The organism is Crocosphaera sp. (genome assembly GCF_030064895.1).
GTDB lineage: Bacteria > Cyanobacteriota > Cyanobacteriia > Cyanobacteriales > Microcystaceae > Crocosphaera.
Genome location: NZ_JASJEB010000017.1, coordinates 1 through 57671, shown reverse-complemented (window position 1 = coordinate 57671; position 57671 = coordinate 1). Strand labels below are relative to the sequence as shown.

Sequence of the window (57671 nt, the reverse complement as noted above, 5' to 3'; positions counted from 1 at the left end):
CCTTCCCAACTCCAGACTTTTACCGTGTTATCTCGACTTCCTGAGACAATTTTACTGCCATCGGGACTAATAGCAACACTTCTCACCGGTGCTTGATGTCCCTTAAGGGTTCTCACCAAACTACCATCCAGTCGCCAAATTTTCAGGGTTCTATCGCTACTCCCAGAAACCAAATATTGACCATCAGGACTAAAAGCGATGTCTAAAACCCCCCGAGAATGTCCTGTAATAGTTTTAGTTTTAATTGATGTATCATCCCGATGCCATAATTTAATAGTTTTATCCAAACTTCCCGAAGCAATTAATTGACTATCAGGACTAATAGCAACAGTTAAAACCCAATCAGTATGACCCTGTAACGTGCGAAAATTCTCCCCTTGACTACTCCATAACCTGACCGTTTCATCGCGACTTCCTGAGGCAAAAAACTGTCCATTGGGACTATAAACCACCGTTGATACCCCATCGGTGTGATTTTTTAGGGGAATAATTGATTTTTTTTCAGGGTTCCATAATTTTAGTGTATGATCTCGACTAGCTGTGACAATGTGGGTTTGATCGGGACTAAAAGCAATACCGCGAATTTCTGCTTTATGTTCCAAAAAATCGATCCAAAGGGGTTTATTTGGTTTCCAGAGTTTAACAGTTTTATCCCAACTTGCAGACACCCAAAATTTTTGATTGGGGTCGATCGCTAAATCTAAGATACCGTCTTCATGGCCTTTAAATGTATCGATTAATTCCCCTTCAATAGACCATAATTTAATAGTTTGATCTTCTCCTGTGGAAAAAAAGGCTTTTCTTTGAGGCACAAATTCTATATCCATAACTGCGCTAGAATGAGCAGGAATGGTCTTAACCAGATTGCCGTCTAGGTTCCATTGTTTAATATTTCCTACTTCACTACCAGAGAGAAAATAACTATCATCTTCACCCCATTCTACTTCCCAGACAGTATTATTATGACCCGTAAAAGTTTTTAGGAGTTGGCCGTTTTTGTTCCATAGTTTGATAGTTTTATCTTTGCTACTGGAGAGTAAAAATTGACCATTATGACTAAATTCTACATCATAAACTTGTGCTGTATGTCCTTCTATTTTTTTGACAAATTCTCCTTCTACTGTCCAAACTTGGAGATGATTTCCTGTTGCTGCGATCAGGGTTTTATCATCGGGACTAAAGGTAACGTCATAAACTTGTTCATCGGTGACAAGGGTATGCAAAAGTTGACCGTCAACTGTCCAAATTTTAATAGTGCGATCGATACTTGCAGAAGAAATTAGTTGATTATTATGACTAAATTTAACTTTATAAACACGGTTTGTATGACCTGAGAGTGTTTTTAATAATTTTCCGTTCCGTTGCCATAATTTTAGAGTATGATCCCAACTTGCTGTTACTAAAGTTTCCCCATCTTGACTGATATCAACTCCCCAAACCCCATCTTTATGACCTATAAAACGATTGAATTCTAATGCACCATAAACCGCTTTTCCTAACGCTATTTCTACCTCTTGTTGAGTTTCTCGATCATTAATTTTTAAGCGTTGTAACTTTCGTTTTGCTTTGATCGCTGCTATCAATGAGTTTAAACCCTGTTGCGAGACTAAATATCCTTGAGAAGAACGGGCGATCGCTTGAATCTCATTTAAAGTTGCTTGACGATATTGATTCATAGCTACCCAAATTAAACCACAGGACACCAACAAAGCAAAACTAATTACTGCAATTAATCTTTTTTGTGCTTTTACTCTCTTTTGAGTTTCTTTTAATTTTTCTGCTTCTAATTTTTGTTGAGTTTCACGGTGATCGCAGGTTTCAGAAGCTGCTAAAAATTGATAATCAAGGTCACTTAAACGATGATTTTTCGCCCATTTTTGTGCCTCTAATAAACCTGTTCCTCGTAATAGTTGAGACTGATCTTTATAGTTAGATTTAACCCATACTTTCAACAGGGAACTGTAGGGACGAAGACGATCTAATTGTTCATTAACCCAACTTTTATTAAACACCATTTCATAAATTGGGTTGCGGACTCGTAAACAAGATCCCCGTTTTTCTACGATTCCTGATAATAATAATTCCCGTTGTTCTAAACTATTATCTAAAGGAATTTGTCCCTGTTGTAAAATTTCCAGATAGCAGCTTAAAATACTTCCTATATTCCCTTCATCCCGTAGGATACGGTTGCGAATAGTGCGTAAGTGTTCCGGTTCGTCTTGAGTTTCCCAATGATCAATAATTTGCGATCGCACTAATCTTTCTATCCATTGGGGTACGGTTTCCGGGGTTAAGGAGGGAGAAGTTTCTGCAATCACCTTATGACAGAGTTTTTGCGTTAGAAACGGCTGTCCTCCCGTCCAATAGATAATTTCATCCAAAATTTGCTGTGGATAGGTTAATGACCCCTTTAAACCCCCAATCAGAGGCTTAATTTCATGGGGTTGAAACCCTCTCAATTCGATCGCTGTGCCAATATTAAAGGGGGTGCGATCTTTACTTTGGATTAATTCGGAAGGGGTAACGACACCGAATAAAGCAAAGGTTAGACGGTTATATTCGTCATTTTCTGCCCTTTCATTGTAACAAAAGCGAATTAATGCCCACAAATCGTCCACTGCAAAGGGTAATCCCAAAACACTATCAATTTCATCTATAAAAATGACAATGGGTTGAGAGGGGATTGACTCGAGGAGAATATCTTGTATAAAATGGTCTAGACGTTGTATGGGTGAAAAATCTGTTTGCTCGCTCCACCAAGCTTTTAAATTAACTTTACCAATAAGATTAAAACCGCGCCATAATTCCCAGATTACGCCTTTATACCATTGTATAGGAGTTGTGGTTTCACTGCCAATACTGGTTAAATCTAAAGAAGCGCAACGATAACCTTCTTTTTGTAAACGGTTTTTAATACGAACCCTAAGACTAGATTTTCCCATTTGACGAGTATTGAGAACATAACAAAAATCACCTTTTAACAAAGCTTGATAAAGTTGACTGTCCCCGTGACGTACCACATAACTTGGTGCATTAATTCTGAGACTTCCTCCTACTTGATATTCGTATAAAAAATCACTTTGATTTACATCAGTATTCATCTACTTTAAAACCAACCATTTATCTTGATTATAGTTTATTTTAATTAACAAAAAGTTTCTTTTTTCCATGTTATACTGTGCTTCACAGACTCTTAAATTTAAATTCTTGATAAATGGAACCTATTACTACTATTGTCACTGTTTTAGCATTAGGCGCTGCTAGTGGCTTGCAATCTGTTGCTGGAAAGGCTGTAAATGATAGCTATGAAGGCTTAAAAGCAATTATCAAACGTCGTTATCAAAATCTAAATATTCAGCCTAAGCCTATAGAAGAAAATCTTAATTCCGAGAAAGGTCGAGAAAATCTTATTAAATATTGGAGTGAAGTTAAGGCTGATCAGAAGCTGGAGATTTTAGAACAAGCTAAAATACTAATAGATCATATTCAAACTTTATCAGAGGCAGAACTAGAGGAAATCGGAATTAAATTAGAAGATATTAAAGCATTAAAATTAAATATTACTATATATATTAATCCTGGTAATTCATTGTTAAAGTCAATTTGGGATAAACTCGATCCATCTTTACAAGATGCACTTGCTTTAGCCGCAGTACAAGCGCAAAGAAAAGGTGAAAATTATATTTCTACTAAGATATTCTTTGCAACTTTAAGACGCTTGAATCCTGAACCACTGTCTGATTTTTTTAACGAGTTACCAACTGATGCACTTCCAGAACCTATATCTGAAGATATTTCAGTTGATGATAAAGTCTTTGAGAAAGTTCAATCTTTATCACCATGTATGACAAAATCTCTTACAAAACTTTCATCTAATAAAACCTTTCGTAAAAAAATTACAAATGAAGAGGTATTTGTTGATGTGGCAAAATATGGTAAGGGAAGCTCTGTGAGACGTTTACGAACCTATGGAGTTGATCCTAAGAAAATTGACAGTATAGTTAAACAACTAGGTTGGAATATAGCAGTGGAAGCATAGATTAAGACATCATATTTGAGATGAAAGCAACAGGGAACTACTATACAGTAAAAGGGGAAACGTCTTAACCTTTAGTTCGACTGCTATACAAAATAATCATCAAAGATGTAGTCCCTCTAGCAGCAGCAATTAATATAGTAGATTCGAGATAAGTTATTATCATTGATTCCTACCTCTGATTTCATCTTAATTTTAGTTGCTTGTTAGAATCGTCAACTATAAGTTACACTTCTGACATCATTCAACCACCTATACCTAATCTTCCTGCTAATGCTGGACTTAAAGGAATTAGGGTTGCTAACATTAAAAATAGAGCTAATAAACCCCATCCTGCGCGAGTATCATCGGGTTCAGTTAATTCGTTAAGACTGGGTCTTTCTAAGTCTCTTTGTAAGAATAAAATAACCACGGCCCAGTATAAAGGAATAGGGTTAGCAGGACTAAATATAGTAACAATTCCTAAAATTACTAGAGTAACAATTGTAGTTCTTCTGGCGGTTTTCCTGCCATAAATAGCTTGAATAATTCTTCCACCATCTAATTGTCCTGCTGGCATTAAATTTAAGGCTGTAACTACTAATCCTAACCAACCAACAACGGTTAAAGGATGAACATCAACAATAGCATTTTGTAACTGTTCTCCTAACACAACTTTAGCCAAACTTCCTACTAAAATTGAGCTTTGGAAAAACTGTGTAGGAACTTGAAAAAGACTGCCCTCATGGGATAAAACTAAACCGCTCATTAGTAAAATTAATGATAAAATTCCCCCACAAGCAGGCCCAGCTAAAGCAACATCAAATAAAGCATTTCGAGTAGGGATTAAAGATTCAAACCGAGTAATTGCACCAAAAGAACCAATTTGCCAAGTAGGGAGGAAAAATGGCACACTCATTTTAATATTGTATCGTTTAGCCACTATTCTATGTCCTATTTCATGAGAAATAAATATTCCCCACAAAGCTAAACCAATAGGTAAAGTGTCTAGATAGCGATTCCAATTATTAATTAAATCAAAGCCTAACAAAATACTAGCTGCTTCCAACGTTGTAAATAATGTTGCTACAAACAACACTAAGGCCAGATTTTTTTGAACTAGGGTGGTGGGTTGAGGATCATCACTACTAGGAAGAATAATAACCACTGGTTTTCCCTCAGATCCTTCCACTAAAAATAGACGATATTTCTCACCAAAAGTAGCCTTAAGTTTATCAGAAAGTTTCTGATAAGATTCCTCAGTTTCTCCTCTTAAATTACCTTTAAAAATAGCTCCTTCTTGATAAGAAATAGTTTCAGTTGCAAAGAAAGTATCAATACTAAAAATTCCTTTAATCAACAGTAAATCTTCATCAGGAACAGGTATTATATCACTCATATTTTTGTCCTTAGAATTATCATCAAAACCGGTGTTCAAAGAAGGAGTTTTGTTTTCAGCTTTTTTCGCTTCTTCCTCTTCAATTCTTTTTGCTGCTTTTTCCCGTAACATAACGTCTTGTCCCTCGGTTCTCAGCTTTTTACCTAAATAGATATAGAGAATGATTGAGGCGAGCAATAAAAATAAAATGCCAACAATATTAAGATAAATTCCTACAGCAAATAGACCAAAAAAGACTAGCCAAGGTGCCATCAAACTAACAGATTGTAGCCAGGCTAATTTACCTAATTTACCGTATCCTTTAGCACGATTATAACCCCAGGCTAACAAGCCAAAGGCAACTAAAATAATGACTAAAATGGTTGTAGTTTCTGGTGTATTTAACATAGTTTTATAAACAATAATTGCCAGTTTTGTAGAGACGTTTCATGAAACGTCTCTACGGGTTTTTGTTGCTTTCAAGGGCAGTGCGAAGATTACCATGATGCTTATCTAATAATAACTGCCCGGCTTCAGGCTCAAGTCCTGTCCAGTGCATTAATAGAGCGAGTTTAACCCGTTTACCACTGCGATCGAGTAACTCTGCTGCTTCTGGACGGCTTAACTCCGTCAATTCTTCTAGAATACGCAAAGCACGGTCATAAAGCTTGCTATTGGTCACAGAAACGTCGATCATGCGGTTGCCATAAACTTTGCCTAATTTGACCATCACCCCCGTTGAAAGGATATTTAAAGCCATTTTGGTCACCGTTCCCGCTTTGAGACGAGTTGAACCGGCTAAAATTTCCGGACCAGTTAACAAGCGAATATCAATATCTACGATTATGGGGACTTGTTCGGCTGGAACACAACTAATGGCGATAGTGGTTGCACCTCTCTGTTTAGCTGCGTTTAAAGCCCCATGAACATAGGGTGTGGTGCCTCCTGCACTGATACCTACTACCACATCCTTTTCTATAATTTTACGTTGGGCGATCGCTTCGGCCCCGTCTTGGGGACGATCTTCCAAATTTTCTGAACTCCTGATTAAAGCAGCCGCACCCCCAGCAATAATGCCCTGTACCATGTCGGGATCGGTGCAGAAGGTGGGGGGACATTCCGCAGCGTCTAGCACCCCTAAACGTCCGCTAGTACCTGCTCCAACGTAAAATAAACGACCCCCTCGACTCAGAGCCGCACTAGCAGCATCAATAGCCTGAGCCAGTTCTAATTTTGCTTGAGCGATGGCTGTTAGGGTTCGAGCATCTTCGCTGTTAAAGAGGGTCACCAACTCAACGGTATTGAGTTGATCTAAATTCTGGGAGTTGGGGTTGATCTGTTCGGTTAACAGATGACCTCGTTGTTGTATATTTTCCATAGGGGTTATAGTAAGCCTTCTAATTTACGACGCATTTGTTCTAATTCTTCTGAGGACATTCCCGAGTCTGTTGGCTCGCTTTCTGTCGCTTTTGGGGGTTCTTCTTCTTCTTCTCCCCAGGTTATCTCCTCGACGTTTTGCTCCGGAGGAATGGCTAACTCACCAGCAGCGATTAGTTCCCAGTCATAGTCTGCTTGACGACAAAATTCCTCAATTTCCCCTGAGTCAAAGCGTTCAACAGTGGGGGTGGGAAAGTCTTGTGCTTCGAGTAGTAAGGCATAGCGAGTGGCATCGTCCTCTGACTCGAACATCAAAATTTTATTGCGATCGCCCATTTGCACCGTATGAATGCCTTCGTTTTCGGTTCGGGCGTTAAAGAGTAGTACGTAAATTTCACTCATCAGAAATTTTGGGTTTGAAACCCCGTCCTCTCTTGGTCAGTCTGAGATGCGGAAGTAAATTCCGCCTCATCCGACCGCTTCCAGGACGGCTTTACAGTTCCCTTACGGGAAGCGAGTTTTGAAAAACCTATAAGGCCGAGACCCGCAAACTCGTTTAAAGTCCCCTCCCGCAACACAACTAAGATGTCCTGTCTAATAGCACCTCACCAATTAGGTTTACAGATGGTCCGAACTAGGGAAGCATTCGGAAGTGTGTACCAAGCTGTGTCTCAATGCGGTATTCACCTCTTACGTCACTTAGATTGGTCTAGGCAATCCCTACCCTAAAAGTGCAGGGTTGGTGAACGAACTCAGTTAGATTAAGATCATTGTTACTTAGAATATCTGATTTATGGTTTTTTAACAGAATGTTGGCAGAAGTCCCCCGCTAAAAATATTACCAACAATTTTAACCCCCCTTAATCAGGGGGGAATTCAAGGTGATATCGGCTAGCTAAGAGGAGTAAAAAAAAGAATCTTCCGTTATAATTTGTGATTATAACGGAAGATTGTCAATTTGTTAAAAATTAACCAACAAAAGCTTTGCGGGGTTCAGAAACACCGGCAGACTCTGTTCCTTTGAGGTAAGCTAACATGGTGTCAGCGTCGGATACTTCAAAGGGGTCAGTAGGACAGTTATCGCTGAAGTCAGCTTCAACAAACATTTTCTCGATCTTGCAGTCGTTGACTAACATAGAGTAACGCCAAGAACGCATACCAAAACCGAGGTTAGATTTCTCTACTAACATACCCATTTTACGGCTGAATTCGCCGTTTCCATCGGGTAATAAGAAGACGTTTTTGGCTTCTTGTTGTTTACCCCATTGGAACATCACAAAAGCATCATTCACTGACACACAAATGATTTGGTCAACTCCTAAACCTTTGAATTCTTCGTATAACTCTTCGTAGCGAGGTAAGTGGTTAGAGGAACAAGTGGGAGTAAAGGCACCAGGTAAGGAAAAAACAATCACTTTTTTCCCTTTGAAAATTTCTTCGGTGGTTACATCTTGCCAACGATAAGGGTTGGGACCGGCAACAGACTCATCACGGACACGGGTTTTAAAGACAACACTGGGTACAGTCTCAACAACAGCCATACTTCACCTCTTAACAATGAATTTTGTATTGGTTTTTACCGACGTATATCAGAATAATTCTTATTTAAGAAAAAGTCAATAGTAATAAATACTCAGTTTATTGAACAATTTTAAGATATGAAATAATTTCAAAAACCTTAAATTATAATATAGGAACACAAAAACGAGAGCAAGTTAAAACCATGAAGAAAGAAGCTAATAAGATCGTAAACGCATTAAAAGCCAAGAAATTGAGAGTTACACCGCAACGTTTCGCTGTTTACGCCAATTTACTCCAGAGAAACGATCATCCGACGGCAGAACAGATTTTAAAGGATCTCAATGAAAATGTTCCAATTTCTTCGCAAGCAACGGTTTACACTGCCTTACAAGCGTTACGTGAGGTGGGTTTAATCAGAGAAGTGTTGTTAGAGCCAGGGGTATGTCGCTATGATGCTAACGTAGAATCCCATCATCACTTTCGTTGTCGTTGTTGTGGAGTGATTGAGGATATTCCTTGGGAGACTTTTCAACCCTTAGATTTACAAGGGTTACGTCCAGGTATTACCCCGGAACGTTATGAAGTGATTGTTGAGGGAGTTTGCGATCGCTGTAAAGAAGTGTGAACTACCCCAAATAAATCACAGATTTTATCTACACATTATCGGTATGATGATTTATTTGACAGTTAAATATAGCAATCACAATAATGATTGATGAGATATAATTTTTGTTTATCTTTTCCCTTGTACTCAAAGTTAATTCTCACAACTGATTACTGATTGCTATATTGCTTATATTTTCTTTTCTTTGCCAACGAGTATTTCTATCTCCTCAACTAAATTATCGATGTCTAAATGTTGAAAATCGCGATCGCGCAATAATTGTGCTTGCTCCAATAGCCAGGAATCATATTCTGTATAAATATTATATCTTAACATAGTTCCTAAGACTTTAAAAATTAGCTGTTAGTCTTATTTTACTGTGCGCTCTAGTCATCTTGATTATTATTGTCTCAAATTCAGAAAAGCGATCGCTCAATTTTATCCATCGTTGATAATATCTTCCAAGCTGTATTTTCGTTCTTGAGGAAAGCGATCGCCATTGATACTACTTTTGGTTTTTTTGACCGCAGCTTGATATGCTTTACTATAGAGAAAGTCTAAACGTTGAGCGAGATGGTTGCGTAAATTAGTGGTTAATTTATTGTTAAGCTGTAGTCTGAATCCTGTTATTTCCGCCTCCCAATGATTGCGATTCCACTCCGATTCTTCGTACCAGTATTCAATTAGTAACAGATGAAGCATAATTAAGTAAGCAAATTGCTCCACCGATGACTTTTCGCCTCTTACCAATGCTTCTATCTCCTCAACTAAATTATCGATGTCTAAATGTTGAAAATTGCGATCGCGTAATAATTGTGCTTGTTCCAATAGCCAGGAATCATATTCTGTATCAATGTTATGTTTTAACATAGTTCCTAAGACTTTAAAAATTAGCTGTTAGTCTTATTTTACTGTGCGATCTAGTCATGTTGATTATTATTGTCTCAAATTAAGGAAAGCGATAGCTTTATTTTATCAATCGTTGATAATATCTTCCAAATTGTATTTTTGTTTACCCAAACTTATTATTTGCGTATATGAGGTAAGATATCTCTCTACCAGGGGCCTTCATCTCTGCTTCCGCTAAGGCTACACGCTCATTCTGTACAGAGAAGAAACTTTTAGCTGCTTTTCCAATATTTAATTTAGCTAAATTTTCAATAATTTCAGCAGACGTAACTACCAAAGTTTCAAGGGTGCCAGTAGTTGTCTTCATGTTGTGAATCTTCATGTAGTGCTTGTATTCCAAAGTTAAATATTCAATTTCCTCATTTAATTCATCTAAGCTAGTTTTAGAATCAAGTGTTTTTCGGAGCCATCTCTTCATTCCTAGAAATAGCCTTCGTGTTTCAGGCTCTTCTTTAAAGTCCATGATTTGGCTGATTGAAACATCGTTTGTTGGTAGAGGTAACTTATCTAGAATTATGTGAGCTACATTCTGTTTATCATTAGCAGTTATAACTTTACGTAGTTTTTTAGGTGCAACTGATGTGAATTTAGCAATATCGAAAGATAAATTTGAATTTACAATTGGAACAACATCTAGCTCATATTTCTTGTTTAAAAGTAAAGCATCTCGCCTTGCCTGAAGATCATGATTGAATTGGCCAAAATCTGAAAATTCCTGCAATGCCTTCTTGAAACCTAGACGCTTAAGGCGATGAAATAAATTTTTAACTTCTTCTCTATCGACCTCTATATTACTTACAAATTTCTCCTCATTATTCCTAACTCTATGTAAACAGGGCCAGTAATGCATTAGCACTCTACCTGTGTTCCGTGTTGCCTCAGCTAGCGGACCTGAGTGTAATGTTGCAGCCGATTCTGAAAATTTGAAGTAGCCACGCTCATAGATCTCTTCAAGTTCACTTACACCCCAGTTTAAGACAGATCTATATTCTTCAGGACAGACATATATCTTGTCAAAAAAAAGCATATCTCTCTTTAGCTCATTTAGTAAGCCTTGTCGAGCGAGATTTGATCTATCTGTATCAATAGGCTCGAATAGAGAGCTTAGGAAATCCGCTCTTCCTTCAAATATAGCAGTCGCCAAAGCTATTAGGACATTTTTCTGTTCCCTGTTCCCTGTTCCCTGTTCCCTTAAAATATAATTTATGTGTCCTAACTAGCCTGTCTATTGCTATATAATGGGTGTCTTATGTTTAAGTTTGACCTTTTCCAAAAGCTCTTCTGTATCAAAAGCAAATGGAGTAGGCACAACTTGTTTGAATTTATAGCCATAAACTCCAAGCAAGCTTTTGATACCGATGAATTCACTCACTAATTACCTCCAAGATATGCAGATCAACTATTTATTGTACGGAATATCTATAATTGTAGTAAAAATACAACTAAACCCCAAATCGCACTAATTGTTTTAATCCTGAATCTCAAAATCAATTACATTCTAAAAGTGAAAGAGCTTTCTTTTTAATCATATTGAGATCGACCTTTTCTTCAAGCATATCGACAGTTAGTTTTCCTTCAAATGCCTCAAAAGAAGCCTCTTTAATTGCTCGCGGATATGCTTCGTCAATTATTTCTTTCAGGACATCACTATTGGCATAATGCCCCCCTGACTTTCTTCTTTTATTAGTACGATTGATATTGTCAATTGAGTTAAAAATTGATCGATCCCAGGAGCTAGTGGTTCTTTGTTCTGCCTGTTGTTTAATTAGATGAAGCAAAAGAATCACCATATAGCTGTAGATTTTATTAAGCTTATCTTCCTTTGACATTTCATCTATTTCATCAATAATTTGCAAAGCACCAATATAGTCCTGTGCTTCAATTTTTTTCCTTAATTCTTCGATTTCATACATACTTTTGATTTACCGATGGCGATATACTAATTGTATCAATTTGTTCTGGTGCAAGTATTTGATATAATGATTATCACTATTAAAAATAAGCAGAGTAATGTGGGCAATTTTAAGCGGAATTGAAGGAAATATAGCAGCTTACGAGGCAGTATTGGCAGATATCAAACGCCAACGCATCCCAGTAGAAACATTGTATATTTTAGGGGACACTATAGCAGCAAACCCCAATAGCGAAAAAGTAATTAAACGAATTCAAAACCCTTTACCTGGAGAATTACAACCTCAAGTCTGTGTAGGTTGGTGGGAGGAACAATGTTTTGCTTTACACGCTATGGGTTCAACAGGAGAACCCACAGAATTAATCGATCGCTTTGGTATGGAAACCGTTAAACTTCTTTGGGACTCTGTATCTCGTGAAACGGTACTATGGTTACGCAACTGTCATTTTGGCTTCTTTGAATTAGATTGTTTGTTAATTCACGGCAGCACTGTTAGTGCCAGCGATGAGCTAACCCCCGAAACCCCACCCTGGCAAATGCTAGACCGTTTGCAGAGAGTTGAGGCCAATTCTCTTTTTTGTGGTCGTTCTGGTCAAGTATTTGAATATGTACTACAAGGAGGCTCGGTTAACAGTTCGGTGATGACTTTAGATAACCAGCAACCCATGCAAACAATGACTGCACCCAAAAGAAGGGTTGTAGGGGTGGGGAATGTGGGTAGAGAACCCGGAAACGCTACTTATACCCTTTATAGTCCCAATAGCGATCGCTTGGAGTTTAAGACAGTTTACTATGGGGAGAAAAAGGGTTTTGCTAATTGAATAAAATTAATTCAATTCTTTGTCTTTGGTTGTAGTAGGAACAGACAAACAATGCTCGATCTGTTGATACAATTTATCCTTATCTAAATTTTGTCCAATGAAAACTAATTGATTTTTTGGTGTACCTTTCCATTGATCATCTTCTAAACTAAACCGTTTACCACTAAGATGAAAAATGTGGCGATCTTCACTTTCATCAAACCACAAAATACCTTTAGCTCGAAAAACATTTTTTGGCAGTTGGTTATCTAGAAAATATTGAAATTTCCTAATAGAAAAAGGTTTATCGCTTTCAAAAGAAATGGAGGTAAAACCATCATTTTCTAAATGATGGGAATGGTGATCATGGTTATGGTGATCATGGTCGTGATTGTGGTGAGCATGGTGATCATGATCGTGGTCGTGATCGTGGTCGTGATCGTGGTGAGCATGGTGATCATGATCGTGATGATGTTCAACCTCTTGATGTTCAAAATATTTATCAGATTCAAATAATCCCACACTCAGAATTAAAGGCAAGGAAACTTGAGATTTCTTAGTACGCAAAATTCTAGCGGATTCTCTAATATCTCTAATTCTATTTTCTAAAGAATCAACCTCATTTTCATCTACTAAATCAGTCTTATTTAAAACAATAATATCTCCATAAGCAATCTGACTTTTTGCCGCTTCAGACTCGAATAAATCTAGACTAAAATTACAACAATCTACCATAGTAACAATAGAATCTAGACGAGTCATCTCTCTTAATTCTGTTCCTAAAAACGTTAAGGCAACTGGAAGGGGATCGGCTAATCCTGTGGTTTCAACAATTAGATAATCTACTTTTTCAGGACGATCTAAAATTTTATGAACTGCTTGCACCAAATCTTCATTAATTGTGCAACAAACACAGCCATTATTGAGTTCAACTACATTATCCTCAGTGCTAATAATTAACTCATTATCAATGCCAATCTCTCCAAATTCATTAACTAAAACTGCTGTTTTTATTCCTTCTTGATTGGTTAAAATATGGTTGAGTAGTGTTGTTTTTCCACTTCCCAAAAACCCAGTAATAACTGTTACAGGTAAGCCCTGTTTTCCTGCATCCATTGTGTCATTGTTTGCTGACTGTTTATCCACTATTTGCATAATTTTTTCTGTAGTTAATTTATGGACAAGATAACAACCAAAAGGTATATTCACTCTATCGGTTGATATACCTTGTCTTTGTATATTAACTCATTAACCGTTAAAATGATAATCATTATCATTCTTGTATAGGAAGTATCTAGAGGTTGTCTGCGAATGAATACCAAGAATCCCCAATTTGATGTTGTAATTGTCGGGGCCGGGGCTGCTGGAATTGGTTGTGCAGTAGTCTTAAAAGATTTAGGAATTGAAAACTTTGTTATTTTAGAACGGCATCAAGTGGGAGCTTCTTTTAGTCGTTGGCCAGAAGAAATGCGATTCATTACGCCATCGTTTCCCAGTCATGGTTTTGGACTGCTGGATCTCAATTCAGTAGTATTAAAAACTTCTCCCGCCCTCACATTTAGACAGGAACATCTTTCGGGGAAAGATTATGCCTTATATTTGGAGACTATCGCCGAATATCTTGAACTTCCTGTAAAAACCGAGACGAATGTAGAAAAAATTGAAGCTTTACCTCAATGCAAGGGGTTTGTTATTCAAACCAATAGAGGAGAGTTGAGATCGCAGTTTGTAATTTGGGCAGCAGGAGAATTTCAATATCCTCGTTTAACCCCCTTTCCAGGTGCGGATTTATGTATTCATAATTCTCAAGTACGTTCTTGGTCCGAGCTTGAAGGAGATGAATTTGTGGTTATTGGGGGCTATGAAAGCGGTGTAGATGCGGCATCAAACTTGGCAGCATTAGGGAAAAAAGTAAAGTTATTAGACCGCAACAGTAGCTGGTTAAACTTAGACCCCGACCCCAGTATTTCCTTATCTCCCTATAGCCTAATGCGTCTAGAAATAGCTTATTCTATGGGTCGAGTGGAGCTAATTGGGGAACAGGACATCAAAGCAGTCAAGGCTGTGGAAAATGGATATATGGTAGAGAGTGAGTCTGAAAAGTGGTTTAGTTCTACAGCACCGATTCTCTGTACCGGTTTTGATACCAGTTTAAAACAGATTGCTCCTATGTTTGATTGGTCAAACGGCCATGCAGCACTGACTCAAGAAGATGAGTCTACCGTAACCCCAGGATTATTTGTTGTAGGGCCTTCGGTACGTCACGGCGAGTTAATTTTTTGCTTTATTTACAAATTCCGACAACGATTTGCCGTGGTAGTTAATGCGATCGCTCAACGTCTGGAAATCGACACGACTCCCTTAGAAGTATATCGCCGGGAAGGCTTGTTTTTAGAGGACCTTTCTTGCTGCGATAACGATTGTATTTGTTAAAGTATAAGATGTATCCTGTGTTGCTATATCTGTCCTAGCAATCGGTCATAATCTGCGTGCGAGCCGATCCAAAACCAAATCACTGTGTCTCCTTCTACTTGACCAACTGCTCGGTAGTTTTTGTTGATGCGAGCAGAGAAAATTGGAAGTTCTGGATGCACTTTCTTAAAACGCAAGCTTGGATAGCTTGAGTCTTGCTGAAACTGGCGATAAGCTGCACGGGCCTGTTGTTGAACCTGCTGAGGTAAATCAGCAAACATTTTGCGGAATTGAGCGGTAGTGCGTGATTTCACAGGTTATCTGGGTCGAGTTCTTGGGTTTCACCATCGTGGTACTCAGCCATTGCTGAAGCAGCAAGCTTGGCGAGAACGTCTGGAGAACTGGAGAATGAATCATCCCAACGCCTTTCATCCTCAATTTCCTCTAAGATAATCGAGGCAATTGCGTTCTGTTCACTTTCAGTTAAGGTCTGTAACCTAGCGATCGCACGGTCAAGTAACTCAGTCATTGCTATTTCACTTAGAACATAAACTATATCTTTTTCATTATCCGTGTTTTCAGCCAAATTGAGCAGAGTCTGAAGTTCATTCACCAGATCGAACCCTATCTATCGAATTGATAACTAGCAAGTTGAGTTGAAAAGAAAATGAATATTTTTACAGCCTCAAAAATAGAGCGCGATTGTGTTGTTGTCATTGGCAAAGAAAATACTGGCAAATCCCAACTAATTGCTTCTCTGACGGGCAAATCTGCATATAGTGACAATTTTCGTGGCTCTACAATAGCTTGCGAAACTTATCAATCTGAAGCGTATACTTTTATTGATACCCCTGGAATTCTTTATCGTTCCGACACTGTAACCACTAGGCAAGCTTTAAGACAGTTGCAAGAGAATGACACTGTGTTATTAGTAGTCAAGGCAACCGACGTAGATCAAGATTTAGCAGACTTATTACCCTTAGTAGCAGATAAACGGGGTATTGTGGTGATTACTTTTTGGGATAAGCTATCCTCCACTACTCACAATCAAGAAGTGGTTCGAGAGTGGAGCCAAAATTCTAACCTGAGCATTGTAACTGTAGATGCTCGCTACCTGACACCAGAACAGCAAAACTTGATTGTAGATGCTCTAGGAGAACCTCATCCTTTTCCTATAGAATGGATTCCTCAAAGAGCCGGCTGGCATATTCAACCGCAACGGACGCTGCTAGAACATCCTAACCTGGGCTGGTTAGTAGCGATCGCCTTATTACTGATTCCTGCCATAATTGCTGTTTGGGGGGCTAACTCCTTTGCAACTATAGTAGACCCGATAATGCAAGCTGTGATCGCTTCTTTGATTGAACCTTTATCACAACTCCCCATCGGGTTAAGAGAAATACTCATAGGGCAGTATGGACTGGTAACGATGGGGCCGTTGCTATTTATTTGGGCAATGCCGACGGTAGTTCTTTATGCTTTATTTTTGGGTGTATATAAAGCTAGTGGTTTGGTAGAACGGATTACGATTACTCTCGATCCTTTACTGCGTAAGTTCGGGTTATCGGGAAGGGATTTAGTGCGAGTAATTATGGGGTTTGGCTGTAATGTTCCTGCGGTAATTAACACTCGTGGTTGTTCTAGTTGTTCTAGAGGAACTTGTATTTCAGCGATCGCCTTTGGTTCAGCTTGTTCTTATCAGTTTGGCGCAACTTTAGGGGTGTTTAGTGCTGCTAAGTTAACTTATTTGGTAATTCCTTATTTACTGTATCTAAGCACAACGACTTTGATATATACTCGCATCATTTCTTCTTCTACAGCAAAATCAACTAAAAATTCCCTGGTAATTGAAGGAAGAGCATTTTTAGAATTTCCCCGTTGGTCGGTTATTTGGCGCGAAGCTAAGTCAACTATTCAACAATTTTTGTTCAATGCAATCCCCATCTTTGTAATTATTACGATTATTGCTTCTCTATTGAATTGGTTAGGAGTGATTGCAACTTTAGCCAATATTATCAATCCTTTAATGGGATGGTTTAATCTACCTCCTGAAGCGTCATTACCTATTGTTTTAGCTTCTATTCGTAAAGACGGTTTACTGCTATTTGCCGAACCAGAAACCTTGGCTATGTTGACCCCATTACAAGTTTTGACTGGGGTTTATTTAGCAGGAGTATTACTGCCTTGTTTAGTTACTTTGTTAACCATTATGCAGGAAAAATCTTCTCGATTTGCCTTATTGTTGTTAGGTAAACAAGCGATCGCTGCGATCGTTTTTTCTTTATTACTTGCTTGGGGTGGACTGTTAATTAGCTAAAGTTGGCACTGTTTAATTCAATTGTGCTTGCAATTATTAAACAGTTTTTAGTATTATTGAATTTATGGTTATTTTGAAAAGACAGGATAGAGAGTAAATAAAACAAAAATGGTTGACTTTCCTAAACGATTACAAGTTTTCGTCTCTTCTACCTATCTTGATTTAATTGAAGAAAGACAAGCAGCCGTACAAGCTATCCTAGAAGCTAAACATATTCCGGCAGGTATGGAATTATTCACCGCAGGAGATCAATCTCAATGGGAAGTTATTAAACATTGGATTGATCAATCTGATGTTTATCTCCTAATTTTAGGGGGAAGATATGGAAGTATAGATAAAAAAACAGGTAAAAGTTATACCCATCTTGAGTATGAATATGCTTTAGAAAAATCAATCCCTGTCTTTTCTTGTGTTCTCAGAAATCCTGACAAAAGAGCAATGGATAAAGGAGATATTAACAAGTATTTAGAAAGAGATAATCCTTCTCAATATACAATTTTCAGGACATTAGTAATCTCTAAATTGGTTAGGTTTTGGGAGAACTCTGAGCAAATTAAAACTTCTATTATTTTAACGTTAAATGAGTTTGAAAAACGAAGTGATCTGAGAGGTTGGGTTAGAAGTTGTCAGCAAATAAAATTAAATTCAATTGTAGAAGAAGAAGCTAAATTAAAGAAAAGAAATGAGCAATTGGATCAATTAGCAGAGCAATTATTAGAGAAATTATCAAAAGGAAAAACAAATACTTATAATCAAAAGCTGACAGAAACTCAGTTAGAAAAGGAACAAGCGGAACAGTATTATCAAAAGGAGCTTGAACAACTACAACGAAAGTTAGAAACAGAAAAATCAGACCAGAAAGCAGATAATAAAATCGGGATTAAAATAATTAAATTGTTTCTAGCTTCTTCCTCTGAATTAAAAGAAGATAGAGAACAATTCGAGATTTTTGTCAACCGTAAAAATAAGCAATACATCAAACAAGGAATATTCTTAGAATTAGTAATATGGGAGGATTTTCTTGATGCAATGTCTCAAACGAGACTCCAAGATGAATATAATAAAGTAATTACTGAATGTGATTTATTTGTTAGTCTCTTTTTAACTAAGGTTGGTCAATATACTGAAGAAGAATTTGACACGGCTTTTGGTACATTTAAAGAAAATAATAAACCTCTAATTTACACTTATTTTAAAGATGCACCAATTAACCTAAGTCGGATTACTACTGAAATTAATACCTTACTTAAGTTTAAGGAAAAACTAAGTAACCTTGGTCATTTTTACACAAGTTATAATAGTATTGAGGATCTAAAATATCGTTTCGATCAACAACTAAATAAAGCCTTTGAGCAGTTAATCAAAAATTTACCTGAAAAATTAACCGAAAATAGTTCTCGACAACAAGAAATAGAATTACTAAAACAAAAACTTGAAATTGCTAAAAATAGTTCTCGACAACAAGAAATAGAATTATTAAAAACAGAACTTGAAATTACTAAAAAACGATTCATACAATCTCAATCTCAAATCAACAAACTTCAACAACATTTAGCAACCGCACATAAATCATCATCAGAGCTACAAGTTCAACTAAAATCATATCAACAACAATTAAACGAAAAAGAATTAAAAATTAATCAACTTCAACAACAAATAGATGACCTAACAAAACCTTCTAACTCAACGACAAGTACAGAAATAGGACTCAAAAGTGAAAAAGGGGTTGACTATACGAAACTCCGTGACCTCCTAGCAGCAGGGAAATGGAAGGAAGCTGACCAAGAAACCTCTAATATTATGCTTCGAGCAGCGTCTGAAGGATGGTTAACGCTTGAAAATTGCCGTAAATTCCCTTGTGATGACTTATACACCATTGATGGACTTTGGCTACACTACAGCAAAGGAACATTTGGCTTCAGCGTCCAGAAAAAAATCTATTATGGTGAACTTGGAGGAAGAACAGACTATAATGAAAGAATCTGGTACAAGTTTTGCGATCAGGTCGGTTGGAGGACAAAAGGACTATTAGGAATGGGAAAAGAGTTTAAGGGATACGAAGACCTCACCTTTGAATTACGAGATACTACACCTGTGGGACACCTACCTTACTCAGAATATTTTGAATTTGTTTGTGTACCTATCTTCGCTTTGTGTTTGTATAGTCAGGTAGTAGATTATAGTCAGTTCGATTTGGGAGAGATTCAACGAAGAATTAATGGTTCCTCGCAAGACTAAAAAAGCTGTAACATATCGCCATCACACTCCATTGCCAAGTATTGATTGTCCATTGTTTTTTTACGAGTTCACGCGCTTCGCAAAGGCAAAAGTAAAAAGGCAAAAAGAAGAAAATTATCGTATTTTGATAAATATATAAAAAGATTATTCAATATTCCCCAAACGTTTACAGCTAACTTTTAGTGAAACCAATTTCGGAAGATTTAACAGATAAATCGGAAGAATCAGCAAATAACCCGACCAACGGATCACAATCAATATCAATTTAATTAGTAATTTCTACTTGGCTAGAGATTAATGTTCTGACAATTTTTTTACAAAAGATTGATATTCTGGTGTCCCTAAACCTAACTGTAAAATGGCTAAAACTTGAGCTAAATCTCCTGCCAATAAAGCCATTTTATCTAACCATAATCCAGGAAAAACTTGAGAGCAAACTACCCCATCCTTATTAGGTTCAAGTTGAATATATTTGCTTTCTTCTAACTTGAACCAATCAAATTCATTGTCATAAACTCGCCAGACTAAATATTCTTGAACTTGATTACGACGATAAACATTAAGTTTTTGATGTAAGTCATAAGAAGCAGTAGAAGCAGCAATTTCGACGATCAATTCCGGCGCACCTTCTACATAATCATCTTCACTAATAGTTGATTGTCCACCTATTTTAATTCTGAGCAGTGCATCCGGTTGAGGTTCATTATCAGCATCAAGACGCACAGTAGCGTTATCGGCAGACATTAACCCTGGGGTTGAAGCTTTATAAACTCCTAGCCAAGTCATAATATCAGAATGAGGTTCTCCATGTCCTTTTACTCGCAAAGGCGATGCCATATAAACAATTCCTTCAATTAATTCTGCTTTTTTCAGATTAGGCATAGCATGATAACGATGCTCAAATTCCTTGCGAGTGAGCTTGTCACCATTTTCTAAAGGAGGAATCTTTAATTGAGAAGAAGTTACAGTAGTCACCATCGTATTTTAAAAAGTCTGTTTCCTTCCTACCTTTTTTTGTTAGGTTATCTCACCTTAGACTAACCCATTTTTTCCATTTTTTCAAGAGGTTTGGGGTTAACTTCTTTTAAGAGATAAATAGTTAATTCAAATAGAAATGAGACAAACCGTTCCTACTGTATTGTTAGCACAGTGAGCAGGATGCTCACACTACTCTGTCTCAAACTTATTTGAAACGACTATATTGTAGAACAATATTAGTCTATACTGACGTAAATTTTGTAACGAGCTTGTAGTTTAGTTCTATAATTGTACAACTTTTAATAATAATAATTACTTAAAAAATAGGCAAATTAACGAAGTCAAAAACCACTTCTGTGCGATAGCGCCGGAACGGAGTGAGGAACTTCGTTAAGGCGATCGCCCCTAACCCGACACAATTGTAAATAAATACAAAGCATTGTTGTGTTATATTAGCCTTGAGAATGATAATCGTTCTCATAATTATCCTCCTCAGCCTTCCAAACAGACCTGCTTTGGAGTTAAAAATAACAAGGTTGCAGGAAAAGTCCGAAACAAACTATAACCATTACTCCTTTTTATGCTAAGTATTGAAAATCCCAAATCTCAGTTAAAGACTTCATTTCTCGAACGGCTCCAAAATCCGGATCGTCCAGTGGTAATCTTTGACGGTGCGATGGGAACTAATATCCAATCCCAAAACTTGACCGCCGAGGACTTTGGTGGACCTGAATATGAAGGTTGTAACGAATATTTAGTCATCACCAAGCCAGAAGCAGTGGCCAAGGTCCATCGTGATTTTCTTGCAGCCGGGGCCGATGTTGTCGAGACCGATAGCTTTGGATCTAGCCCCTTAGTCCTCGCAGAGTACGATCTAGCCGATCGCGCCTACGAACTAAGTAGAAAAGCAGCAGAGTTGGCGCGCCGTTGTGCCGATGAGTTTACCACTCCCGAAAAACCAAGATTTGTCGCAGGTTCCATCGGTCCAGGAACCAAACTACCCACCCTCGGCCATATCACCTATGATGAATTGCGATCGAGCTTCATGGTGCAAGCAGAAGGACTCTTTGACGGGGGAGCCGATCTCTTCATCGTGGAAACCTGTCAAGACGTTCTGCAAATTAAAGCCGCATTGAGTGCCTTTGAAGCCGTATTTGCCAAAAAAGGTTCACGACTCCCCTTAATGGTTTCCGTGACTATGGAAATTCAAGGAACCATGTTGGTAGGCACAGATATCTCTGGGGTACTGGCAATTCTCGAACCCTTCCCCATCGATATTTTGGGGCTAAATTGTGCCACAGGTCCCAATTTGATGACCTCTCATATTCAATATCTATCAGAAAATTCCCCCTTCCCCATTTCCTGTATTCCCAATGCCGGGCTACCAGAAAATGTTGGGGGTCAGGCCGTTTATAAAATGACCCCCGAAGAATATACAACTGCCATGACAGGTTTCATTGCCGAACATGGAGTTCAGATTGTCGGTGGTTGCTGCGGTACGCGGCCAGCACATATTAAAGCCTTAGCCGATGCTGTAGAACACACCCAAATAAAAGAGCGATCGGTGCGACAAAATGCCGTGGGTGAGCTTCGAGAACCCATCTCTTATACCCCAGCAGCAGCTTCCATTTATTCCGCCCAAACCTATGAGCAGGATAATTCCTTTTTAATCGTTGGTGAGCGATTAAATGCCAGTGGTTCCAAAAAAGTCCGCAAGCTGTTGAACGAAGATGATTGGGATGGCTTATTGGCAATCGCTAAATCCCAGGTCAAAGAAGGGGCGCATATGCTGGACGTAAACGTAGATTACGTCGGGCGTGATGGGGAACGGGATATGCGAGAACTGGTATCCCGACTGGTGACCAATACCACCCTGCCACTGATGCTGGACTCCACCGAATGGACAAAAATGGAAGCCGGTCTCAAAGTCGCCGGGGGCAAATGTTTGCTCAATTCCACCAACTATGAAGATGGAGAAGAGCGATTTTTTAAAGTGTTGCAATTGGCTAAAGAATATGGCGCAGGAGTCGTTATTGGCTGTATCGACGAAGAGGGAATGGCTCGAACCGCCCAGAAGAAATTTGAAATCGCCAAACGAGCTTATGAAGACGCGCTCAACTTTGGCATTCCACCCCATGAAATTTTCTATGACACCTTAGCCCTACCCATTTCAACTGGGATTGAAGAGGATAGGGAAAATGCCAAAGCAACCATCGAATCAATTAAAATGATTCGGGAAAATCTGCCCGGTGTTCACTTTATGCTCGGGGTTTCTAACATTTCCTTTGGCTTGAGTCCAGCCACTCGTATCACCTTAAATTCCGTCTTCCTCAATGAAGCCATGAAAGCTGGTATGGATGGGTCCATTGTCTCCGCTGCCAAGATTTTGCCCTTATCAAAGATTGACGAAGAACATCAACAGGTGTGTCGCGATTTGATTTATGATAATCGCCAATTTGAAGGAGATATTTGCACCTACGATCCCTTGACGAAGCTGACAGAAATTTTTGCGGGTGTCAGTGCCAAGGATGCTAGATCCGGTCCTTCCTTAGCAGATTTGCCCATCGACCAACGCTTGAAACAACATATTATTGACGGCGAGCGCATTGGATTGGATGATGCCTTAAAGATGGGTTTAGATGCCGGTTATAAAGCACTCGATATTGTCAACACTTTCTTGTTGGATGGAATGAAGGTTGTGGGTGAACTGTTTGGCTCTGGTCAAATGCAATTACCCTTCGTGTTGCAGTCAGCCGAAACCATGAAATCTGCCGTTGCTTTCCTCGAACCCTACATGGAAAAAATCGAAGGAGAAGACGAAGATCGCGGTAAAGGGAAATTCCTGATTGCCACGGTTAAAGGGGATGTCCATGATATCGGTAAGAATCTGGTGGATATCATCTTGACCAATAATGGCTACAAGGTGGTCAATCTGGGCATTAAACAAGCCATTGAAGCCATCGTCGAAGCATACGAGCAGCATCAACCTGATTGTATTGCCATGAGTGGCTTGCTGGTAAAATCTACAGCATTTATGAAAGATAATCTCGCAGCATTTAATGCTAAAGGTATTACAGTCCCAGTGATTTTAGGGGGTGCGGCACTCACACCAAAGTTTGTGTATGGAGATTGTCAAGATACTTACAACGGGCAGGTGATTTACGGGAAAGATGCTTTTGCAGATTTGACCTTTATGGACCGGCTAATGCCCGCTAAAGAGCAGGAATCCTGGGTAGATACGGAAGGCTTTACAGGGGAATTTGCTCAGTTTAACCAAAAGGGACGTAAGGCCATTGAAGATTCCGAGCGAGAAGCCAATGGTGATGGGGCAAAATCCGATGGAGAAGTCAATGGTAATGGCAAGAAAGCCGATGAACCCACTGTCATCGATACCAAACGTTCGGAAGATGTAGCCATTGATATCGAGCGTCCTGCGCCGCCTTTCTGGGGGACGAAAATTCTTCGGAGTTCCGAGCTAGAGTTAGAAGAACTGTTCTGGTACATGGATTTGCAGGCACTGTTTGCAGGCCAATGGCAATTCCGTAAACCGAAAGGCCAATCTCGCGAGGAATATGATTGGTTCCTGGCATCGAAGGTTCATCCAATCTTGGAAGAATGGAAAGAAAAAATTCGCACAGAACGATGGTTAGAGCCTACTCTAGTTTATGGTTATTTCCCCTGTGCGGCCATCGGCAATTCCGTTCATGTTTACGATCCCACTGTCATTGAGCAGGGCTTAACACCCAAAACAGCAACCCCCTTTGTAACTTGGACATTCCCCCGTCAGAAATCCGGGCGTAGGCTGTGCATTGCTGATTTCATTCTCCCCCTTGAATACAATGAATTTGATGTCTTGCCTATGCAGGCAGTCACTATGGGAGAAATTGCCACCGAAAAAGCACAGGAACTCTATCAAGACAACAAGTACACCGATTATCTCTATTTTCACGGGATGGCGGTGCAGTTGGCGGAAGGCTTAGCAGAATGGAGTCATGCTAGGATTCGTCGGGAATTAGGTTATGGAGATTTAGAACCAGATAACATTCGCGATGTATTAGCCCAGAGGTATCAGGGTTCCCGGTATAGTTTTGGCTATCCAGCTTGTCCGACGGTTATGGATCAAATTCCACAGTTGCAATTATTAGGATGCGATCGCATTGGGTTATCCATCGATGAGAGCGAACAGCTTTATCCAGAGCAATCCACCACTGCTTTTGTCACCTATCATCCTGTCGCTAGATACTTTAGTGCTTAGATTGATCGGCAATGGGGTCGCCTGGATTTCAGCGCGACCTCTAAATTTTAACTGGATTTGGTTTCAAAATAGAGGTCTCTCTTGAGTAAAACAAACGATAGATCGAATTGGCATCAAGATTTTATTGCCAGTAATTTACTGGTCATTGGCTATAATGCTTGGGCAGGTCATCTGCGCCAAAAGCGTGGTGCGATAGTTTGTAGCCTGAATTCCCCGATGGTGGGTGTTGCAGGAGAATCATTCAAAACCCATTTTATCGGACGTTCTCGCCTTGCGCCGTTCCTGAATACCTGGTTAGCGGCTCCTGACACTGGAATTTTGCCCCATCACTTTATGATTACTCACATTTTGGAAGTGGTGGATAATTATGATCCAACAACAGAGGTTGTCTTATTGATGGAGTCTTTCGATCAAGCAACGTTCTTTTACTTGAAAAACCTACCCATTACACCACCTCAATGCTACGAACAAGTACGTAAGACTTGGGATGAATTCCAGCCAGGAGTTAGTGCTAGGCAAGATCAACATCAACATATCTGCCCATCGACCGACGCTTGAAGCAAAATATTATTGATGGCGATCGCGTAATCTTGAATAAAGCCTGTTAGTTGACCAGCAAACCCTGAGTGAGCGATCGCGCCCGGGGATTTAGAGGCACTTCCTCTTCTAGCGTTAATGGAAAAAATGCGAGTCACCATCAGCAACAAATCTCTTTTCTAATTGAAGCAACCCTTGCCAACTATGGCTTTTTCCTGCTCGCGAAGAATCGCTCTAACAGCTCATTTAGATTAACACCCATTCCCATAAAGTTAGGCTGCAACATAAAAACTTCATTCGCAACTTGAGCTGCTGTCGTACTGTCATCAGCATCCGAAATGGCGACTCGTAGCAAATTCAAAAACTCTTCCTCACTCCACTTACGGGTAACCATTACAGAACCAAGTAATTCTGAAATTAGGTAACGATGAGTCGCTCCCTCTGGGAAAATCTGCGTCTCTCCCTCACTTTCCAGTCTTATGAGGTGATCGTAACTAACTCCTAACTCAGGTTGATCTGGCAAAGGAATACGCTCAGTAAATACCAAATTCTCAAACCGTCGATGTATGTGACGGATTTCAGATCGAATCACAGCTAAATAATCACGCCGTGCTTGCCCAGATACAGTAATTTCAATCGATCTTGCCTCATAATCTGCACGTACAACAGCGCGAACACCAAGTTCCTGCTCAGCAAGAACAAGACCCGTACGCCAGCATAAGCTATTTTCAATTTGATCATGAAGTCGCACAATCATTCTTGGAATAACAGACCGAGGAACAAATTTACGATATTCGTACCTGAGTACGGCTACATTTGTGTGTTCAAATTCAAACTCTGGCTCAGCTACTGGGAGTAAGTCTGGAACCAAGACCTCTCTTTCATCAATGAGATAACACAGCTCAAACTTTTGCATGACGCTGAGAATATAATTATGACACTCGCGAGGGTAGACCTCAGCGTCTTCTTGTTGAAGGCATTCTGAGAATTGATCGAGGGTTAAAATCCCACCGCCTCACGACCACGATTCACGATTTCGAGGGGCGGGTCTTTTAAGCTTTCATTAACAAATATTCCAGTAATCGCAAGAATCGATTTCTTTAAACTTGGATCCTTGTTAAGCTGTAACACAAGATTCTTTTCCTTTCCCTCTGCTGCTTGCCGTCGGCTTTCATTTTTTCCATCTTCCGAATGCTCACCTTCTTTATCTGTGGATAAGGTGGTTTTTCCACGATTGATAAGTCTTCTAAAATAAAAAGGACTTAAAGGACCTGCTTGATCAGTCGAGAATGGAAGTTGAAGGTCAATAATGTCTTTGGGAAGAGAAGAGCATAAAGGAATACATAGATATTGGAGACCACTGATATTGGAAATTCCCTCTGGCAATTCCCAGTCATGAGCAACAATGACAAGACGCTGTAAAGAAGCTTGACCATAAAGCCACTCAAAAAATTTGTCTGTCAGTACTCCTTCCTTAATTTTTCTTAGTCCAAGCTTTAAGCCAACCAGTTCTCCATTTTCATCTAGAGCATAAGCTAGACCAGCTCCATCCGGGATAATTGCGGCGAGTTCGGTTTCAATGGCTTCCATTTCAGTAGCAAGACAAAAAGGGTACAATTTTTTCTGAAGAGTCTGTATTGTCTTAGATCGATTATTCAAAATGACCTTCTCCCCTGAATTAAGTTGATTAATCGCCATTTCCTGCCATTTTAGCATCAGTTCAGAAAGACGGGCTACTGCTATTACTTGGCCGAGGTGGAGTGTTAATTAGCTAAAGGTCAAAAAAACATTTTGCCCCATCACTTTATGATTACTCACATTTTGGAAGTTGTCGATAATTATGCTCCAACAACAGAGGTTATCTTGTTGTTGGAGTCTTTCGATCAAGCAACGTTCTTTTACTTGAAAAACCTACCTATTACACCACCTCAATACTACGAGCAAGTACGTAAGACTTGGGATCAATTCCAGCCAGGAGTTAGTGCTAGGCAAGATGAACAACGTCCAAGGGTCGATCTCAACCAAATTAACTAGGTAATTGATTAATTATTTCCTCTACTTTCCGAGGAGAAACTAAGGTATTAGCGCACAAAACACCAGAAGCAGCAACAGCAGGAACACCAATACCAGGTAACGTACTATCTCCCACTCGATAAAGTCCTGAGATGGGTGTATAACAGCTAGGAAATAAACCATTTCCTGCTGCGATCGCTGGTCCATAGGTTCCCTGATAACGACGAAGAAAACGACTATGGGTTAATGGGGTTCCAATTAATTCTAGAACCACCCGTTGACGAATATCAGGGATAACCTTTTCTAATGCTTTATACAAAGTTTGCGATCGCTGTTTTTTCTTATTCTCATAGTCTGTATTTTTTTCCCATCCTTTATAGGGTTCTAAAGTGTAAGCATGAACCACATAATGACCTTCTGGAGCTAAATTTTTATCCCAAACCGAAGGAATAGAAATCATACAGGTATTACCAGGAACAGTAATATCTTTATTACTGTCATGAACCACCACATGATGACCTGTTAAATTTTCTAATCCTTCTGCTTTTATTCCTAGATGCAGGTGCATAAAACTTTCAACAGCAGGAGTTTCTAATTGTTCTTTTCGATGACTTTCGGGTAAATCTTCTTTTTCTAAAAGATGTTGATAAGTGTCCCAAACTGTGGCATTAGAAATAACAATAGAAGCGTCTATAATCTTCCCTTTTTTAAGTTTAATTCCTGTTGCTTTCCCTGATTTTACAAGTATTTTATCAACATGAGAATTGAGATATAGTTCTCCTCCATGTCGTTTTATTCCATTGATCAAACCATCAATAATTGCTGCACTTCCTCCCACGGGATATTCTACCCCTGCCCGAGTTCTTTCCCCAAGCATAAAAGCAATTTCTGGGGCAACTGTTCCCTTTGCTTTTAATCCTGATAGTAAAAAGCATTCAAGATCAATTAAACGACGTACCCAGGAATTTTTTACAGTTTTATCCATTATATCTCCAGCGGAACCGCTAATCATTCCTACTTGAAATAAACTCTTAACTAAAGATGGTAAATAACGGGTTGCTAGAACAGGAAATAATTGCCAATCTGAGCGCAAAGCAATGGTAGGAATATCTTTTAAACAGTCATATAATTCTAACATCTTTGTCTCAAATGCAGCTAATTCTTTAGCTCCTTCTGGAGTTATTTTAGCCACAGTTTGACGATATTTTTCTAAGTCACTGTAAACAGGAAATTTACCTTCTGGAAAATGATAATGACCGAGGGGATCATAAGGAATAACATCCAAAGATTCTCCAATAATATCTAATACTTGCTTTAAGGGATTAAGAGAAGGTTTATCATTACCTAAACCACAGTAAAAAGAAGGGCCAGAGTCAAAAGTAAAACCTTGACGAGTAAAAGTATGAGCAGCACCGCCAGGGATAGAATGGCTTTCAAAAATAGCAACTTTTTTGCCGTATTTTGCTAATAAAGCCCCTGCGGTTAAACCACCGATTCCACTACCAATTATAACAACATCAAACTTCATAAAAAACCTCGTTATAAAACTAAGTATATATCATATTTCACCATATGTTCACGAACTATAATACTTTGGGAGAGAATCATGCAAAAAGACATCTACCAAGTTTTGCAAGAAACAAAAATTAACTAACCCTAGTCTGAAAATGTGGCGATAGTTAAACTCCTAACCCATCAATGCCATTACCTAAATCTACCCTATTTTTCCTCTTGTTAGCCAGTTCCCTAATAGTTCCGAGCCTCTCTTCCTCCAAAATGTGTCTAGGGGTTGCCCGGGCCACAGAGGTGAGAGCTTTTGGTCAAACTGGTTCTAACGCCAGTGTCGGACTTTCTGGAAAAGATGGAAAAGATAGTGATAACTTGACTATTTTTGCTGATGGGTCTCCGTTGACCCTTAATTTAGCCGGAGAAGACGGTCAAGCAGGCCAGCAAGGGCAACCAGGAGAAGACGCTGATTGTCCAAATCAACCCACTGGGGTAAAACATAACCTACTCGCTCCCAGTGGTGGTAATGGTGGCAATGGTGGCAACGGTGGAGATGGCGGTAATGGGGGGTATTTAACCGTTTATGCAACAGACCTATCTCAGCTACAACCAATATTTGTCAATGCCTCAGGAGGGAAAGGGGGACAATCAGGACAAGGGGGTCAAGGGGGTCAAGGTTGTCGCTGTACCGAACCCTATTGGGCTCTCGAAACCTGTAGTGGGAACCCGGGCAATACTGACTATCGTTGTACAACCTTAGAATTTCGCTGTCAAGATGGTAAAAATGGGGCTAATGGTGTGAGTGGGGCTTTCGGTAGAGAGGGTTTACCTGGTCAACTAACCTTAATCAACTTAGATAAGCCTCTACAACCAGATAAACCAGCCGCTACTGTTAGTATGGCGGCCTTGAGAGATAAGGGTTATTTATTGTCTAAAAATATTTGGGAAACTCGTAATGGGGCAACGAACTTATTTGCTCCAGGGTCAGTGATTAATGATCAATATTTAGCCTTGGTGCAACGGTTAGAACGTTCCTTTTTATTGATTTGGAATGCTCCTCAATCTTTTAATCAATTTTCTCAAGAAAAAATGACATTAAAATACGAAAATGATCAGGGTATTCAGGTAGATATTCCTGATAGTATTTGGCTGGAAGGAACTACACAAAAACGAAATAATATTACTCAATTTATTGTTTATAATGCCATTTATAAAAACGATGCCACTCGTTTAAAAAGTCAAGGACTTGACGGAAGAGAGAGAAGCCTAAAATTAACCATTATTGATGAGGCTGATCAATCTAATTTAATTGCGACAAAATTCGATATTACTTATAGTGTTACTCGTTCCGATCCTCGCTTTCGTCCTGTGTCCGATTATACAACTAAATATGAAGGGGAAATTCCAGAAGATTTAGTTGTTTTAGATGGGGATAAGTTTACCCTTAATATTGGTCAGTTACCTATTGAATCTCAATATTTACGATCAGGTTTAGGGGTGGAAATTAAGATAGTGGCAACTCGAACTTTTGCTGGTTATACCGATCAACAGACTATTACCGTAACAGATGTTTTAGGACCTTTTCGGTAAGCTCACATCTTTTTCCTTAATAAGTTTTAAAACTAATGGTTTGAACATGGATGCGGTTTAGTTTAACTTTTTGTTATAACCCTATAGAAGGGATTTTAATGATCAAGAGAGAAAACAACTATGACTGGACAAGACTTACACCAACTACTCTACAGTAAATGGGGTAGATCCTACGATATACAGTTAAGAAAGGTCAAAGGAAAGATTTTTTGTCAAGTTATGTGGAAATACCTTGAACAAGCTTCTTTTCCCATGACTGAACAGGAATATTTTGAACATTTGAATGCGATCGCTAATTATTTAACAGCTTGGGGTAGTCAACAACAAATTATTAACTATTTGGAAACCACCAAAGAACGTCCCCGTCTAGGAAAAGCGGTGAGTATTCCTTTGGACTTGGGAGACAAAAGTTCTGAATGGATTTTAGATTAGTAATTCTGTGTTACCCTCAAGAAAATTGAATTAAATTAGCTATTTTTATGGAAGTTTTTACTATTTTTTTATCAAGTTTAATCACTATAATTTCTCCTTTAGGGTTGGTAGTGGATAGTGTGGTTGCTGAGCAGTTACGTTCCCAGGTCAAAAGTGTGGAAACATTGGCTGTCAGGGTTGATAATACCCCTAGTTATCAACCTGTGGCCGGAAAGATCGATCGCATTCGCATCGCTAGTCGTGGAGTAGAAATTATTGATGATTTAAGGATAGATACCCTGGAACTGGAAACCGATCCTCTTGATATAAATATTAATAAAATTCAATCTTTAAGCGGTATTAAAAGCATTCAGTCTTCTTTAAATAAACCTTTTCAAGGTGCTATTCGCCTAGTTATTAAAGAAGATGATCTCAATTTAGCCTTGGAATCTTCTGGAATTAGAGAACAATTACAAGCACTAATTGATACAGTTCTACCTCCAGAAGCACCAAGTTTTAATATTTTAAAATTACAACTTAATTTTATGGCAGAAAATCGTCTGGCATTAGAAATAGAATTAGAACAAAACGGAGAAGAAGGAGAGTTTCCTACCCAACTAGCGATCACCGCAGAAGTTGGGTTTTCAATAGAAGAAGGTAAAATGATTAAATTAATGGATCTAAGTGCCATTATTAATGATAGAAAGCTCTCCCCAAGATTTACTAATATCTTACTGGCAGGAATTAGCGATCAATTAAGTCTAGACATTTTTGCTGACCAAGGATTTTTAGTCCGGGTTTTACAGGCGAATATGAACGAGGAAAGCTTAAATATTGCTGCTTTTTTTCGTCTCTCTCCAGTGGAAGATGATGAGTAGTTTAGAGTTAAACAAAGGCAAAGTCATTACTGTTTAAATCCAAGTTATTGCTATTTTTAACAATTGCTACTAACTCATCTTTCATACCAGCAACTTTCAAAAAGATTCCTTGATCATTACTTCCAGAAGGAGAAACACCCAGGGCATAATTAGAGGCTGTTCCGTATAATTGAATGACATCTTGGGAGCTATTAAACCCAGAGATTTCCAAATAATCTTGTTGTCCGTAAGTGTCGTACAATGATTCTTGGGCATTTCCAACTACAAAAGTATCGTTATTAGTTGTTCCTACTTGGTTAACAACTAAACCAGTTATAGGATCAGAAAATTCTGATCCTTTCAAGGTACCTGTTGCTTCAATGGCAAAGTAATTAATATTTTCTGTCATGTGAACGACTTCGCTATCATTACTGATATCTTCGTCAATCTTGATTTGAACAGACCCATTATTGAGATTTTGAGTTCTTAATCCACCAGGGTCAGCTCCATCATAAGTGGCAATATTACCGAACAATTTAGGGGCGTTGTTGAAGATGTTACCAAAGTTAATAGTATGCCAGTTGTCGGTAACTTGATCCCCCGTATTCCCTGCCATAAAAGCGTTGCCATCCCAGTTACCTGTCCCTGGAGAAATGGCTAACCAAGCGATGGTTTCTGCACCGTGTCCAGTATCAAGATAAGCTTCTTCTTCTTGTAAGGCAAGCTCAAATCCATTTTCAGTGATATTCCTTTGACGAGTTTGCACAAATGTTTCATCGTTATCGGTTTGAACTTGGGTTAAAACTATGGGTGCATTGTCAAAATTATTAGTAAAGGTTATGCTTTCCCAACCAGATACAGTAGTGGCATCGGTAGTGACAGTCCCGACTTCGATAATAGTGCCATCAGACAGTTCCCAGATCCCTTTCTCAAATACTAAGAAACCAGAACTTTCTTTTGTATGAATGACATCGAGTGTATCAGGTTCTTGAAGTTGCACTGAGAAGCGATCGCCTTGAATATCAGTAATTCTGACGGTGGAAGCATCGCCACCATTATAAGATAGGGGTTGAGCAAAGATAACAGGATTAATAAAGTTCTGGTCAAAAAGAATGGTTTGACTATTATGGTCTAAATCAGTGATTTCACTTACTTGAGCAATGACCATCTCACTGGGAGGTTGAACAGGTTCAACAGGTTCTACCATATCTAGGATAGCATTGCCTAATTTGTCGATGTTTAATACTTTTCCTTGATACTGATCTGCATACTGACCTACAACGTCATCCCCTTGTGAGAGTAAGGTTTTAATTTCATCAAAAGTTAATCTTCTGCCTAATTCTTGTTCAGCTAACTGTTGCGCTACGGCGATCGCTCCACTAACCGCAGGAGCAGCCATACTGGTTCCTGATTTAACGGTTGTTCCGCCGTTTTGATTGGCGGCTCTAATATTGTGCCCGTCGGCAAAGACATCGGTTAAATCGGGATGATGTTGAGAAAAGGAAGAAATTTGTCTATTGGTGTAATCATCGACGGAGGAAACTGCTAAAGAGTAACGGTTAGCAGCGGGATAGGATACACCGAACTGTCCTGTATTACCGGCAGCAGAAACTACAATTACATCTTCTTGAGCTAATTGCTGTATTTCATCTGCGATAATGCCAAAATCTATCGGGTTGACATAGTTACCTCCATTGCTGAGAGACATATTGACACTGGCAATATTATATACGTCCTCATTGGCAACCACCCATTGTAAAGCTTGTTCTATATCATAAAAATTGCCGCTATTGTTCGGATCAAAAACTTTGAGGACAATAATATCAGCACCAGGAGCTATTCCTTCATAATTGGCATCACTTGAAGCTGCAATACTGGCTACATGACTCCCATGACTGTCAGAATCGCTGGCATTGTTATCATCATTGCTAGTGGGATCATTAGTATTTTGTAGTGGAGTTGCTGCATAATCGTAGTGGTAAACAATACTATCTGCTACTCCATTATTATCTAGGTCTGGACCAAAAAAAGGATGATTTAAGTCAATTCCTGTATCTATAATCACAATAGCCTGACCATTGCCATCCATACGCTGTCCCTGGTTATTAAAAACCATCGTTACAATTACCTCCGTAATCTCTTAGATATCTTGCTTATGTATTTGTCATCAGAACTAAATATTTACTCAGTTTGAATGCAAGCTTTAAAAATAATCAAACAGCTAGTTTTCATGAAGATTATCTGTTTAAAAATTTCTTCATAATAAACATTGAAATATTTAGAAACTCAAAGACTATTTAAAGCTTTTGGGCGATCACAATAAGTGCATTATAAGTGTTTTAAGTATTATTGATAACGGGGGGTATACTGATATGAAATATAAAGATTTAAACTGTTTCAATTACTGATGTTTAAGTGTTTTTACTGAGCAAAAATTGGGACTATTCCATTTCTTTAGAAAAATCATCCTTGAAGTTTGACTGGGAATGTGACAAGTCTGGGAAGAGGGGGAGTAAATTCATTCGATAAACTATTATTTAAACATCAACGGAGGAACTGTTATCTAGGCTAGAATCGTCATATTAGGATAAAGAAAGATAAGAGGAAAATAATATGCAAGATCATGAACGTCAACATCGTTCCTCTACTGGTTTTATTGCGGGAATTTTTGCAGCAATGGTAACTGCTGGAACTGTCTCCACTTGGTGGGCTATCCGTAGTTTAAGTAATTATACTGATATTCCTGCCCCAACCCCTAGAGAAAGTCCCATTAGTCAACCTTCTGCAAAGAAAGGACAAGCACAAGTATATTGGTTAGACAGTAGAGACGATCTCTTACAACTGCAAGAGAGTCCTTTAACCTTCTCAAAGTCTTTAACAGAACAAGAAATTCTAGAAACTGCGGTTAAAGATTTATTATCAGGGCCCCAGAGTTCTGAACATAACACCACTATACCCCCAAATACTAGGTTATTAAGCCTGAAATTGGAGGATAATGGGGTGTTGATTGATCTTTCTTCTGAATTCACTACAGGGGGTGGTAGTGCTTCTATGAAGGGACGTTTAGCGCAATTGTTGTACACTGCGACCAGTTTACATGGGAAGGGTCAAGTTTGGTTATCTGTTGAAGGGGAACCCTTAAAATTATTGGGAGGAGAAGGGTTAATGGTAGAACAACCCATGACTCGTGGATGGTTTGAAGAAAATTTTGAGCTTTAAGGTAACTTTACTAAATCTTTTGTTAAAATCCAAGTAATCTCGTAGATTGTCAACTACCTCGACCCGCTATCGCTTTGGATTTCGGTCTGGGGACTATGTAGAAAGCAGTCGCAAAGGACAAGTTATAAGGGGATGGATTGGAGGATTTACCAATAGTAAATCTTCTAAAAATGTCTCAATCTATGACCATAACTGGAAAAGAATTGGTCAGTTTAATCCCAAGAATGTTCGTTTATTAAGTAGGAGTTCTAAGTTATGTATCGCAAGATAATTGTGATTTTCGAGGCATCGAACCTCGAAAATCACACGCTCTACCTCCCCACGCCGTGCCTGAGCGTGGGGACTCTCGCTTGATTCGTTGATACTTTAAGAATACTGTTTCAAACAGTGATAATCATGTTATTAAATCGTTTATTTCGTGGGTTAGGAGTGTTTCCTGTTTCCGTTGGTTTAGGGTTGTTCACCGTTCCTATGGTGCAGGCCAGAGACTGGAACCAATATAGTGTTTGTGTGACACAATTACAAAAGTTTAATGTATCAGGAGAAGATGCAGCTATTGCTTGTTCTAATGCACTGATTCCTAAAGAATTATCAGAATGTGTCAGTATGATAGGTAATGCAACTCCTATCGATGGAGATGACTCTTTAAATGCTTGTTTTCAAGTCAGAAGACCCATTGATTTAGGAAACTGTGTTGCTGATATTTATAACGCTGTTCCTAGTTTAGCAAGCATTGATTCGGAAAAGGATGGAGAAGATATGAACTTATTAACTTTATTAAGTTCTTGTCGTACGAGTTCACGGCCTGGTTTTTATTCTGAATGTGTTATTGCTACTGCTAGAGAAGTTATAGATATGGAACCGATGCGAGCAATGAATATTTGTTTAGCAGAACAGGATTTTCCCCCTAGTTTGTTTCCTGGCCGTAATGAATAATCGTTGTTAGAAAAAGTAGAAATTTTGTAGGGGTTAACGCTTGTTGACCCCTACCTTTATATAAATTATTAACTATTATCATGAAATTATTATTAACTGCTATAAGTGGTTTATTAATGGGCTTGACAACTGCTCCCTTTTCTGCATTTTACTTGGCTTGGATCGCATTAATTCCCTTATGGTTATTTACTGTATCTAATAATAACTTTTCCTTAAGAATGGAGTTGCAAAATAAGTTAAAAATTAGAACTATTATTGTTAATGAAACAAGCTTAATCGCTTTTATTTGGGGATTTGCTTATCATGGTTTTTCTTTATTTTGGATCACTGGTATTCATCCGATGACTTGGATGGGTGTTCCTTGGATATTTAGTGTGTTAATTGCTCTTTTTTGCTGGTTATTTATTACTATTTGGGGTGCTATATTAGTTACTATTTGGTCTATTATTTTACGTTTTTTTATTGGGAGTAAGGAAATAGGTAATAGGGAAGAAGGGACAGGTATTGAAAAAAATATATGGGTAAAAAATAATATTTTTACAGCAATTTCAAGGGTTAGTTTTGGTGTAGCAATTTGGTGTTTATTAGAATTACTTTGGAATCAAGGTGCTTTGTGGTGGACTTCTTTATCTTACACTCAGAGTCCTAATAATTTGATTATTTTACAATTAACAAAATTATCGGGTTATTCTACAGTTACGGCTGCTATTGTCGCTATTAATGGTATTTTTGCCGAGTCTATTTTGCTTTACTCTCAAAATAAAAAACAATTTTCACTATTAATTTTAACAGGAATATTAGGAATATTCTTGTTACATTTGGGTGGACTTTACTTATATATACAACCCTTAATTAATGACGAAGATAAGGCGATAAATGTGGGGATTATTCAAGGAAATATTCCTAATACTATAAAACTCTATGCTGCTGGATGGAGAAAAGCGATTGAGGGTTACACTAAAGGATATGAAAAACTTAGTAATCAAAATGTTGATTTAATTATTACTCCCGAAACTGCTCTCCCATTTGATATAGATGAGATTCTGAAAAATAGTTCTTTTTATCGGGCTATTTTAGGGCAGCAAGTCCCTGTGATTCTTGGGGCTTTTGGTAGTCAAGATAGAAGTTATACTAATAGTTTATTTATGATAACAAATACAGGAAATATTTTAAGTCGTTTTGATAAAGTAAAATTGGTTCCCCTTGGAGAGTATATTCCTTTTGAGAATATTTTAGGGAAGATAATTGATAGATTGTCTCCTTTAGATAGTCATTTAATTGCAGGAAAACCTGAGCAAAAATTTAACACTCCTTTTGGTCAAGCAATCACAGGAATTTGTTATGAATCTGCTTTTAGTGAGCATTTTCGTCGCCAAGCAAATGCAGGAGGAGAGTTTATTATTACGGCTTCTAATAATGCCCATTATAGTGAAATTATGCCTGCACAACATCACGCACAAGATGTTATTCGTGCGATTGAAACTGATAGATGGATGGCCAGGGCGACTAATACTGGATATTCTGCTATTGTTAACCCAAAAGGGAAAACTTTATGGATATCAGATATGAATATTTATCAACTACATCGAGGGACTATTTATCCTCGAAATAACAAAACTTTATATGTTAAATGGGGAGATTGGTTGACCATTATTTTAACTATTTTTTCAGGAATATTATGGATGATTGCTAATTATAATTATGAAAAATAAGGAATTTCTTAAAGTTGCTAAATATAATGGATGATGCTAAATGATAACAAATTGTTCAATATGGGGAATACTAATATTGAATATACTGGTTACTATTAATTATGAAACTAAAACTAATTGCTTGGGGTCTAGGCATTACAACGGTTACAACTGCGGGTTTAGTAGGACTTATTTCCCTTGTTAATCTACCTTATCCTATGATACGTCGTCCCGTCTCAAAAGTTGCTCCATTATTATTATTACCGAGTTATATTGAGATGGATCATAATTATCGAGAAGCGATCGCTCATGTAGAACAAGCGGATCAACTTATTCATCATGTTTCTAGTTTTGATGATATAAAATTAGGGGAAGAAAAGGTTAAACTTGCTCAAGACAATTTAGATAAACTTCCTGTTTGGTTTATTGGTTATGAACCCAAAAGATACTGCGAAATGTTTAGTTGTAGTTGGCAGTTTACCATAGATGAATTTGAAGCAGCTAGAAAAAAAATAGGCAGAATGGAAGCAATTATTTTTCAACAAAAAAATGCTTTTAATACATATCAAGAGACCGATAAAAAACTACAAGAAGCTAAACAAAACTATCAACAAGCAACGGAACCAGAAGAAAAACAAACAATTGTTAGAAGTTGGCAACAATCTTTAGATGAATTACAACAATTACCTCCTCAAACTTTTGCAGCAACTTTAGTTAATTCAAAATTAAATATTTATCAGAGGGACTTTCAATCTGTTACAGGAAATATAACAGGTAAACAAAGAACTAATACAATGATTACAGCAGCTAAAAGTTTTTCTTTATCGGCCAAAAAATTATGTACAAACCCTCCTCATTCTGTGGATAAATGGCAAGAATGCCAACAACTATGGCAAAAGGCTATTAGGAGACTAGAAACAATTTCTCAAAATGAAATAGGCTATTTAGAAACACAAGATTTATTGGCAGAATATGAAACTAATTTGAGTGTTGTCAAACTAAATAGTAAAGTTGAGAAACAATCAGTATTAGCTTTAGAAATTGCCAAAAAAGAGATCCAAGGTATCCAAAAAAAGTTTGCTAATGGAGTTGAATCTAATCAACAAAAACTATTTATTAATAAAATGCAAATAACCATGGATCAATTGAAAAAAGTTGAAAAAGGAACTACTGCTTATGAAGAAGCACAAAAATTGTTAGAATTTGCTCAAACTAAAATGCAGGAAGCAAAACAGTAAATTAGATATATTGACTAATAATGATTGAAAAAAATACTAACTTGGTTAACAATAGATAGGTGAGTTTTATTCTGACTATTTATGTCTAACCCTCAAACCACCCCAACCCAAACTTATCACGCCATCTTAGAAGCATTAAATCATCTGATTAATGTTGTAGCTAAACTGCGATCGCCTGACGGGGGATGTCCTTGGGATCTGGCCCAAACCCCTCAAACTTTGATACCTTATGTCATAGAGGAAGCGTATGAGGTTGTTCATGCTATTAGAAGCGAGGATCAAGAGGCCATTGTTGAAGAGTTAGGGGACTTATTGTTACAAGTGGTATTACAAGCACAAATAGCCAAAGATGACGGTCATTTTAGCTTACAAGAAGTGGCAGAAGGGATCACAGAAAAATTAATCCGTCGTCATCCTCATGTCTTTAGCGATGTAACCGTTGAAAATAGTGAAGAAGTGCGTCAAAATTGGGAAATAATTAAGGCAGAAGAAAAAGGAGAAAACCCAGAAATGACTCAATTATTGAGTCGAAAATTAGACCGTTATCACCGTACTTTACCACCTCTAATGGCTAGTAGTAAAATCTCAGTTAAGGCTGCCAAAGCAGGTTTTGAATGGGAAAATATCGAGGGCGTTTGGGAAAAATTTTCGGAAGAATTAACCGAGTTTAAAGAATCATTAGAAACCGATAATAAAAGCCATCAACAAGCAGAATTAGGTGATTTATTGTTTACCATTGTTAACCTAGCCAGATGGTATGATTTAGATATTTCTGAGGCATTATCAGGCACTAATGAAAGATTTATTCAACGACTTTCTAAAATGGAGAAATTTGCAGATCGCCCTTTAACAGATTATCCTTTAAAAGATTTAGAAAAGCTTTGGCAACAAGCTAAAAAACAACTAAATCAATAAAACCCCATAGTTAACTACGGGGTTTTAAAATCACGTAATAGTTTAGGTAATTTTTATGACTATCGATCCAGAAAAAGAACAATCTAACTCCAATTTAAACGAGAAAAATAGCATCGGAGAAACTGTACGAGAAAATGTACAAATTTTAATCATTGCTATTATTTTAGCATTTATTATTCGGACTTTTATTGCCGAACCCAGATATATTCCTTCTCAGTCCATGTCTCCTACTTTAGAAACAGGCGATCGCTTAGTTATTGAAAAGGTTTCTTATTATCTTCATCCACCAGAAAAAGGAGATATAGTTGTTTTTGAACCTCCCATGCAATTACAAATGCAAGGATACGAAAAAGGTCAAGCTTTTATTAAAAGAATTGTTGCTAGAGGAGGTGATAAAGTTGCTGTTCAAGATGGTATAGTTTATGTCAATAATTTGCCTCTTGAAGAGAACTATATTTTAGAATCTCCTCACTATAACTTAAAATCTGTAGAAGTTCCTGAAGGTTATTTATTTGTGATGGGGGACAATCGAAATAATAGTAATGATTCTCATATTTGGGGATTTTTACCTGAGAAAAATATCATTGGTCATGCTGTTTTTCGCTTCTTTCCTTGGCAACGTATCGGTAGTATTTTAAGCACAATAATAAGATGAAAAATTCACCATTAAAACGCAGACAATTTTTAGGTTTTAGCTCAGCATTCTTAGGAAGTTTGATTTTAAAAGCTTGTGGAAATACTCCTGATCAGTATTTTACTCAAGAAAGTCAAGAGCTTCCAATAATAGAAGATAGATTCACAGAAAAAGAGTCAATTCCTTTCAAAATAGCCATTGTTTTACCTGGTATTATAACAGATAAAGCTTGGAATCAAAGTGGTTATGAAGGAGTTAAATTAATAGAAGAAAAATTAGGAGTAGAAACAGCTTATGTTGAACAAGTTTCTCAAGCAGATCAAGCAGAAACTTTAGCTGGTTTTGCCAGACGAGGTTATAATTTAGTTTATGCTCATGGGGGACAATTTGATGCTGCTATTCAACAGGTAGCTGCTCAATTTCCTGACACCTTTTTTATAGGGGTAAATGGGGCAGTTTCAGGGGAAAATATCGCCTCTTTACGCATCGATCATTTACAAGGAAGTTATCTTTGTGGAATATTAGGTGCATTGATGACAAAAAGTAATCAAATGGCCTATATTACTGCCCAATCTTTTCAAGCTACAGATGAAGAATTAAGGGGATTTGAATTAGGGGCAAAATCTATCAATCCTGACATTAAAATTACTCCCAGTTATACAGGGGATTGGAATGACGCAGCTAAGGCAAAAGAAGCAACCTTAGCCCTCATTTCTGCTGGATCTGATGTCATTTATCAATGGTTAGATAATGCGTCTCCTGCTGTTTTACAAACCGCAGAAGAAAAGGGAATTTATGCTTTTGGTAATACGGTTGATCAGTTAAATATTGCACCAAAAGCTGTGTTAACTACTCCTGTTAAACGTTTAGACTTAGCTATTAATTATCTGGCAGAATTAGCTGAGAAAAAAGAATTAAAAGGTCAAATTTATAGTTTAGGTTTAGATTATTCTGATATTTTATATATGGGAGAATTCAATGATGTTATTAGTGATGAAATGATTAGCAAAATTAATACTATTAAAGAAGCAATTGTTTCTCAAAAAATAACTTTTGAACCTTGCCAAGAAAATGGAAAATCAACTCTTTGTGTAAATAAATCTCTTTCTTAAGATTATTGAGATATAACCTCTGTACCTCACAAGTATGAGAAGTGCTATATTGTCCATTATTAAACAGATAAAGATGGTTCAATTATGTTTAAAAGGAATTACTAAAAAATTCGGTTCATTTACTGCCAATGATAGTATTTCTTTAACTATTAATCAGGGAAAAATTCACGCTATTTTAGGAGAAAATGGTGCAGGAAAAAGTACATTAATGAATATATTATCAGGGTTATATCGTCCCGATGAAGGAGAAATTTATATTAATAATGAAGTCGTTCATATTAATTCTTCTCAAGATGCAATTGATCAAGGAATTGGTATGATTCATCAGCATTTTATGTTAGTTCCTCAATTATCTGTTTTAGAGAATATTATCTTAGGAACATCGCGAAAATATGGACTTAAATTAAAACAAAAAAGAGTAGAAATTAAACAATTAATTGATGATTATAAACTAGAAATTGATCTAGATGCTAAAGTAGAAAATATTTCAGTGGGAATGCAGCAAAGAGTAGAAATTTTAAAAGTATTATATCGAGGTGCAAAACTGTTAATTTTGGATGAACCTACTGCAGTTTTAACCCCTGGTGAAATTGCCAACTTTTTCAAAATTTTACGTCAATTTGTTAACCAAGGAAATACAGTTATTTTTATTAGTCATAAATTAGAAGAAGTTATTAATTTATGTGATTTTATAACAATTTTAAGAAAGGGAAAAGTAATCGATACTATTAAAAATAAAAATCTTAATCCTCAAAAATTAGCTAAGATGATGATTGGTGAACATCAAGCAGTTAATTTAAACAAAAAAACATTAACTTTCCTAGAAACAATTTTAACAGTCAATAATTTAGCTGTTAAAAATATTAATGATATTTCTTTTCAAATCAAAGCAGGAGAAATTTTAGGAATTGCTGGAGTTGATGGTAATGGACAACAAGAATTAGTATCAGTTATTATGGGATTAATTCTACCAAAAAATGGTAAAATTAAATATAAAAATATTGATATTACTGATTGGAAAATAAAAAAAATAATTAGACAATTATCCATCGGTTATATTCCAGAAGATAGAAAAACAATGGGCTTAATTTCCTCCTTCAATATTGGTAAAAATTTGATTCTAAAACAATATCATTCCTATCCTTTTAATCAATGGGGAATTTTACAGAAAACAGCTATTAAAACTATAGAAAATGAAGCAATTAATAACTTTAATATTCGAGGAGTTGAACCCAATCTTACCGTTAGTAAACTATCAGGAGGAAACCAACAAAAAATAATTTTAGCCCGTGAATTATCTAATAATCCACAATTAATTATTGCGATGCAACCCACTAGAGGACTCGATATTACAGCAACCGAATATATACAACAACAACTCTTAAAAGCAAGGGAAAATGGATCAGCTATTTTATATATTTCCACCGAGTTAGAAGATGTTAGAACAATGAGCGATCGCCTAGCTATTATTTACCGAGGAGAATTTATGGATATAGTTGATCCTAAAACAGATGTAGAAACCATTGGTTTATTAATGATGGGAATTAAATCACAATAAAAATAAGGGGTCAATTAACATTGACCCCTAAAATTAGCTATGATAAAAAGTTACATAGTACCGCCGAGAAATTCCTCGATTTCTTTATCTTTTATATAACAACTATGAGATTCATTATTACCAGAATTAGTTCCCAAATTCGACACACCACTAACTACTAATTCCCGTTCTTTTAATTTATCTTCTTGTAATGCTTCAACCTGTTTTTCTAAAGCTTCAATTCTGTCGAGTAATAACCGAATTACCTTCGCTTCAGAATCAGGTAAGTTGCCATGTTCTAGGGGGTTGACTTTGACCCCAGATTGATAAACAATGCGCCCAGGAATCCCCACAACGGTACAATCAGAAGGAACGTCACGTAATACGACAGAACCGGCGCCAATTCTAACATTATTGCCTATATTAAGGTTGCCGAGAACTTTAGCCCCTGCCCCTACAACTACGTTTTTACCGAGGGTAGGATGACGTTTGCCGCTTTGTTTCCCGGTTCCCCCAAGGGTGACGCCCTGATAAATCAAACTATAGTCACCGACTTCAGCGGTTTCACCGATGACCACACCCATGCCGTGATCGATAAATACACCAGTACCAATTTTAGCACCTGGATGAATTTCAACCCCAGTAAAAAATCTTGCCAGATGGGAGATTAAACGGGGGAAGAAGGGGACTCCTTGCTTGTAAATACGATGGGCAACACGATGAAGCATAATCGCTTGTAACCCAGGATAGCAGAAAAGGACTTCTAGCCAATTGCGGGCGGCGGGGTCACGGTCAAAAATAACACGAAAATCGGCAATGATGGAGGATAACACCAAACTGAATTTCCTGACTTAAAGAATGTGTCTTATACCTATTTTATCACTGGAAGCGGTTGACGGTTCACCCAATTGGTTGATTTCGTGTTTCAGAATGTCTCTGAATATCTTCTTAAAACTGTCGACGGGAGAAAATAAAGCTAGAAATGGTCAGCAAGAGGACAATATAGACAATTCCATAAACGGCATTAATTAATAGGTCAGAACTACTGGGAAGAATGCCATAAACTGCTGTATTTTTGAGGTTAAATCTTTCTAGGTTAGGAACAATTAAATAGATGCTTTCAGTTAAAGCAGTAATTTGGGGATTTTTGCTTAATTGCGCTAATTCAAGTAAGTCGCTACTAAGATGTCCAATAATATAGATACCAAAGCTGAGAAGGGTTGCTAAAATTGAACTGGTAAACGTCCCAAATGTTATGGCAACTGCTGTTAAAACCGCTAATTCTAATAAGAGATAAACTTGAGAAACTAATAAACTAACAGGAGAGAATATTATATTTGCCCAAGCTAATGCACCTAAATAAAGCGCAGTCATAATAGTAAGAACTACGGCTAAAACACCGCACAAACCCAGATGTTTACCCACAATTAATTCCGCCCTACTAATGGGTTTAGGAATTAAAATTAAAACGGTTCTTTTTTCAATTTCTTTATTAATTAAAGCTGTTCCTACGAAAATAGCAACGATCGCCCCTAAAAAAGAGGTTAACCCTAAACCAACATCTAGGAAAATTTTACCATCTGCCCCCACCGAAATTTCAGGAAGTAAGCGCAAAGAGAGGGCTAAAACAACGGCAAAAAATCCAATTACATAAAGAATGCGATCGCGGATAACTTCTCGAAATCCATTACTAGCAATGATCCAGATTCTGATTAAATTCATGGTTGTTCAAGTATCTTTCTTAGTGCTGTTTACTTTTTTATTATTCCCCAGTATCGCCTTACTGTTATCATAATCTTACAGAAATACCCCGAATTATGTCCCCTTAGGAGTGATTGTATGAAAAGATATAAAATAAAGCCCTGGATAATTCTCCCTATCTTAGGTCTCATTACAGCTATTTGTTTAGTTGGTTGGCAAACGTCGGGGTAAATGAAATTAACACACCTCTAATCCTACCCACCTCTAACCCCTCCCAAGAGGGAAATAGGAAGGAAATTGAATTTATAAACCATGAATTCTTATATTAATCAATAGAGAGATGAAAGTATGGAATCAATCAATAAAACACCTTTTCTAGACAAAATCATCATTTATCCCATTAAATCTTTAGATGGTTTATCGATTTCCCAAGCAAAACTTCTGAAAAGTGGAGCTTTAGAATATGACAGACAATGGGCAATTTTTACTAAAAATAGAAAATTAATTAATGCTAAAACTAATAACCAAATTTATCAACTAAGAGCAACTTATAGTGATAGTTTAAGTCAAGTTACTTTGGAACATAAAGATAATGATTTAAAGCAAACCTTTGATTTAGAAGAGGAAAGAAAAGAAATAGAAAAGTTTTTAAGTGACTATTTTGGTTGTATAGTTTATTTGAAAGAAAATAAAATTACTGGCTTTCCTGATGATAGAAAAGCCTCGGGACCTACTATTATTAGTCAAGCCGCATTAGAAACTATTGCTAACTGGTTTCCTGAACTAACAATAGAAGAAATAAGAAGGAGATTTAGAGCCAATCTAGAAATTAATGGAGTTTCCGCTTTCTGGGAAGATCAATTATTTGCTAAGAAAAATCAATGGGTAAATTTTCGTGTTGGTAACGTCGATTTTAAAGGTATTAAGCCTTGTCCAAGATGTATCGTTCCCACAAAAAATTCTTATACAGGAGCCATAACAAACAACTTTAAAAAACACTTTATAACCAAAAGAAAAGAAACCTTGCCCAGTTGGGTAAATTCCAGTCAATTTAATCATTTTTATCGAGTAAGTGTTAACACAAAAATCGTAAACTTACAACAAGAAACATCCTTAAAAGTTGGAGATAAGGTAGAAATAATGAAATAATTGATAACTGGTAACTGATAACTGGTAACTGATAACTGAAATATGGTCTTTTCTTTTCAATTACAAAAAAAATGTCTTCACACCCAAGCTAGGGCCGGAACTTGGTCAACCCCTCATGGGATCGTCGAAACCCCCAGATTTATGCCTGTAGGAACCCTAGCGACAGTTAAAGGATTAACCCCTGCACAACTGGAAACAACAGGCGCACAAATGATTTTAGCCAACACTTATCACCTACATCTACAACCAGGGGAAAAGATTGTTGAAACTGCCGGGGGTTTGCATCGCTTTATGGGATGGAATGGTCCTATTTTAACCGATTCTGGAGGCTTTCAAGTATTTAGCCTCAGTGAACTGCGAAAAATTAGAGAAATTGGTGTTACTTTCCGTTCTCCTCGGGATGGTAGCATCATTGAGTTAACCCCTGAACGGTCTATCCATATTCAAAATGCTTTGGGTGCAGACGTAATCATGGCCTTTGATGAATGTCCCCCAGGAGACGCTGATTATGACGCTGTGGCGGCGGCAACCGATCGCACGTATCGCTGGTTAGAAAGGTGCATTAAAGCCCATCAGAGACCCCAAGATCAGGCGTTATTCGGTATCGTTCAAGGGGGAACCTATCCCAAGTTGCGATCGGATGCGGTATCGGCTTTAATTCCTTTAGATTTGCCCGGATATGCTATCGGTGGGGTCAGTGTGGGGGAAGAACCGGCATTAGTGCGTGATATCGTTAAATTTACCGCTCCTTTGCTCCCTGAGTCCAAACCCCGTTATTTGATGGGGGTGGGGACTTATAAAGAAATGGTGATGGCCATCGCTTCTGGGATAGATTTATTTGATTGTGTTATTCCCACTCGTTTCGGTCGTCACGGGACGGCATTGGTACGAGGAGAACGCTGGAACCTCAAAAATGCCCGATTTAGAGAAGATTTTGCCCCTTTAGACTCTGAATGTCCTTGTTACGTTTGTAAAACCTTTTCACGGGCTTATTTGAATCATTTAGTGCGATCGCATGAAATGCTCGGTTATATCCTCTTATCTTTACACAATGTGACAGAATTAGTGAGGTTTACTAAACGTATTCGTGAGGCTATTTTAAAGGATAATTTTACTCAGGAATTTGCTCATTGGTTGAAAGAAGATTCTCCTTAACTTTTGGCTAGTTTAAGACTGAAGAAAACGGCGAACTTTTCCCAAGGTCATTTCATTTATCATTTATCATTTATCATTGGTTTGGAAGTAGGCTTGAAACCTCTCCCAAACTTATTTCTCCCTAAAGGGAGAGGCTTGAAACCAAAATGTTCAATGTTCAATGTTCAATGTTCAATGTTTAATGTTCAATGTTCAATGTTTGGTCAAGGAAAAAAATTATTCGGCTGGCTGTTGTTGCGTAACACAATGAACCATTCCCCCATTGGCGTATACATTTCTAAAGTCAATTCCAACAACTTTTCTGTTCGGATATAAGTCTTGAAGTAAATCTATGGCCAAGGTATCGTTTGGATCGTTATAAGTTGGAACTAAAACCTTGGTATTGGCAATGTAATAATTACAGTATGAACCTTTGTAGCCTAAATTTTTGCCATAAGTTGTAGTAACATTATTTTGAGTTAAAGGCAAAAACAAAAAATTGTAAGGTAGTCCATCTTTATCTTTGGCTTTATAAAGTTTATCGATGTCGGTTTGAAGCACATCGAATGCCAATAAATCGGCATTGTTCATAGTAACAATGGTGTTCGAGTTGCCAAATCGAGCAAACCCGTCAATGTGTTGATCGGTAATTTCTAATCCAGCTTGACCATCAAGCCAAACAAAATTTTCTGCTCCTAAATAAGCTTTAAATATGGCTTCTATTTGTTCTTGACCTAAGTGTGGATTACGATTATTATTTAAAATTGAACTTTTACAGGCCATTAAAGTGCCTCGCCCGTCAAGTTCTACACTTCCCCCTTCATTTATCATCACAGCATTTAAATCAACCAACGTTCGGTTTTGATTATTTGCTATGGCTTGAGGAACCTTGTTGCACAAATCAAAATCGGCTTTATTTCCCCAGCCATTAAAGCCCCAATCTTGAATAACCAAATTTCCCATTGTGTCGTGAACGAAAATTGGACCGTTATCGCGAATCCAAAAATCGTTATTAGGTATTACATAAAAGTTAACATTTACCAAGTTGACTCCAGCCGAAGCTAAAAGGCCAATAATCCTGTTTTTTTCGTTTTCGTTGTAAGCAATGATGTGAACATTCTCGCTGGTTTTAAGCTCTTTTGTTAGCGTAATCCAGGTTTGATCTAAATGGTTTCTAAATTGTTTACCGTATTGAAAATGATGTGGCCATTGCAACCATGTTCCTTCGTGTATGGTGCTTTCTTCTGGAAATGTGTATAAAATGCTTGTTGGGATTTCGGGTAAGGAATAATTTGGAATATCAAAAAAGTAAACATGAAGAAAATATATTATGAGTATAATAGGACTATATAAAAAAATTTTAAACACATTTATATAGAAATATTTTTGCTTTTTTTTATGATTTATCATTATATTTATATCAAAACCTTGTTTATACCCCAAATATTCCCAAATAATATAAAAATATATCATATAAAGTAGAGAATAAGATCAAATTTGTGTTATTGGTCTGATTTTATTAAATTATGGATATGTCTAATAATAATTAAAGATAATTTGGATCTGATGAATATTTTTCTTCTTGAGTATATAAGTAAGAATCAAGTTGTTTCTCAATTGGAAAATTTTTTCCAGGAATGTCATAGGACATGACTATATTAATTCTCTCATCATTTCCTTCTAAAGCTTGAACACTATGCAAACACCTATCACCCAGCATAATTAATATTCTTCCTGAAGATGGCTTTACATTAATTTGATTTCCGAATAAATTTCGGATAATCTTTAACTGAAATAAATAATCGAAATATTTCTGAATAAAAGTATATTTTTGTTGGTTAATATATAATCTATAATTCGGACACATTTCTAGTTCTCCTCCTTTTTTCACTTCGTTTAAATATAGGAGAACTGTCACAAAATTTCTATCATAATGCCAACGATATTCGCCCCCGCTTGACATAATATTAATGTTAACTCCCACTCTCTGATTAGCCAACGGAACAAGCTTTTGTCCGCTTAGTTCATTGACTATATTGTTAACATTATGATATATCTGCCATACTTCAGGCAAGTGTTGTTTAATTTGCACACCATCAATGACAAAATAATCGAGTGAACGTTCTCTAGATTGGCGATAAACATTAGGAACCTTGTGATTCTTGCGGTAATCATCAATCAATTTTAAAAAATGCTTACATTGCTCTAGTGTCAAATAATTATCGTTAATTTGATAACCTGTTTTCTCAATTTCAGCTTTAATTTTCATCGTTTTTGCCTTATTTTTATGATTAGTTTACCATCCCCAAGTTCCTGGGCCTCCTTTAAAGGGCCCAACAATATCTTTAGTGATCCATCCTCCATACAAATCTCCTGCTTGGGGAGTCGCTAACTCATCATCAACATAACAAGCATCCATTAAAGCAGGTATGAAAGCGTAGTAAGTTTGAATAGAAACAAAATCAGGTGTAGGTTGAAAATACCGCCAAGATCCATATTGAATATATTTATCTCCTATCTTAATATCAGAATAAAGACATATTCCTTTCCATTCACAAGGAATTTTTCTAGAAGTCTCAGTAAGATATTCTAACTTAACATCTTCAGGAGGGAAATAATAGGTAGGAGGATGACTGGTTTCTAGGACTCTTTTTCCGTTGCTGGTTTCGGCTAAAACAATACCATTACAAATTACTTTGAGATGTTTATCGGTGTCTTGTAAAATAGCAGGACGAGGATAGTCCCAAACAGATTCTTGACCGGGTTGTGGAGGGATAGGAGTTGGTCTCATAAGTTAATTGATTTTTAATAAGTGATTGTGATTAACAGTTATTTGATCCTATCATACAATAATATTTATGCTACTGTTAAATTATTGGCGATCGCTTTACAAGTAAGTTTGCTAGTTGGTTTAATTTACTTGTTTAGTATTAATATTTTTTATTTCTAAAAGTTCTTGATCAGCTACAGCACTGGGACTATGATAATGGTTGATTTTTCTGGTTTTTATTTTTACTATAATGATAGTTTTAGAATTTATTTAAGGTGTGATGGATATTTCTAAATTTTCTGCTTATTCTGGGTTATGCAGTCTCACTTTTGGGGCGATCGCTATCACCGCAGTTCCTACTTATGCAGTGGAGAAAATCTCTTTTGTGTACGATTCTCTGATTTTGTCGGTGTCGGTGGATTCTCTGGAAACTTTTGCTAATGAAGGAATAGCGACTGGTAATCTAGCTTTTTATTTAGATGTTGCTGGTATAACTGCTGAACAAAAAGCGTTATTTCGGGAAGCTTTATCGAAACCAGTTCCCGTCGATCCTGTATTGATCTCTCGTAGTCTTCATACTGATGAAGGATTACGTCTTCTTGATTATTTTGGTGATGTTATTAACATTCAAGGTGGACGCAATGGACAATATGTGATCAGAGGATCTTTAGTACAATCAGCGTTTGAACCGGAAGGATTAAGTTTAATTAATGTCTTGAGAAACTTCTCCACTAATATACAACTGGATGTCAAAAAAGCTCTGGTTTTAGGGGAAAAAATCGATATTATTGTTCGAGCGACTTATTTATTTAGTGAAGAAACCGCTAGATTATCGGCACTGGAAGCGGAAAATGATCCTCCTGTAGATTTTTCTCAAAAATTAGATATCCAACAACCAGGACCGTTTCAAGTATTAGAACCCCAACGCTTTTATTTAACAGATGAAAACCGTGGCACTCGGTTTGGAGAAAGAAGATTTTATGTTGATGTTTATCGACCTAAAACTTGGCGTGAGGGAAAGACTCCTGTTGTCATTATTTCTCATGGTTTAAGTTCTGAACCGGAAGCTTTTGCTAAACAGGCCAAACATTTAGCTTCTTACGGTTATTTTGTTGCCGTTCCCCAACATCCAGGGAGTGATATTCAACAGAAAAATTATTTTTTAGAAGGGTTATCTCGACAGATATTTTTAGTAGAAGAATTTGTGGATCGACCCCTGGATATTAGTCAAACTTTAGATGAATTAGAGAAGCGTAATAATATTCAGTATCAAGGCATATTAGACCTAGAAAATGTGGGTGTATTTGGTCATTCTTTTGGTGGTTATACGGTTTTAGCACTATCAGGAGCAACCTTAGATTTTGAACATCTTGAGGAAGATTGTAACATTAATTTAGGGAATATGAATACGGCTTTATTATTACAATGTAGAGCTTTAAACATTGAACAAAAAGACTACAATTTTAGGGATGAGCGTATTCAAGCTGTGTATGCGCTTAATCCTGTCAATGCTAGTATTTTTGGTCCGAAAGGATTAGCTAAGATTAAAATACCAACTTTTATTGCTGCAGGAAACTACGATCCGGCTACTCCGTTTGTGTTTGAGCAAGTTCGTTCTTTTCCTTGGTTAACCACAGCAAATAGTTATCTTTTATTACAAGAAGGACAAGCTCACGTAGACTTTTCTCAAGTGGATGGAGGGTTAAGTGATTTAATAGATACTGTGGACGATTTAACTTTACCCAGTCCTGAGTTATTAGATGATTATACCAACTCGACAATGTTAGCTTTTTTTGAATTACATCTGACAAAAAATCAAGATTATGCACCCTATCTTCGAGCTAATTATGTTCAGTATTTAGGTAAAGATGAAGAATTTAAAGCTCATTTAATTAGCCAAGATTCTTCGGAAGCACTCAAAGAAATTATTGAACAATTCAGATTGAATAATAATATTTTTCGCTAAAAAAATACACCACTAATATCAATATCTGATACCATTTTAATTGATGGTTTTTAGGTGTGGTTTTAATTTTGTTCTATGGATAATTTTAGCTAATAATCTCTCCATTTTCTCCTAAAGATGGATAATTTACCTCTTTTTTTTGATACTCTCTTGCTAAGGTTGGATAACTCCATTCAAACAATATTTTATGGTATATAGTAGCATCTAAGCGACTGGTATCATACATTTTTTTTGCTAATCTTTGGCGTTGTGCTTCAAATAAAATGACCGCAGCAGCAACAGAAACATTCAAAGATTGCACCATTCCTAACATGGGAATAATAATGTTTCCATCAACTAAATTTGCTGCTTCTTCACTAACTCCCCATTTTTCTGCTCCTAATAAAATAGCTGTTGGTTGAGTATAATCGATCTCACGATAGTCTAAAGATTGATCTGTAAAATGTGCTGCATATATCTTAAAATTTTTATGTTTTAAATAATTTATAGCTGTTCTAATATCAGGGTGAGTGTGTAGAAATATCCATTTATCGCTGCCTTGAGAAACTTGAGAAAAAGTAGGAAATTCATCGGTTTTATTAATAGTATGAACGTCTAATATTCCTACAGCATCACAAGTGCGAATAATAGCTGATAAGTTATGCGGTTTATGAACATCCTCGGTTAATACAGTTAAGTCTGGTTGTCTTTTGTCAAGAACTTGTTTGATGCGATGATAACGTCTAGGAAGCAAATTCATTCAGTTATAAATCAGAAATTGTGTTCATCATTTTATCATAGTTTTTCAATTTAGATTTAGAAATAATATTAAAATATAAAGTTTAATTAATCAGCTATTTATGATAAAATAGCTAAAAATTATATAAGAAGACTATGAATAATTTTGATTGGATTGTTGTTGGTGCTGGTATTACAGGATCAAGTTTAAGTTATGAATTGGCTAAACAAGGTTTAAAAGTATTACTACTAGAAAAAGATCCCAATTATGATAATGCAACTCGTTATAGTTATGGGGGAGTCGCTTATTGGTCTGGAACAGATAACTATTCGATTCAATTATGTCAAGAAAGTCGAGATATTTATCATAATTTATCAGAAGAATTGGGAGAAAATACTGATTTTAGAGAACTGGATTTAATGTTAACTATTCCTGTCAATAATGAACCCCGAGCTATTGTAGAAAATTATCAAAAATTTTTCATAAAACCTCAATTATTAGACCCAAAAGAAGCTAATGAAATTGAACCTTTATTAAACACTGATTATATCTCAGGATGTCTTAAGTTACCTCATGGACATATTCACCCACAGAAAACAAACAATGCTTACCAACAAGCTTTTTTAAGATTAGGTGGAACGATTAATTATCAAGAAGTGACTCAACTGTTATCTCAAAATCAAAAAATAGCAGGAGTGAAAACAAATAAGGAAGAATATTATAGTAAAAATGTCGTAATTTGTGCAGGAGGTTTAAGCCGTTTTTTGTTACAAAATATGGGCATAAATATTAATATTTATTTTACTCATTCTCAATTGATATTAACTTCCAATGTAGATATAAAACTAAAAGCTTTAGTGATGCCAGCTATTTTAAACCGTCTTGATATTGAAGAAAAATCAGGAGATTCTGAAATTAAATCTTTATGGAATAATCCTAATGATGAGATTATTTCTGATGTCATGGAACCTGGTGCAATTCAATTTTTAGATGGAAGTTTTTGTTTAGGTCAAATTAGTCAGATTATAACCAATACTACAGCAAAACTTAATAAAAGTTTAGCAGAAAAAACCATTCGCGAAGGAGTTAGTAAAATACTTCCTGATTTACAAAATTTACCAGGAAAAGTACATAATTGCTTAGTTTCTTTTTGTCCTGATTCTAATTTTTTAGTAGGTAAAATTGACAACTTTGAGGGACTTCATTTATTTTCAGGGTTTACCAGCACACTTATGTTTGCTCCTCCTTTAGCAAGACGTTTTGCTAGTTGGGTAACAGAAGATTATACAAAAATGCCATCTTTATTATGACATTAACATTCTGTCATTTCATTTATCATTTATCATTCGTTTGGAAGTAGGCTTGAAACCTCTCCCAAACTTCTTTCTCCCTAAAGGGAGAGGCTTGAAACCAAAATGTTCAATGTTCAATGTTTGGTCATTCTGAGGGATTTTATGTTACTAATATAGGTAATATTTGCTTCAAAATTGATAGCGAAGAATCTCTATTTTTATGCTTAAATATATCCCAGAAACCCTTCATTTTGCGATCACGATATGAAGCATGACATGATTACATGACTAAAGAGTGATATAGTTAGAAATATCTTCAGAGTAGGAATCCATAATCTTATATCATGGTGAATAAAGTTAAACCTGACTGGACAGGTGACGATCTTCTCTCACGCTTTGTTAATTTAATGATACAAACAAAGCCCATTTATCGCCTCATGACCCATCAAGCGAGACAAGTTATCATTAAAACAGCAGAGAAAAACGGCATTGCGTGGGAACAAAACTGTAAAACCTTAGAAAAATCCCCTGCTAAAAGCTTATTATCCCAAATCACTAACCCTGACGTGGTTTATCCCGACTATTATCTAGTTCCTTTTCATGCTTATGATCAAGGGAATTTATGCTGGAAAGCTGCCTTTGAAGCCGTTCCTGCAACCCAGTCTCTTGGCCTGCGAGTCTGGAAGAATGAAGACTTAACTTGGCAAGAAGCACAAGACAGGTTAAGAGCAGCTTTTCATGCTGTTTTGGAACCTTATAGCCCTCCTCAAGTTGAAAACATCCTTGATATTGGCTGTTCTATAGGCGTTTCCACCAAAGCAACCCACCGTTATTATAGCCAACGACAAAACAATTTACCAATCAACACCATCGGACTTGACTTATCCCCTTATATGTTAGCAGTAGCTAAAGTTACCGATGAAGAACAAGAAATCAGTCAATGGATACATGGTTTAGCAGAGAAAACAAATTTTGATGATAATTCTTTTGATGTAATTACTATTCAGTTTGTTCTCCACGAATTACCCCGTGATGCTGCAACCGCTATTTTTAAGGAAGTTTTTCGCATTTTACGCCCTGGAGGTGTTCTTGGTATTGTTGATAATAACCCCCGTTCAGAGGTAATTCAAAACTTACCACCGGCCTTATTTATGTTAATGAAAAGTACCGAACCCCACAGCGATGATTACTATACTTTTAATGTAGAACAAACCTTACAAGAATTAGGATTTGATTATCAAACTACCTTCCCTAGTGATCATCGTCATCGTACCATTGTCGCCACAAAACCATCGCGACGCTCCATACACTCACATTCGTAGAGTGTAGGCCTCAAGCGGAAATTATCCTTCTTGAACTTCCATTGTGGTACTCCTTCTTTCCCACTACGGCGTTTTATAGTGAGGTACACGCCCAGTCCCACTTGAAGGTATTGTAGCATCACTGGCGATTAATCCCACACTTGTTTAATTATTTTTTATCGAAAACAAAGTGTGGGGTTTCTCGCCGATTAAGCTAAAATATGGATATTTTTTGAGAATTTATAGGTGGGAACTTCTGCCAATAATTTTGTCACTTCTTTGCATTCTGGTAAGTCGATATCAATGACTTCTACCTTCAATTTGTTTTATCCATCCTTGCCACATTTTTTTTCCTTTGACTTCTAAAGAATCAGCATATTTTTCTGTATTTTCCCTTAGCTTGGCCACAGTTACCTCTGGGGCATGACCAATTTCACAAGCATGACCAATAAACCAACGCCCTAGTCCTTGTTTGGTTACTTCTGGATGAAATTGTAAGGCTAATCCACACTGACCCCAACTAAAAGCCTGATTGGCATATTTTTCGCTAGACGCTAGGTGAACAGCACCCTCCGGTATATCAAAGGTATCTCCATGCCAGTGGAGAACCATATCTCCTGCTTCAACTAAATGTTTTAATGCAGAGGCTTTTCCAGCTTCACTAAGTCTAATGGAAAACCAACCAATTTCCTTTTGATTACCTGGGTAGACTTTTGCCCCTAATGCTCTTGCCATCAGTTGAGCCCCAAGACAAATTCCTAAGGTGGGTAAATCCCTATCTAAGCGTTCTTTTAAGAGGGACAATTCATCTTTAATGAATGGATAATCTTGATCATCATAAGCCCCAATTGGCCCACCAAGAATAATAACTAATTCTGATTCGAGGGCATCAATAGCACTTAAATCATCAAATCCCGCTTCTAGGTAAGTTATCTCATAATCTTTAGCTTGTAGCGCAGGAGCTAATGAACCTAGGTCTTCAAACATTAAATGTCTGATTACTAATGCTTGTTTCATGTTTAATCATTGCCCATTAATTTATCCAAGCTTTCATCATATCATAAAATGTCCTATTGAAGACCCTCGATTTCATCGAATAAAAGAGGAGCCTTTAATTGTACCACGAAACATTTTTGCAAGAAGTCTGACAAACAGAAATTATGTCTCAATCACCCATGAAGATAATCCTTTCGGATGAAGATTAAAAAAATATTAAAATTTATAATCAATAACATAGATACGATGTATTAAGTAATTTGTTTCCTAACTATCACTTTGATTAATGGACATAAATCTATTAGGGATTTATTCCGTAACTACGACATTATTAACATTAATTAGCCTGTCATAAACTAGCTGTCTACTTCATATAATAGGAGCAATTTAAAATGCGATCCATTTCTCAGTGCCATAAATTACTTTCCAGAATTAGTGATGTTTGGGAAAAGCGTTCTCAAGTCAAGAAAAAGGAAATAGATGCAGCCCTTTTACTCGATGATAGTCGGCCAGATTTTCGCATTGACTTACTGCCCTTTAAAGACCACCCTGCTTTCTTAGAGTCTTCTCAAGAAACTAAAGATAAGATTTTATCTTGTGGTTGGTTGATTTACAACTGGAAGACCATTGCAGTTGAATTGAAAGTAGTTAATCCTGTTTGTGAGGATATTATCTATCACCGTTATCCTGGGGTTACTGAGAGTGCAATTCAGGAAGTAGCAACTGATGTTTTAGTTGATGAATCTTATCATGTTCAATTAGTAACAAAAGCTGGTATTATTACCAGTAGACAAAGAGGTTTACAGTCTCTAAAACCTCCTGAATTTAATCTTGTTCTAGGTATGAGAAAAGAACAAGATTTATATGAAGAAGATTGGAAAAAAATGCTAGTTAAATTAGCAACTTCTGTTGTGTCTGAAGTGTTTGTTAGTGACTATTTAAAACTCTTATCTAGTGATAAAACCATTCAGCCTTTCAACCGCGCGGTGGTACAAGCTCATCATCGGGATGAAGATGCTCATAGTTGTATTTTCAAGAGTTTAGTACAGTGCGTATACTCAGAGTTAACCCAAGAACAAAAAGCGTTCTTTATTGAAGTTCTCCCTAAACCTTTATATTGGTTTGCTGACAAGGAATTAGAAGTTTGGAAGTCAGTATTAGAGCAAATTGGATTTCCTAAAGCAGAAGAAATTTATAGAGACTGTCGCGCTGGAGAAACTAGCAATTTAGATAGTATTGACTATACCCAACTGATTGAGTTAGTACAAGACCTAGATGCCAAACGGGGAGAAGACAGTTTAGCTAACATGGGGCTGCTTAGTGTAGCTAGCTAAAACCTATCTATAACTGATAAGGCTCAATAATCCCAGGATTCAAAGAATACTCGCGGTTTTACGCCGCGAGATTGCCAAATCGGCCAGAAAAAAGGAGAGAAGCAACAATTATAGAGAAACTTCTCTCACTTCAGTCATTATTTCTATTTTTTTTGAATTTTAAGGGATTTATGTTTGGAAGCTATTCCCAAAGCTAGGATTAAACCAAAAGAAAATGAGAAGCTTTCTCTACCCATCAGTTAAGCAAGAATGGGTGGGTGATGGATGGGTGAAACTTCCCAAAATAGGGAAAGTTAATATGAGGATGTCTCGTCCTATTCCTGATGGGTTTCTCTTGAAACAAATTAGGGTAGTTAAACGAGCTTCAGGGTACTTTGTACAGTTAATCTATCAGTTAG

51 protein-coding genes and 1 pseudogene (1 of these 52 running past the window's edge) are annotated in these 57671 nt (G+C 37.1%); 27 read left to right on the top strand and 25 right to left on the bottom strand.

Annotated features, from left to right (window positions below; genetic code table 11):
- A protein-coding gene (locus QNJ66_RS06885; protein WP_300504404.1) for an AAA-like domain-containing protein crosses the window boundary here: on the bottom strand, positions 1–3101 show its 5' portion. It extends 361 nt beyond the left edge of the window; 3101 of the gene's 3462 nt are visible here — the first part of the coding sequence; the start codon lies at positions 3099–3101; its stop codon lies beyond the left edge, outside the window.
- 113 nt (positions 3102–3214) lie between these two features.
- Between QNJ66_RS06885 and QNJ66_RS06880 the strand changes: the two genes are divergently transcribed.
- Positions 3215–4039, top strand: a complete 825-nt coding sequence (locus QNJ66_RS06880) for a hypothetical protein (RefSeq protein ID WP_300504401.1) — start codon at positions 3215–3217, stop codon at positions 4037–4039.
- A 241-nt stretch (positions 4040–4280) separates the two neighbouring features.
- Here the strand turns inward: QNJ66_RS06880 and QNJ66_RS06875 are convergent, their stop codons facing one another.
- The 4 genes from QNJ66_RS06875 to QNJ66_RS06860 form a co-directional block, all read right to left on the bottom strand.
- The gene (locus tag QNJ66_RS06875) at positions 4281–5801 is read right to left on the bottom strand and encodes a site-2 protease family protein (protein WP_300504398.1); all 1521 of its coding nucleotides are present in this window, start codon (positions 5799–5801) and stop codon (positions 4281–4283) included.
- Positions 5802–5853: 52 nt separating this feature from the next.
- Positions 5854–6771: an N-acetylmuramic acid 6-phosphate etherase gene (gene murQ / locus QNJ66_RS06870; RefSeq protein WP_300504395.1), complete on the bottom strand. Its 918-nt coding sequence runs from the start codon at positions 6769–6771 to the stop codon at positions 5854–5856.
- Positions 6772–6776: 5 nt separating this feature from the next.
- Positions 6777–7172 (bottom strand): DUF3110 domain-containing protein, encoded by a 396-nt coding sequence (locus QNJ66_RS06865; protein ID WP_300504394.1) that lies wholly within the window; start codon positions 7170–7172, stop codon positions 6777–6779.
- A gap of 566 nt (positions 7173–7738) precedes the next feature.
- Complete coding sequence (locus QNJ66_RS06860; RefSeq protein ID WP_300504391.1) at positions 7739–8311, bottom strand: peroxiredoxin; 573 nt, start codon at positions 8309–8311, stop codon at positions 7739–7741.
- A gap of 182 nt (positions 8312–8493) precedes the next feature.
- On the opposite strand from QNJ66_RS06860, the gene QNJ66_RS06855 reads away from it, so the two are divergent.
- The gene (locus tag QNJ66_RS06855) at positions 8494–8916 is read left to right on the top strand and encodes a Fur family transcriptional regulator (protein ID WP_300504389.1); all 423 of its coding nucleotides are present in this window, start codon (positions 8494–8496) and stop codon (positions 8914–8916) included.
- Positions 8917–9084: 168 nt separating this feature from the next.
- Here QNJ66_RS06855 and QNJ66_RS06850 read toward each other — a convergent pair whose 3' ends face one another.
- The 4 genes from QNJ66_RS06850 to QNJ66_RS06835 form a co-directional block, all read right to left on the bottom strand.
- On the bottom strand, positions 9085–9231 hold the full coding sequence (locus QNJ66_RS06850) for a DUF29 family protein (protein WP_300504386.1): 147 nt from the start codon (positions 9229–9231) through the stop codon (positions 9085–9087).
- A 102-nt stretch (positions 9232–9333) separates the two neighbouring features.
- Entirely contained in the window at positions 9334–9765 is a 432-nt protein-coding gene (locus tag QNJ66_RS06845; protein ID WP_300504383.1) for a DUF29 domain-containing protein, read from the bottom strand.
- Between the two features lie 142 nt (positions 9766–9907).
- Positions 9908–10831, bottom strand: a complete 924-nt coding sequence (locus tag QNJ66_RS06840; RefSeq protein ID WP_300504380.1) for a hypothetical protein — start codon at positions 10829–10831, stop codon at positions 9908–9910.
- 460 nt (positions 10832–11291) lie between these two features.
- Positions 11292–11717: a DUF29 family protein gene (locus QNJ66_RS06835; protein ID WP_300504378.1), complete on the bottom strand. Its 426-nt coding sequence runs from the start codon at positions 11715–11717 to the stop codon at positions 11292–11294.
- Positions 11718–11814: 97 nt separating this feature from the next.
- Between QNJ66_RS06835 and QNJ66_RS06830 the strand changes: the two genes are divergently transcribed.
- A complete protein-coding gene (locus QNJ66_RS06830) occupies positions 11815–12537 on the top strand; it encodes a metallophosphatase (protein WP_300504375.1) in 723 nt (240 codons plus the stop codon).
- 6 nt (positions 12538–12543) lie between these two features.
- On the opposite strand, the gene QNJ66_RS06825 is transcribed toward QNJ66_RS06830, so the two are convergent.
- A complete protein-coding gene (locus QNJ66_RS06825; RefSeq protein ID WP_300504445.1) occupies positions 12544–13671 on the bottom strand; it encodes a GTP-binding protein in 1128 nt (375 codons plus the stop codon).
- Positions 13672–13827: 156 nt separating this feature from the next.
- On the opposite strand from QNJ66_RS06825, the gene QNJ66_RS06820 reads away from it, so the two are divergent.
- Positions 13828–14949, top strand: coding sequence for an NAD(P)/FAD-dependent oxidoreductase (locus QNJ66_RS06820; protein ID WP_300504372.1), 1122 nt, complete (start codon positions 13828–13830; stop codon positions 14947–14949).
- Between the two features lie 23 nt (positions 14950–14972).
- On the opposite strand, the gene QNJ66_RS06815 is transcribed toward QNJ66_RS06820, so the two are convergent.
- Together QNJ66_RS06815 and QNJ66_RS06810 are read right to left on the bottom strand one after the other, a co-directional pair.
- Positions 14973–15242 carry a hypothetical protein gene (locus tag QNJ66_RS06815; RefSeq protein ID WP_293112469.1) on the bottom strand — a complete coding sequence of 90 codons (270 nt, stop codon included), beginning with the start codon at positions 15240–15242 and terminating at the stop codon, positions 14973–14975.
- Positions 15239–15457, bottom strand: coding sequence for a hypothetical protein (locus QNJ66_RS06810; RefSeq protein WP_300504442.1), 219 nt, complete (start codon positions 15455–15457; stop codon positions 15239–15241). Before QNJ66_RS06810 ends, QNJ66_RS06815 begins: the two co-directional genes overlap by 4 nt.
- Positions 15458–15595: 138 nt before the next feature.
- On the opposite strand from QNJ66_RS06810, the gene QNJ66_RS06805 reads away from it, so the two are divergent.
- Entirely contained in the window at positions 15596–17245 is a 1650-nt protein-coding gene (locus QNJ66_RS06805) for a nucleoside recognition domain-containing protein (RefSeq protein ID WP_300504369.1), read from the top strand.
- Between the two features lie 108 nt (positions 17246–17353).
- Positions 17354–19483, top strand: a complete 2130-nt coding sequence (locus QNJ66_RS06800; RefSeq protein WP_300504366.1) for a DUF4062 domain-containing protein — start codon at positions 17354–17356, stop codon at positions 19481–19483.
- Between the two features lie 294 nt (positions 19484–19777).
- On the opposite strand, the gene QNJ66_RS06795 is transcribed toward QNJ66_RS06800, so the two are convergent.
- Positions 19778–20461: a Uma2 family endonuclease gene (locus tag QNJ66_RS06795; protein WP_300504364.1), complete on the bottom strand. Its 684-nt coding sequence runs from the start codon at positions 20459–20461 to the stop codon at positions 19778–19780.
- A gap of 580 nt (positions 20462–21041) precedes the next feature.
- Between QNJ66_RS06795 and metH the strand changes: the two genes are divergently transcribed.
- Together metH and QNJ66_RS06785 are read left to right on the top strand one after the other, a co-directional pair.
- Positions 21042–24716 carry a methionine synthase gene (gene metH / locus QNJ66_RS06790; protein ID WP_300504361.1) on the top strand — a complete coding sequence of 1225 codons (3675 nt, stop codon included), beginning with the start codon at positions 21042–21044 and terminating at the stop codon, positions 24714–24716.
- 81 nt (positions 24717–24797) lie between these two features.
- On the top strand, positions 24798–25274 hold the full coding sequence (locus QNJ66_RS06785; RefSeq protein WP_300504358.1) for a hypothetical protein: 477 nt from the start codon (positions 24798–24800) through the stop codon (positions 25272–25274).
- On the opposite strand, the gene QNJ66_RS06780 is transcribed toward QNJ66_RS06785, so the two are convergent.
- Genes QNJ66_RS06780 through QNJ66_RS06770 form a run of 3 tightly spaced genes read right to left on the bottom strand, consistent with a single transcriptional unit; the run spans position 25244 to position 26951 of the window.
- Complete coding sequence (locus QNJ66_RS06780; RefSeq protein WP_300504355.1) at positions 25244–25414, bottom strand: hypothetical protein; 171 nt, start codon at positions 25412–25414, stop codon at positions 25244–25246. The genes QNJ66_RS06785 and QNJ66_RS06780 overlap by 31 nt on opposite strands.
- Before the next feature lie 41 nt (positions 25415–25455).
- Positions 25456–26259 (bottom strand): COR domain-containing protein, encoded by an 804-nt coding sequence (locus QNJ66_RS06775; RefSeq protein ID WP_300504439.1) that lies wholly within the window; start codon positions 26257–26259, stop codon positions 25456–25458.
- Positions 26253–26951, bottom strand: coding sequence for a hypothetical protein (locus QNJ66_RS06770; RefSeq protein ID WP_300504353.1), 699 nt, complete (start codon positions 26949–26951; stop codon positions 26253–26255). Before QNJ66_RS06770 ends, QNJ66_RS06775 begins: the two co-directional genes overlap by 7 nt.
- A 108-nt stretch (positions 26952–27059) precedes the next feature.
- Between QNJ66_RS06770 and QNJ66_RS06765 the strand changes: the two genes are divergently transcribed.
- Positions 27060–27287 carry a hypothetical protein gene (locus tag QNJ66_RS06765; protein ID WP_300504349.1) on the top strand — a complete coding sequence of 76 codons (228 nt, stop codon included), beginning with the start codon at positions 27060–27062 and terminating at the stop codon, positions 27285–27287.
- On the opposite strand, the gene QNJ66_RS06760 is transcribed toward QNJ66_RS06765, so the two are convergent.
- Entirely contained in the window at positions 27280–28794 is a 1515-nt protein-coding gene (locus QNJ66_RS06760; protein ID WP_300504346.1) for an NAD(P)/FAD-dependent oxidoreductase, read from the bottom strand. The two genes, QNJ66_RS06765 and QNJ66_RS06760, sit on opposite strands and share 8 nt — an antisense overlap.
- Before the next feature lie 170 nt (positions 28795–28964).
- Here QNJ66_RS06760 and QNJ66_RS06755 point away from each other — a divergent pair, with 170 nt between their 5' ends.
- The 3 genes from QNJ66_RS06755 to QNJ66_RS06745 all read left to right on the top strand — a co-directional run bounded on the left by QNJ66_RS06755 (position 28965) and on the right by QNJ66_RS06745 (position 31651).
- Entirely contained in the window at positions 28965–30362 is a 1398-nt protein-coding gene (locus tag QNJ66_RS06755) for a collagen-like protein (RefSeq protein ID WP_300504344.1), read from the top strand.
- Between the two features lie 120 nt (positions 30363–30482).
- A complete protein-coding gene (locus QNJ66_RS06750; RefSeq protein ID WP_300504341.1) occupies positions 30483–30794 on the top strand; it encodes a DUF3067 family protein in 312 nt (103 codons plus the stop codon).
- Between the two features lie 47 nt (positions 30795–30841).
- On the top strand, positions 30842–31651 hold the full coding sequence (locus tag QNJ66_RS06745) for a DUF2993 domain-containing protein (protein WP_300504339.1): 810 nt from the start codon (positions 30842–30844) through the stop codon (positions 31649–31651).
- Between the two features lie 7 nt (positions 31652–31658).
- Here QNJ66_RS06745 and QNJ66_RS06740 read toward each other — a convergent pair whose 3' ends face one another.
- The gene (locus QNJ66_RS06740) at positions 31659–33746 is read right to left on the bottom strand and encodes a S8 family serine peptidase (protein WP_300504336.1); all 2088 of its coding nucleotides are present in this window, start codon (positions 33744–33746) and stop codon (positions 31659–31661) included.
- 497 nt (positions 33747–34243) lie between these two features.
- Between QNJ66_RS06740 and QNJ66_RS06735 the strand changes: the two genes are divergently transcribed.
- The 8 genes from QNJ66_RS06735 to QNJ66_RS06700 all read left to right on the top strand — a co-directional run bounded on the left by QNJ66_RS06735 (position 34244) and on the right by QNJ66_RS06700 (position 42933).
- The gene (locus QNJ66_RS06735; protein ID WP_300504333.1) at positions 34244–34849 is read left to right on the top strand and encodes a GerMN domain-containing protein; all 606 of its coding nucleotides are present in this window, start codon (positions 34244–34246) and stop codon (positions 34847–34849) included.
- A gap of 396 nt (positions 34850–35245) precedes the next feature.
- Positions 35246–35785, top strand: coding sequence for a hypothetical protein (locus QNJ66_RS06730; RefSeq protein ID WP_300504331.1), 540 nt, complete (start codon positions 35246–35248; stop codon positions 35783–35785).
- Between the two features lie 80 nt (positions 35786–35865).
- Complete coding sequence (gene lnt, locus QNJ66_RS06725) at positions 35866–37497, top strand: apolipoprotein N-acyltransferase (RefSeq protein WP_300504328.1); 1632 nt, start codon at positions 35866–35868, stop codon at positions 37495–37497.
- A 101-nt stretch (positions 37498–37598) separates the two neighbouring features.
- The gene (locus QNJ66_RS06720; protein ID WP_300504325.1) at positions 37599–38714 is read left to right on the top strand and encodes a hypothetical protein; all 1116 of its coding nucleotides are present in this window, start codon (positions 37599–37601) and stop codon (positions 38712–38714) included.
- An 81-nt stretch (positions 38715–38795) separates the two neighbouring features.
- Complete coding sequence (gene mazG, locus QNJ66_RS06715; protein WP_300504323.1) at positions 38796–39629, top strand: nucleoside triphosphate pyrophosphohydrolase; 834 nt, start codon at positions 38796–38798, stop codon at positions 39627–39629.
- Positions 39630–39684: 55 nt separating this feature from the next.
- Positions 39685–40284 carry a signal peptidase I gene (lepB, locus tag QNJ66_RS06710; RefSeq protein WP_300504321.1) on the top strand — a complete coding sequence of 200 codons (600 nt, stop codon included), beginning with the start codon at positions 39685–39687 and terminating at the stop codon, positions 40282–40284.
- Complete coding sequence (locus QNJ66_RS06705; RefSeq protein WP_300504318.1) at positions 40281–41375, top strand: BMP family ABC transporter substrate-binding protein; 1095 nt, start codon at positions 40281–40283, stop codon at positions 41373–41375. Before lepB ends, QNJ66_RS06705 begins: the two co-directional genes overlap by 4 nt.
- A gap of 73 nt (positions 41376–41448) precedes the next feature.
- Positions 41449–42933 (top strand): ABC transporter ATP-binding protein, encoded by a 1485-nt coding sequence (locus tag QNJ66_RS06700; protein WP_300504315.1) that lies wholly within the window; start codon positions 41449–41451, stop codon positions 42931–42933.
- 50 nt (positions 42934–42983) lie between these two features.
- Here the strand turns inward: QNJ66_RS06700 and cysE are convergent, their stop codons facing one another.
- Together cysE and QNJ66_RS06690 are read right to left on the bottom strand one after the other, a co-directional pair.
- A complete protein-coding gene (gene cysE / locus QNJ66_RS06695) occupies positions 42984–43745 on the bottom strand; it encodes a serine O-acetyltransferase (protein WP_300504312.1) in 762 nt (253 codons plus the stop codon).
- 115 nt (positions 43746–43860) lie between these two features.
- The gene (locus QNJ66_RS06690; RefSeq protein ID WP_300504309.1) at positions 43861–44634 is read right to left on the bottom strand and encodes an ABC transporter permease; all 774 of its coding nucleotides are present in this window, start codon (positions 44632–44634) and stop codon (positions 43861–43863) included.
- A gap of 327 nt (positions 44635–44961) precedes the next feature.
- Here QNJ66_RS06690 and QNJ66_RS06685 point away from each other — a divergent pair, with 327 nt between their 5' ends.
- On the top strand, positions 44962–45762 hold the full coding sequence (locus QNJ66_RS06685; protein WP_300504307.1) for an MOSC N-terminal beta barrel domain-containing protein: 801 nt from the start codon (positions 44962–44964) through the stop codon (positions 45760–45762).
- 42 nt (positions 45763–45804) lie between these two features.
- Positions 45805–46917: a tRNA guanosine(34) transglycosylase Tgt gene (gene tgt, locus QNJ66_RS06680; RefSeq protein WP_300504305.1), complete on the top strand. Its 1113-nt coding sequence runs from the start codon at positions 45805–45807 to the stop codon at positions 46915–46917.
- Positions 46918–47133: 216 nt separating this feature from the next.
- On the opposite strand, the gene QNJ66_RS06675 is transcribed toward tgt, so the two are convergent.
- From QNJ66_RS06675 to QNJ66_RS06665, 3 genes are all read right to left on the bottom strand, one after another.
- Positions 47134–48339 (bottom strand): agmatine/peptidylarginine deiminase, encoded by a 1206-nt coding sequence (locus QNJ66_RS06675; protein WP_300504303.1) that lies wholly within the window; start codon positions 48337–48339, stop codon positions 47134–47136.
- A gap of 103 nt (positions 48340–48442) precedes the next feature.
- Positions 48443–49165, bottom strand: coding sequence for a 2OG-Fe(II) oxygenase (locus tag QNJ66_RS06670; protein ID WP_300504300.1), 723 nt, complete (start codon positions 49163–49165; stop codon positions 48443–48445).
- A 27-nt stretch (positions 49166–49192) separates the two neighbouring features.
- Positions 49193–49687 (bottom strand): DUF427 domain-containing protein, encoded by a 495-nt coding sequence (locus QNJ66_RS06665; protein WP_300504297.1) that lies wholly within the window; start codon positions 49685–49687, stop codon positions 49193–49195.
- 259 nt (positions 49688–49946) lie between these two features.
- On the opposite strand from QNJ66_RS06665, the gene QNJ66_RS06660 reads away from it, so the two are divergent.
- On the top strand, positions 49947–51632 hold the full coding sequence (locus QNJ66_RS06660) for an alpha/beta hydrolase (protein WP_300504295.1): 1686 nt from the start codon (positions 49947–49949) through the stop codon (positions 51630–51632).
- An 85-nt stretch (positions 51633–51717) separates the two neighbouring features.
- On the opposite strand, the gene trmH is transcribed toward QNJ66_RS06660, so the two are convergent.
- Complete coding sequence (gene trmH, locus QNJ66_RS06655; RefSeq protein ID WP_300504293.1) at positions 51718–52371, bottom strand: tRNA (guanosine(18)-2'-O)-methyltransferase TrmH; 654 nt, start codon at positions 52369–52371, stop codon at positions 51718–51720.
- Positions 52372–52505: 134 nt separating this feature from the next.
- Between trmH and QNJ66_RS06650 the strand changes: the two genes are divergently transcribed.
- Positions 52506–53660 (top strand): FAD-binding oxidoreductase, encoded by a 1155-nt coding sequence (locus QNJ66_RS06650; protein WP_300504290.1) that lies wholly within the window; start codon positions 52506–52508, stop codon positions 53658–53660.
- Positions 53661–53986: 326 nt separating this feature from the next.
- Positions 53987–54964, top strand: a complete 978-nt coding sequence (locus tag QNJ66_RS06645; protein ID WP_300504287.1) for a class I SAM-dependent methyltransferase — start codon at positions 53987–53989, stop codon at positions 54962–54964.
- A 279-nt stretch (positions 54965–55243) separates the two neighbouring features.
- Here QNJ66_RS06645 and QNJ66_RS06640 read toward each other — a convergent pair whose 3' ends face one another.
- Entirely contained in the window at positions 55244–55960 is a 717-nt protein-coding gene (locus tag QNJ66_RS06640) for a glutamine amidotransferase (protein ID WP_300504284.1), read from the bottom strand.
- A 371-nt stretch (positions 55961–56331) separates the two neighbouring features.
- Between QNJ66_RS06640 and QNJ66_RS06635 the strand changes: the two genes are divergently transcribed.
- Both QNJ66_RS06635 and QNJ66_RS06630 read left to right on the top strand, forming a co-directional pair.
- Positions 56332–57273, top strand: a complete 942-nt coding sequence (locus QNJ66_RS06635; protein ID WP_300504281.1) for a diiron oxygenase — start codon at positions 56332–56334, stop codon at positions 57271–57273.
- Positions 57274–57487: 214 nt separating this feature from the next.
- Positions 57488–57671 (top strand): annotated as a pseudogene (locus QNJ66_RS06630) (RNA-guided endonuclease TnpB family protein); the annotation flags it as partial.

What these genes read in the sequence shown, in the direction of transcription:
- QNJ66_RS06880 (WP_300504401.1), top strand. Translation starts at nt 3,215, where the DNA reads ATGGAACCTATTACTACTATTGTCACTGTTTTAGCATTAGGCGCTGCT.
- QNJ66_RS06875 (WP_300504398.1), bottom strand. Translation starts at nt 5,801, where the DNA reads ATGTTAAATACACCAGAAACTACAACCATTTTAGTCATTATTTTAGTT.
- murQ (WP_300504395.1), bottom strand. Translation starts at nt 6,771, where the DNA reads ATGGAAAATATACAACAACGAGGTCATCTGTTAACCGAACAGATCAAC.
- QNJ66_RS06865 (WP_300504394.1), bottom strand. Translation starts at nt 7,172, where the DNA reads ATGAGTGAAATTTACGTACTACTCTTTAACGCCCGAACCGAAAACGAA.
- QNJ66_RS06860 (WP_300504391.1), bottom strand. Translation starts at nt 8,311, where the DNA reads ATGGCTGTTGTTGAGACTGTACCCAGTGTTGTCTTTAAAACCCGTGTC.
- QNJ66_RS06855 (WP_300504389.1), top strand. Translation starts at nt 8,494, where the DNA reads ATGAAGAAAGAAGCTAATAAGATCGTAAACGCATTAAAAGCCAAGAAA.
- QNJ66_RS06850 (WP_300504386.1), bottom strand. Translation starts at nt 9,231, where the DNA reads ATGTTAAGATATAATATTTATACAGAATATGATTCCTGGCTATTGGAG.
- QNJ66_RS06845 (WP_300504383.1), bottom strand. Translation starts at nt 9,765, where the DNA reads ATGTTAAAACATAACATTGATACAGAATATGATTCCTGGCTATTGGAA.
- QNJ66_RS06840 (WP_300504380.1), bottom strand. Translation starts at nt 10,831, where the DNA reads ATGCTTTTTTTTGACAAGATATATGTCTGTCCTGAAGAATATAGATCT.
- QNJ66_RS06835 (WP_300504378.1), bottom strand. Translation starts at nt 11,717, where the DNA reads ATGTATGAAATCGAAGAATTAAGGAAAAAAATTGAAGCACAGGACTAT.
- QNJ66_RS06830 (WP_300504375.1), top strand. Translation starts at nt 11,815, where the DNA reads ATGTGGGCAATTTTAAGCGGAATTGAAGGAAATATAGCAGCTTACGAG.
- QNJ66_RS06825 (WP_300504445.1), bottom strand. Translation starts at nt 13,671, where the DNA reads ATGCAAATAGTGGATAAACAGTCAGCAAACAATGACACAATGGATGCA.
- QNJ66_RS06820 (WP_300504372.1), top strand. Translation starts at nt 13,828, where the DNA reads ATGAATACCAAGAATCCCCAATTTGATGTTGTAATTGTCGGGGCCGGG.
- QNJ66_RS06810 (WP_300504442.1), bottom strand. Translation starts at nt 15,457, where the DNA reads ATGACTGAGTTACTTGACCGTGCGATCGCTAGGTTACAGACCTTAACT.
- QNJ66_RS06805 (WP_300504369.1), top strand. Translation starts at nt 15,596, where the DNA reads ATGAATATTTTTACAGCCTCAAAAATAGAGCGCGATTGTGTTGTTGTC.
- QNJ66_RS06800 (WP_300504366.1), top strand. Translation starts at nt 17,354, where the DNA reads ATGGTTGACTTTCCTAAACGATTACAAGTTTTCGTCTCTTCTACCTAT.
- QNJ66_RS06795 (WP_300504364.1), bottom strand. Translation starts at nt 20,461, where the DNA reads ATGGTGACTACTGTAACTTCTTCTCAATTAAAGATTCCTCCTTTAGAA.
- metH (WP_300504361.1), top strand. Translation starts at nt 21,042, where the DNA reads ATGCTAAGTATTGAAAATCCCAAATCTCAGTTAAAGACTTCATTTCTC.
- QNJ66_RS06780 (WP_300504355.1), bottom strand. Translation starts at nt 25,414, where the DNA reads ATGGTGACTCGCATTTTTTCCATTAACGCTAGAAGAGGAAGTGCCTCT.
- QNJ66_RS06770 (WP_300504353.1), bottom strand. Translation starts at nt 26,951, where the DNA reads ATGGCGATTAATCAACTTAATTCAGGGGAGAAGGTCATTTTGAATAAT.
- QNJ66_RS06765 (WP_300504349.1), top strand. Translation starts at nt 27,060, where the DNA reads ATGATTACTCACATTTTGGAAGTTGTCGATAATTATGCTCCAACAACA.
- QNJ66_RS06760 (WP_300504346.1), bottom strand. Translation starts at nt 28,794, where the DNA reads ATGAAGTTTGATGTTGTTATAATTGGTAGTGGAATCGGTGGTTTAACC.
- QNJ66_RS06755 (WP_300504344.1), top strand. Translation starts at nt 28,965, where the DNA reads ATGCCATTACCTAAATCTACCCTATTTTTCCTCTTGTTAGCCAGTTCC.
- QNJ66_RS06750 (WP_300504341.1), top strand. Translation starts at nt 30,483, where the DNA reads ATGACTGGACAAGACTTACACCAACTACTCTACAGTAAATGGGGTAGA.
- QNJ66_RS06745 (WP_300504339.1), top strand. Translation starts at nt 30,842, where the DNA reads ATGGAAGTTTTTACTATTTTTTTATCAAGTTTAATCACTATAATTTCT.
- QNJ66_RS06740 (WP_300504336.1), bottom strand. Translation starts at nt 33,746, where the DNA reads ATGGTTTTTAATAACCAGGGACAGCGTATGGATGGCAATGGTCAGGCT.
- QNJ66_RS06735 (WP_300504333.1), top strand. Translation starts at nt 34,244, where the DNA reads ATGCAAGATCATGAACGTCAACATCGTTCCTCTACTGGTTTTATTGCG.
- QNJ66_RS06730 (WP_300504331.1), top strand. Translation starts at nt 35,246, where the DNA reads ATGTTATTAAATCGTTTATTTCGTGGGTTAGGAGTGTTTCCTGTTTCC.
- lnt (WP_300504328.1), top strand. Translation starts at nt 35,866, where the DNA reads ATGAAATTATTATTAACTGCTATAAGTGGTTTATTAATGGGCTTGACA.
- QNJ66_RS06720 (WP_300504325.1), top strand. Translation starts at nt 37,599, where the DNA reads ATGAAACTAAAACTAATTGCTTGGGGTCTAGGCATTACAACGGTTACA.
- mazG (WP_300504323.1), top strand. Translation starts at nt 38,796, where the DNA reads ATGTCTAACCCTCAAACCACCCCAACCCAAACTTATCACGCCATCTTA.
- lepB (WP_300504321.1), top strand. Translation starts at nt 39,685, where the DNA reads ATGACTATCGATCCAGAAAAAGAACAATCTAACTCCAATTTAAACGAG.
- QNJ66_RS06705 (WP_300504318.1), top strand. Translation starts at nt 40,281, where the DNA reads ATGAAAAATTCACCATTAAAACGCAGACAATTTTTAGGTTTTAGCTCA.
- QNJ66_RS06700 (WP_300504315.1), top strand. Translation starts at nt 41,449, where the DNA reads ATGGTTCAATTATGTTTAAAAGGAATTACTAAAAAATTCGGTTCATTT.
- QNJ66_RS06690 (WP_300504309.1), bottom strand. Translation starts at nt 44,634, where the DNA reads ATGAATTTAATCAGAATCTGGATCATTGCTAGTAATGGATTTCGAGAA.
- QNJ66_RS06685 (WP_300504307.1), top strand. Translation starts at nt 44,962, where the DNA reads ATGGAATCAATCAATAAAACACCTTTTCTAGACAAAATCATCATTTAT.
- tgt (WP_300504305.1), top strand. Translation starts at nt 45,805, where the DNA reads ATGGTCTTTTCTTTTCAATTACAAAAAAAATGTCTTCACACCCAAGCT.
- QNJ66_RS06670 (WP_300504300.1), bottom strand. Translation starts at nt 49,165, where the DNA reads ATGAAAATTAAAGCTGAAATTGAGAAAACAGGTTATCAAATTAACGAT.
- QNJ66_RS06665 (WP_300504297.1), bottom strand. Translation starts at nt 49,687, where the DNA reads ATGAGACCAACTCCTATCCCTCCACAACCCGGTCAAGAATCTGTTTGG.
- QNJ66_RS06660 (WP_300504295.1), top strand. Translation starts at nt 49,947, where the DNA reads ATGGATATTTCTAAATTTTCTGCTTATTCTGGGTTATGCAGTCTCACT.
- trmH (WP_300504293.1), bottom strand. Translation starts at nt 52,371, where the DNA reads ATGAATTTGCTTCCTAGACGTTATCATCGCATCAAACAAGTTCTTGAC.
- QNJ66_RS06650 (WP_300504290.1), top strand. Translation starts at nt 52,506, where the DNA reads ATGAATAATTTTGATTGGATTGTTGTTGGTGCTGGTATTACAGGATCA.
- QNJ66_RS06645 (WP_300504287.1), top strand. Translation starts at nt 53,987, where the DNA reads ATGGTGAATAAAGTTAAACCTGACTGGACAGGTGACGATCTTCTCTCA.
- QNJ66_RS06640 (WP_300504284.1), bottom strand. Translation starts at nt 55,960, where the DNA reads ATGAAACAAGCATTAGTAATCAGACATTTAATGTTTGAAGACCTAGGT.
- QNJ66_RS06635 (WP_300504281.1), top strand. Translation starts at nt 56,332, where the DNA reads ATGCGATCCATTTCTCAGTGCCATAAATTACTTTCCAGAATTAGTGAT.